The organism is uncultured Odoribacter sp., assembly GCF_937966165.1.
Lineage (GTDB): Bacteria > Bacteroidota > Bacteroidia > Bacteroidales > Marinifilaceae > Culturomica.
Genome location: NZ_CALCLB010000037.1, coordinates 1 through 46,147, shown reverse-complemented (window position 1 = coordinate 46,147; position 46,147 = coordinate 1). Strand labels below are relative to the sequence as shown.

Genomic DNA, 46,147 nt, shown 5'->3' with positions numbered 1-46,147 from the left:
GCAATATGTGAAAGTGTTTATTTATTGACTAAATCGTTAATGGGCAGGGAAGGGGCTATACATATTGAAGTCTTGTTACCGGCTTTTGTATTGGGAATGGTAATGAAAACCATCCATAAGACAGGGCGGGTAGAAGAAAATGTGTCCAGTTTTGTTTCTTACTTTTTTATGTTTTTAGTCGGTTTAAGTACCCCTTTGTTTATAGGGATAGATAATACCGCTGCCGGATTTCAGATGCCCGGGTGGGGGATTGTTGCTTTCCATGTGTTTATGGTAACTCTTCTCTCTAACCTGGGAAAAATGTTTCCTTTGTTTTTCTACCGGGACCGGAATATCCTGGAACGTTTGGCACTTTCAATCGGTATGTTTACCCGCGGAGAAGTAGGAGCAGGAATTATCGTAATAGCTTTGAGCTATCAGTTGGGGGGTATTGCCGTTATTGTATCCATTCTCAGCCTGGTATTGAATCTGATTTTAACCGGATTTTTTGTAATAGCTGTAAAGAAAATCTCACAACGTGTTTACGGGATAAAAGAGTAGGAGAGAGGCTTTGAATGTTCAAATGTTAAGGTGTTTAAAAATGCTGATGTTTGAGTGTTGAGGTGTAAAAATGGGTAATGGCATGCCAGTTTGGATACCTGTTCATTTTCAATTTGCTGAAAAAGAAATCCTCACTTCTGATTAAAAATAAACTTATCAGAAAGTTCCGGTAAAATATAAAATAAATCCATTTGAACACTTTTCCCTTTAAACTTTTGAATACTTGAATATTTGTACATTTACACATTCCAATCATTTGTAAGAGGTTTTTTAATCTCTGAACAATTCTATATCTTTGAAGTTCAATTCGAAAGTTATGTCAGGAAAATCGGTTGCAGGTAAAAGGAAAGTCCGGAAGAAAAGTAGAAGGAGGCGTATATGGAAATATATACTGGGGATGATTGTAACCGGAGGGATTTTGTGCGGATTATTTGTTTATTCCGTTTATGCCGGACTGTGGGGACCTATTCCGGATTATCAGGAATTGAAAGAAATACGGAATTATGAAGCATCTGAATTATATAGCGAGGACGGAGAACTGTTGGGAAAATATTTTATTGAAAACCGTACCAATGTAAAGTTTAATACGATTTCTAAAAATGCTGTAAATGCTTTAATCGCAACCGAAGACGTTCGTTTTTATGAACATCAGGGAGTAGATAAGATCAGTCTTTTACGGGTTTTTTTCAAAACTCTTTTATTAGGAGATAAAAGTTCCGGAGGGGGAAGTACACTCAGCCAGCAATTAGCTAAAAATTTATATCCACGTGAAGAACAGCAGGTTTCTTTTATGCCTGTTGTCAAATTGAAGGAAATATTTACTGCTCATCGTTTGGAACAAATCTATTCAAAACCGGAAATTCTGACACTTTACTTAAACACGGTAGCTTTTGGGGAGCGTACGTATGGGATCGAAAGTGCTGCACAAAAATATTTTTCCGTATCTGCATCCGATTTGAATATTCCTCAGGCGGCAACTTTAATCGGGATGTTAAAAGGACCTTCCTGGTATAATCCACGTTTACATCCAGACAGGGCTTTACAGCGCCGGAATACGGTTATCAATCAGATGGTAAAATATGATTTTCTCAATGAAGAGGAGGGAGAGGAAGCAAAAGGGGAAGAGTTAGGCCTGCATTATAAAGCCGTCAATCATTACACAGGACTAGCTCCTTATTTAAGAGAAAAGATCCGGCGGGATGCTTCGGAAATTATTGCGGAATACAATGCAACTCACGGAACTGCTTATAATTTATATAAGGACCGTCTTCTGTTGACGACAACTATAAATGCAGATATGCAGCGGTATGCGGAGAGGGCAGTAAAGGAGCATATGAAAAAACTCCAGCATGAATTCTATAAGAATTGGGAGAACAGAGATCCCTGGTACAATAAACCTCAGGTGTTGGAACAGGCCATCCAAAATAGTCCTGTATATCTCCGTTTAAAAGAACAGGGATATGGAGAGCAGCAGATTACAGAAATGATGAATCGTAAAAAGCCGATGATGGTATATAGTGCCTATCAGGGAGAAGCTTCGGTTGAGATGTCTTCCATCGATTCTCTGAAACATTATCTGAAAATTCTGCACCCCGGAATGATAGCCGTAGAGCCGCATTCCGGCAAGATACGGGTATGGGTGGGAGATTTGGATTACAAATATTTTCAGTACGATCAAGTGGAGGCCCCCCGTCAGATCGGCTCTGTTTTCAAACCGGTAGTATATAGTGCAGCTATTCACAATGGAGCTCGTTTGGATGCCTATTACAAGAATGAACAGAAAACGTATAAAGAATACGATGACTGGACTCCCCGGAATTCCGATCGGGATTATACCGGTTACTATACATTGAAAGGGGCTTTGAGTAAATCAATCAATACGATTGCTGTAGAAGTGTTGTTGCAGACAGGCATAGAGAGAACAATTGTACATGCCCGGAATTTGGGAATTAAGTCCGATTTACCTCAATATCCTTCGCTCGCTTTAGGAAGTGCGGATATTCCTTTGTCAGAAATGATATTACCTTATATCTGTTTTGCCAATGGAGGGAAGAAAATAAATCCGTATTATTTAGTAGAAATTAAAGACCAGGCGGGAAATGTACTTTATCGGGTTCCGGAAGCGGAAGCAAAAGAAGTTTTACCTCCCGATGAAGCTTATGTTATGAGTAACATTTTGTCGGCAGTGATCAATGAAGGGACGGGGCGAAGTTTGAGAAGTACATACGGCTTAAAAAATGATCTGGCAGGAAAAACGGGAACGACTCAAAATCAGGCCGACGGATGGTTTATAGGTTATAATCCTCGTATCGTAGTCGGTATACGGGTGGGAGCGAATAACCGGAATATACATTTCAGTTCTACCCGTTTAGGACAAGGAGCCCATATGGCAATGCCCATATTCGGTTTGTTTATGCAGGAATGCTTGAAGGATCCGGCCTATGCCCGTTGGGAAACCCTTTCTTTCCCCTTGGTTCCGGTGACGGAACAGCATGCTTTGGAAACGCCTGTTTTTCAGGAAAAGATGAATGTATTTGAACGGATCGGGAATAAAAAGTTGAAAAAAAGAGCATTGATTCATCCTACTGATACTGTAGTGAAAAAGGAAAAGAAAGGTTTTTTCCGGAAAATCGGAAATCTTTTCCGGAAGAAAAAAGAAGAATAAATAATTTTTAAAAGGATTTTTCAATTTTCTCCCAGCTTATGTGTTTAATACTATGGGAGAACCATACTATACCTCCCCATAGAAAAAGAATCCCCAGGGGTATTCCATACAGAAAATTTTGAAGTTCCCTGTGGAGGAAAACGAATACAAGACTCAGTAAAGTCACTAAGAAAGAATAGAGGAGTATTTTCCCTTTTCCGGAACTGTTTCTTTCCCGGGCAAAGGGGAAGAAAGGGGATATTCTCAATATCACTCCCAGGATAGTACAAGTAATCACACTGAAAATAAACAGGATATCGTCTAAAAGTCCTATTCCTCCGATACAGAGAAAGAGAATACCTATACAGCCGTAAAGAGGAAGAAAATATTTAATATACACGGCTTTAAAAGCCCCTAAGATAAATTGCCCCGGATTGATGAGCGGACGGGCCTGGTAAATCCACAATTGATTACCCGATTCGTTGTATTTCATACTGTCCGTAATCATAAAGGCGGCCATAAGCGATAAATAAAGGGGCATATACAGAAAGGGAGAATTCCTGTCTGTATCAGAAAAAGAGATCAGCTGAATGACGGTAATAGCCAGAATATAGGTGACAGCAGGTACGATTGCTTCTTTAAATTTGCGGTTTCCGGAAGTGAGTCGCCAGCTAAGCATAAAACCGGATTTTTGTAAAGGATGACGGGTAAACAGAGTGGCCAGCAAATGAGCCGTTTTTTCTTTTTTCACCTTTCCCCTTTTCGTCTGGAACTGATTCCCCGGACCAGCGAAACGGGTTGTGAAATAAGGAGTGAACCATTTAAAAGAAATATAGGCAGCACAGAGGGGAACAAAGATACCCAATCCACTATAAAACCAAAGACAGGTATTACTGGAAAATGCCAGTAAACTTATGGATGTGAACCATACAGGCGGTAACAGGATAGCCTGTAACGAGAAGGAGGAGAAAAGTCCGCTAGAGAAATGGAGTGGCAAATGTACTAAAAACTGATAACTGCAAACGACTAAAATGACCATTCCGATCTGTATGTAACTGAGGATATTCTGGAATTTTTCGTTTGACGAAAAACGGAGGCAACCGATATAAACTGAATTTGTGATGAGTAAGGCGAACAAACTGTTACAAAAGGCCGATAAAAGAAAAAAGAGTCCCGTTGCCAATCCTTGCTGAATCCCGATACGAAACAAAGGGATAAGGGCAGCGCAGAGGGTTAGAAAAAGCATATAAAAGCCTAACGTAATCAGTTTGGCCGTAGAAAGAGTGAGGGGGGATACCGGCATGCGGGAGAGAATATGGTTATCTCTGGGATCAAAAAGCATTTGGGAATATTCCGATAATAAAGAGAGAACCAGCATTACTAAAATCATGGAGTGAAATAAAAGAATGGCGGTCTGCAGATCGCTTTTGGAGTAGGTCATGAAGAAAGATACAGTTCCGAAAAATAACATGCTAAATCCTTGCTGCAGGAAAGCGGAATTTATTTTTTGAGGATTTTTCCCCCTGATTCTTCGGGAAGTTCTGTTATCTACCGTTAATTTTAGGCGAATAATGGCTGTCATCTGCTTATAATCAACGCCCATAGCAGAAAATAAAGGATACAGAGGTTTTAGTAAAGCCAGCAAAAAACGGATCATTGGTTTTCTTTTTCGAATACGTGAATGATTTTTTCAGCTTTTTCTATCGGATTAATCATACCGGTTCGTTTGGAGAATAAATGTTCCAGTGATGTGGAATCAGATTCTTGTTTCAAAGCTTCAATTGTTCCGTCTGCTATAATTTGCCCTTCGTTCAATAATATAATCCGGGAGGAAATGCGTTCAACAACATCCATAAGATGAGAACAATAAAAAATTGTTTTTCCTTCTTTGGAAAGCTGGGAAATCATTTCTTTTACCATAATGACAGCGTTGGCATCCAGTCCGTTTAAAGGTTCATCCATAAAGAGGAGATCCGGGTGGTGTAAAAGGCCGGAGATGATATGGATTTTTTGTTTCATTCCTTTTGAAAAATTGAGCATACGGTCGTTACGGAAATTCTTCATTTCAAATAATTCCAATAAATCGTAACTTTTCTGGCGGGCGACATCCGGAGAAAGTCCGTATAAGCTGGATGTGAATTCCAGATATTCCATAGGGGTGAGTTGCTCGTACATTACGGCATTTTCCGGAATATAGCCTATCCGTTTTTTTATAGCTGTATCCTCTTGCCTTAAATCGTGTCCCAAAATATGGATATCTCCTTCAAAATCGTGTAATACTCCGCACAGTATCTTTACAGTAGTAGATTTCCCGGCGCCGTTGCTTCCTAAATAACCGATCACTTCCCCCGCCTTAACTTCCAGGTGGATACCTTTTAAAACCTCTTGATTTTTGAAGCTCTTCTTCAAGTTATGAATTTGAATGACAGGATTTTCCATTTTCAAATCAATTTATCCGGATTTTTTTTAATATAATCGCTCCAGTTTTTGCATTTGGAACTGCCTGTAGAGGGCAGACTCCCCTGTAGGTGATGACAGAATGCAATAGCTATGGCGTCGGTTTCGTCTAAATTTTTAGAAGTGGTACGGATTTCCATGAATTTACTCAAAAAGATAGAAATTTGTTCTTTGGAAGCCATTCCGTTGCCGGTAATACTCATTTTGATTTTTTTGGGAGCATATTCAAAAATAGGAATATTGCGTTGAAGGGCTGCTGCAATCGCTACTCCCTGGGCTCTTCCTAATTTAAGCATGGATTGTACGTTTTTACCGTAAAATTGCGATTCTATAGCCAGTTCGTCCGGATGGTAGCTATCAATAACTTGCAGCGTACGTTGAAAAATACGCTGGAGTTTTAGATAAGGGTCTTGAATTTTATCCATGTCCAGAACGCCGGATACGATGAGCCGGGGTTTGAGTGTTTTGCCTTGGGTACTGATGATGGCATAGCCCATAAAATTTGTACCCGGGTCTATGCCCATAATTAATTTTTCCATTTTCTTAAACTTCAATAGAGCACAGCACTGCCGATAAGAGGTATAGCTATATAAAATTCTGCAGGGACTACTGTTTAATGTTCCGCTTCTCCTATTTCTGTCAATGTGCTACTGAAACAAAGGTAATAATTTTTGTATTTCCCGTTGATTTTTTCTTGCACCACAGGAAGATGAACCTGCACGAAATGGTTTAGAGCTTCCGGATTGCCAAAAATCAATTGTAAAGAATACGTTTTTCCCTCCGGTTGATCAATAGAAACTTTGGTAAATAGAATATCTTGGGTCAATTTATTTTGACGCAGGTAAAGAATATAGTGTTTCTGTATAAAAGAAATCCATTCCTCTTCTATGGTCTCGTCTACAATAAAGGTTGTGTTAAAGACAATGCGCATATTCATAAAGAGTTATAGTCGCATAATACGGACTAGAGAGCGAAAAGGTTGCGTTTATTCCGGAGGCGGTAGGAAGTAAACTGCCTCCGGAAAAATATTTTTTATTTAATTAATCCGGTTCCCATAAACGGCTGTAAAACTTCCGGTAGGCGAATGCCTTCAGTGCATTGGTAATTTTCAAGCAAAGCTGCAACAATGCGGGGAAGGGCAAGAGAACTGCCATTTAAAGTATGTACCATACTGTTTTTTTTCTCTCCTTTTGCCCGGTAACGTAATTTTAAGCGATTCGCTTGAAAATCTTCAAAATTGGAGACAGAACTTACCTCCAGCCATTTTTCTTGGGCTTTGGAAAATACTTCGAAATCATACGTCAGGGCAGAGGTAAAACTGATATCTCCTCCGCATAAACGGACGATACGATAGGGAAGTCCCAATTTGATCAGCAGTCCTTCCACATGTTTTACCATCTCGTCCAGGGCTTCATAAGATTTTTCCGGTTTGGTTATTTGTACAATTTCGACTTTGTCAAACTGATGAAGACGGTTCAATCCGCGTACGTCTTTTCCGTAAGAACCCGCCTCCCGTCTGAAACAAGGGGTATAAGCAGTATTCTTAATCGGTAATTGTTCCCCGTCCACAATCATATCCCGGTACAGATTGGTAACAGGCACTTCCGCTGTCGGAATCAGATAGAGTTTGTCTTCATTCACATAATACATTTGTCCGTCTTTGTCGGGAAGCTGTCCTGTGCCATAACCGGAGTCAGCATTCACCATAAGGGGAGGCATCACTTCTTCATAACCGGCTTTAATATTTTCCTCCAGAAAGAAATAAATCAGGGCTCGTTGTAAACGGGCTCCTAAACCTTTATATACCGGGAAACCTGCTCCTGTAATTTTTACTCCGGTTTCAAAGTCAATTAAACTGTATTTTCTGGCTAATTCCCAATGGGGCAGATCGTTTTCATGACGTTGAGGAATATTATCCACAATTTTAACAATCTGATTGTCTGCTTCTGATTTTCCTTGAGGAACCGAAATATGCGGCATATTGGGGAGTCGCAATAATATTTCTGTCAGCTCGTTGGTAAGGGCATTCAACTGTGGAACCAAAGCGGCAATTTCTTCTTTTAATTCCGTCGTTTCCAGGCGGGCTTTTTCGGCTTCTTCTTTTTTCCCATTTTTCATTAAAGCTCCGATTTCCCGGGCAATATTATTCATCTGGGCTTGTTTCGATTCCGATAATTGTTGTATTTTTTTCCGTTCCCCGTCCAGGGCGATAATTTTTTCTATGAGCTCACGAGCATCGAAATTTTTTACGGCCAGGCGTTCGATGACAATTTCTTTGTTTTCCTGGATAAATTTTAAATTTAACATAACTATTTAGATTTTGTTAATAGTACCTGAAAAGTCACTTTCCCTCAAAAACGAATTTAATCCGATTGACTTTTATTTTCAGGCATTTCCGGTTCCGAAATATTCAAGCTCAGGGCAATAAATCTTTGTTTTCGCTACTTCCTCCAGGAACACTTGCCCCTTATTTTCAAACTGTAAATATATAAAAAAACTCCTGTATTCATACAGAATACAGGAGCTTTTAATAATTTTTATTCGTCCTTATTCAGCTACCTTTTCTGCAGAAACGATAGGCTTAATGGAAACATAGGATCTGTCTTTTTGTTTTTTTGTAAAAACTACTTCCCCGTCAACTAATGCATATAAAGTGTGGTCTTTACCTATACCTACATTTTGTCCCGGATTATGTACAGTACCTCTTTGACGAACCAGAATATTACCTGCTTTGGCTATTTGTCCGCCCCAGATTTTGATTCCTAATCGTTTACTTTCGGATTCACGGCCGTTCTTGGAACTACCGACACCTTTCTTGTGTGCCATATTTTGAAATTTTTAAGTTTACAAATTGTTTACTAATCATTCCTCTCCGGAATAAAAAATCAAGCGTTGATCGCTTCGATCTGAATCTGCGTCAGGCATTGACGATGCCCGTTCTTTCTCTTGAACGTTTTCCTTCTTTTCTTCTTAAAGATAATGACTTTATCAGCTTTGACGTGAGCCAATACTTTTGCGGTAACTTTTGCGCCTTCAACTTTCGGCGTACCGATCTGAATGTTACTTCCGTCTTCTACCAGAAGTACATTATCAAATTCTACCTGAGCGCCTTCTTCTGCCTCAAGTCTGTGGACATACACTTTACGGTCTTTCTCAACTTTAAACTGCTGTCCTGCGATTTCAACAATTGCGTACATTGTAAATTGTTTTAATGTTAGTACCATGGGGTGGGTATTTATCCGCTTATTGTACCCCTGAGGAAAAATTTGTGGTGCAAAAGTAGTATATATTTTTTTATAATCAAAGAGTTTCTTTTCTATTTTTTATAACTCCCGGGGCCGGGGGTAGGTGCTATATTTTCGAGGCCCGGAAATTATATAAATAGAAGCAGTAATTTATAATAAATTTAAGAAAAAAATATTTATAAAAATTTATTTTTGTTTTCAATTTTAAACTATATACAGCGTATTACGGAATATTAAAGAGAAAAAATATAATTTTTAAAGAAATTAATTATTTTTTACAATATGAAGGCATTTTTTTTATGTATGTTTTTGGGGACCCTATTGTGTATGCAGGGAAAGGCTCAATTATTAAACGGGCAGATAACAGATGAAGAAGGGAGAGTGATAGAGGGGGCTACTCTTTATGTTCAAGAGACGATGCAAGGGACGGTAGCGGATGAAAACGGGCATTTTCAGATTCATCTGGAAGAAGGGGATTATTGTATAGAAATAAGTGCGTTGGGTTATGAAAAGCAATTCTTAAAATTATTAATCTCGGGAAAAGAAACGGTTTTATATATTCGTTTGAAACCGATAAGGTATATGCTGAAAGAAGTGAAAGTGACGGGTAAGGGAGAAGATCCTGCTTATTACATTATGCGAAAGGCGATTGCCAAGGCTCCTTATCATCGTCTTCAAGTGAAGCGGTATTTCTCCGAGGTGTATAGTAAAGGGAATTTGCGGATAGATAACCTTCCCCGGGTGTTGAAATGGGGTAAAACAGGCAGGGAAGTGTTTGATACGATAAGAGGAAAGACTTTGTTGATGGAATCGGTTATGGATATTGAATTCCGGTCGCCGAACATTTACAAGCGCAATATTTTGGCTTTTAATACTACGATTCCGGAGGATATAGAGCCTAAGAGGACATTGAATATTGTAACCTCTTCTATTTATGATCCTGATATTTTAGGTATAGCTTCTCCCTTGTCGGCCGGAGCTTTTTCTTCTTATCGGTTCCGTTTAGAGGATTCCTACCGGGAAGGGGAAAGAACCATTAACAAAATAGAAGTAAGATCGAAAATAAAAGATAACCGTTTATGGAATGGCTGGATTTATATTGCCGATGAGGACTGGAGTGTAGTGGGTTTTGATTTTGCCTATGGAGTGCAAGGTTTTTCGGCTCAGATACAAGTCGGATTTAATGAAATAAAGTCTGCCGTTTTCCTACCGACATCTTATAATATAGCTGTCGGTATGGATATAATGGGATTAGAGGGAGAGGCTAAATATTTTTCTTCATTGAAATACAAAACGGTGGAAGTGGACACAGTACAGCTGGCTTTGGCAGCAGGGGATACAATCGTGAAAAAAAGGACGGTAAGCCGGAAAGAGCAAAAAATACTCCGTAAAATAAAAGAAATAGCTGAAAAAGAAGATTTATCCAATCGTCAGGCTTACGAACTGGCCCGTTTATCTCAACGTTTGCAGGAGTTACCTCAGTCTGATTCTGTTTCGCCTTTTCAAACATATTCCCGGCGTTTAAAGGATTCGGTGACAGTTGATTCTATGGTACGGCAAAGAGATTCCCTGTATTGGCAAAAGATCAGGACAGTTCCTTTACTGGGAGAAGAAATAAAAAGTTACGAACGGAAGGACAGCTTGCGGAAATTTATGGAAAGGGTATTTGGTCCTTCGGATACAGTACCTGATAAAGCAGATATTATATTTTTTAAGGTTCTGTTAGGAGATACTTTTTCTTTGGATAAAAAAAAGAGGTTAGCATTGGAGATTGGCGGAGTTTATGAAGCTTTTCCACAGTATAATGTCGTTGACGGACTTTGGGTGGGGCAGGATGTAAAATTAAATATCTATATGAATAGAGGAAAGAGAATAAGTTTTGGTCCTTCTCTTTATTATGGAACAGCCCGGAAAGTGTTATTATGGAAAATGCAGGCGCAGATGCTTTATGCTCCTATGAGGCGTGGGCAATGGGGAATAGAGTTCGGGGAGATGTCCGAAGATTACGGGCATGCCGGAGAAGGAACCTTGTTTGAAAATTCAATTTCTTCCTTATTTTTTAAAAAACTCAGGAAAAATTTTATACGTTTTTACGAGAAGCGTTTTGTTTATCTGAAACATTCGATTGATCTTGCAAATGGTTTGACTTTTACTGCGGAGGAAAAATACGAGAAAAGGAGTTTGTTAAGAAACCATATTTCGAAGAAAAATATCGAGCCCAATGAGCCTGTTTTAGAGGGAGGGGTCAATATGCCGGAAAACAAATCGCTGACCGTCGGAGTTCGTTTGGAGTATACTCCTTTTTATTATTTTACTGTGCAAGATCAGCTGAAAGTATATGATCATTCAACCTGGCCTACCTTTTCCCTTGGCTATACCATAGGATTGCCGGCAGATGCCCCTCATACAAGTCGTTTTCAGCGGTTGGACCTGGGAGTAAAGCAAACGATTAAATTGGGATTATTCGATTATCTGTCTTATACTGTCAATGCAGGTCAATTTTTATCGCGTAAAGAAATTTATTTCCCGGATTATATGCATTTCACCACTATCGGTTGGTTGTATAGTGCCGATCGTTTTTCGGAAGACTTTTTTTTAGGACAATACTATTCCTGGCATACGAAGGATAAATGGTTGAGGGGAGCTGTGAATTATACGTCGCCGTTTTTATTTCTAAAGCGTTTGCCGTTTATGCAGAATCTGATGTTTGATGAAGGAATTCACGGTCGTTATTTGTGGACACCCGAAATTGGAAATTACGTGGAATGCGGGTATTCTATCGGATTACAGGAATATACCCGTTTTGGGGTGTTTGCCGGTTTTAATCGTCATGGTTACCAGGAAATCAAAATAAGACTTGCTTTACCGCTTCGGTTGAAAGAAGTAAAAAAAATAATCCGGAACTATAAGTAACGACTTCATTCAGGAAGAAACGGAGCAGTTTAAGAAGAGAAGAATGTAAAAATCCCGTACTTTTTCGTAAATTTGAACCCGAAAGCAAATGCGAAATAAGTTTTGTTGCCTATCGGAAGAGTATAGAAGAAGGAATAGGAAACAAAAATTCCATGGGTCGCTAAAAGGAAAAAATAGATATATGAAATATTTGGCACGTTTTATCATGTGGCTAGCCGGGTGGAGGTATAAGGGAGAAATCCCTCAGGTAAAGAAGGCGGTGATTATTTCCGTACCTCACACCTCTAATTGGGATTTTGTATGGGGAGAACTGGCTTTTCTGAGCCAGGGCATTCCGGCTTATATTTTAATGAAAAAAGAATTTTTCTTTTTCCCTTTAGGGTTATTATTAAGGGCTTTGCGTGTCATTCCGGTGGATCGTGGGAAGAAAGATAGTCATTTGGTTCAGCAGATGATAGAAGAATTTAAGAAGCGGGATTCTATGTATTTATGCATTACTCCCGAAGGCAGCCGGAAGAAAAGGAAAAAATGGAAGAAAGGATTTTTAGTGATTGCGAAAGCAGCCGGCGTACCGGTATATTTGGGACGTATTGATTATAAAGAGAAATTTTGTGAGGTTGGTCCTCTTTTTTATCCGACAGCTGATGTGGACGCAGATTTGGGCTATATCATGCAAACCTATAAAAATGCTCATCCGAAGTATCCCGAACAGTTTTCTTGGGGAGAGGAATAGAAGGGGGAATAATTGGTTTTATAAATTTATATCGAATGAAAATTGCATTATTACAATCGGCTTTAATATGGGGGAATGTGGAGGAGAATTTAAGGCATTTTGATCAGAAGCTGACCCGGAATTTAGATTGTGATGTGATCCTTTTGCCGGAAATGTTTCCCTGTGGTTGCATGATGGTAAAAAAAGAAAAAAGTCTTGCAAATGCGGAAAAAATAAAAGTTGCTTCCTGCTACGGTGAGATTTGCTGCCGGATGTCGGAATGGGCTGTACGGCAGAATGCTCTTATTATGGGGAGCACGGTATATGAGGAGAGAGGGTGTTTTTACAATCGCCTGGTTGCTGCTTTTCCCGGGGGGGAATATCAATACTATGACAAAAGGCATTGTTTCCGGATGGGGGGAGAAAATGAACATTTTACTCCGGGAAATAAACGGTTGAGTTTGTTATTCCGGGGCTGGAAAATAGCTCCGTTTATTTGTTATGATTTGCGATTTCCGGTGTGGAGCCGGAATACGGATCATTATGATCTGGCCGTATATATAGCTAACTGGCCTGAATCGCGGAGAAAGGTTTGGCAAAGTCTGCTCGTTGCCAGAGCTATAGAGAATCAGGCATACGTTGCCGGAGTAAATTGTGTGGGAACAGATAACGGAGGCTTGCGGTATGCCGGGGATTCTGTTGTGATAAATGCCCGCGGAGAAGTGTTGGGTGAAGGAAAAACTTTTGAAGATCAGATAATTATAGCGGAAATAGATAAGGAGGAATTGAATCATTTCCGTCAGAAGTTTGCTGTATTGGACGACCGGGATGCTTTCCGGTTTGAATAAGGGTATACGAATGAGAAAGACAGCAGAAAAGTGAGCTGAATAAAAAACGCTAAACAGTTATATTATTTATGAATTATTTGTTATTTATTTGTTTGAGCTTTGGTGCAGTGATTGCATTGGGGACTCAGAATGCAACGGCTATGAAAAACGGGGAAGAGACACAAAAGGGGGATAAAATATTGACGATGGAAGAAGCTGTATTGGGATATGAGCTCCGTCCGCAATCCCGTGTGATACAATGGCAGGGGAACCGGAATATTTTGACCTGGACGGAAGGAAGGGAATTGTGGGCTGAGGCTGTGGAATCGGAGGAAAAGAGAGTTCTGATGACAGTAGAAGAATTGAATCGGTTGATTCAGGCAGATTTAAAAGGATGGCCGAAGTATTCCTGGAAAGACGGGAAAACCTTGTCTTTGATCCGGAAAGGAAAATATTATGAGATTGATATAGAAACCAAACAGTTGGGACGGACTATTCCTTTGCCTGAAAAAGTGGCTGACCTGACGTTTAACGGACAGGATGCTTTTGCCTTTACCCGGGGAAATAACTTATATTATTGTGATGAAAGGGGAAATGAATATGCTGTTACGACTGATGAAGATCCGGATATTGTGAATGGGCAGACGGTGAGCCGGAGAGAAATGGGGATTTCCGAAGGTATTTTTTGGTCACCGGATGGAAAAAAACTGGCTTTTTACCGGAAAGATGAAAGTGCTGTAAGTACTTTCCCTTTGCTGGATATTACTACCCGTACCGGGAGTTTGCAGGAAATAAAATATCCGATGGCGGGTATGCCTTCAGAACAGGTGAGCCTGGGTGTTTATGACCTGGCTTCTCAACAAACTGTCTTTATGGAGGTAACAGATTTCGGGCGGGAACAGTATCTGACCAATATAACCTGGGGACCGGCTTCTGATGTTATTTATATTCAGGTGGTAAACCGGGACCAAAATCAGGTTCATTTAAATAAATATTGTGCTAAAACCGGAGCATTTATAAAGACTTTGCTGGAGGAAAAAAACGATCGTTTTGTAGAGCCTACGGATAAACTGGTCTTTTTAAAAGGAGATCCGTCCCGTTTTATTTACCGTACAGACAACCGGCACGGGTATCGGAATCTCTATTTGTGCGATACGGAAGGAAAACAAGTAAAGCGGTTGACGGATACGGATGCCGATGTGGCTTACGTAGCACAAGACGGGAAATATATTTACTACACTTCTGCTGAAGTGAGTCCTATTGAAAATCATTTATTCCGGGTGGATATAAAGACAGGTAAGAAAAGCCGTTTAACAAAAGCTGAAGGGTGGCATTCGGTTACGATGAGCGGAGATAAATGTTATTTTGTTGATACTTACAGTAGTCTGCATGTTCCCCGTGTAATCGAATTGCGACAGTCGGATGGGCAATTGCAAAGAGAGCTATTGAAGGCAGAAGATCCGACCGGAGCTTACAGTTTTGGGGAAATCACTTTGGGAACGGTCAGGAGTGCCGATGGACAGTATGATAACTATTATCGTTTGATTAAGCCTATGCATTTCGATCCTGCACAGAAATATCCGGTTATACTTTATGTGTACGGCGGACCGCATTCGCAGATGGTGAAAAATACGTGGCAGGGAGAATTAAGGCGCTGGGAAATGTATATGGCTCAGCATGGATATATTGTATTTGTCATGGATAACCGTGGTACTTCGAACCGGGGAGCCGCTTATGAAAAAGAGATTTATAAACAATGCGGGCAGGCGGAAATGGCGGATCAGATGAAAGGCGTGGAATTTCTCAAATCCCATCCGTGGGTGGATGCGGAGCGTATCGGGGTTCATGGATGGAGTTACGGCGGATTTATGACCATATCTTTAATCACCAATTATCCGGAGGTATTTAAAGTTGCTGTAGCCGGAGGTCCGGTAATTGACTGGAAATGGTATGAAGTCATGTATGGGGAACGTTATATGAGTACTCCTCAGTGCAATGCTGAGGGCTATGCAAAAGTCAGTCTGCTTTCAAAGGCGAAAGATTTAAAGGGAAAATTACTGATATGCCAGGGGGCTGTAGACGATACTGTTTTATGGCAACATAGTCTGAATTTTATAAGGGAATGTATAAAAAAACAGGTGCAGGTAGATTATTTTCCTTATCCTTGTGCGAAGCATAATGTAATGGGAAAAGACCGCATTCATTTGATGCAAAAAGTCACTGATTATTTTGAGGATTATTTAAAATAGAAAACGTTCGTGAAATCGGACATTCCTGTAGAGAAAAAGGGAATTAATCGTATAAAAGGAAGCTGAATAGGAGGAAAAGCGGGGGAGATTGAGTAAAGATTATAAAATATGCGCATTGATATTTTAAGTGTAGTCCCGGAGCTCTTAGAGAGCCCTTTAAATCATTCGATTATAAAGCGTGCGCGGGATAAGGGAATTGTGGAAATACACATTCATAATATCCGGGACTGGTCGAAAGATAAATATCGGAAAGTGGATGATTATCCGTTTGGGGGGGAAGCGGGGATGGTCATGATGATTCAGCCTGTATTTGATTGTATAACGGAATTGACTGCCCAGCGGAAATACGATGAAATTATCTATACTTCTCCGGACGCAGCTGTATTTAACCAGCAGATGGCGAATGAGTTGTCGTTAAAAGAAAATATCCTGATCCTCTGCGGGCATTATAAAGGAATTGACCAGCGTATACGGGATCATCTGGTTACCCGGGAAATATCGGTAGGTGATTATGTATTGACCGGAGGGGAATTGCCGGCTTGTATGATGACTGATGCGATTGTACGTTTGATACCGGGGGCGATGAGTGATGAGAGTTCGGCTTTAAGTGATTCTTTTCAGGATCATTTACTGGCGCCTCCTGTTTATACGCGTCCGGCTGAATTCAACGGCTGGGGAATTCCGGAAGTTTTGTTGTCCGGAAATCATGCGAAGATACGGGAATGGCAGGAACTGCAGGCGTACGAGCGGACGCGTTTGCTTCGTCCGGACCTCTTGGAAGAATAAGATTTTCGCATCAAGAAATCCGGTGTGCTATTGGGAAAAGTTTCATAAAGAGTTTTATTTTTAGCGAATATTATGAGACGATTTTATTTTCTTAGTATAGGGATATTTATGGTGTTGTTTGCTTGTGAAAGACAAGGGACAACAGCTGAATATTCAAATTTACAAATAGATAGTCTCCGTATAAGCCGTGGATTACAATTACGGAAAGAAAAGAAATACGAAGAAGCTTTAATGGTATTGGATACCTTGGTGAAAGAGGGAAAGAGTACATTTCTTTTTTCTGCGATGCGTCAGATGATGGCTTTGTATACTTTGTCGGGCCGGAGAGAGGAAGGAGAAATGTATTTTATGAAGAGGGCGGAAGAAGAAGGAGTAATCGGGGAATATAGGCGGGAATGGTTCATCGCTGCGGCCCAGTTGGCTTTTGAAGCAGATAAGGATAGTGTGGCGTTGAGGCTATTAGAGCAGGCTGAGAGATGTGAGGAAAAGAATATTCCGGAACGTCTTCTTTTTTTCTATCGTATTGCCGGTGGAATTTATATGTTCTGTGATAAGGAAAAAGAAAGGTGTATCGCGACTTTTCAGAAGGCAGTAGAAATAGTTGAAAAATATGGGGATACAGGGGAGATGGGAATGCAATGTATAGGACGTTTGGCATCTGTATATCGTACAGAAGGAAGATATGATGAGGGGATAAAGATGTGCTATAGAATTTTGGATGTAGGAAAACATTCCGGGAATACAGAAAGCATATCGCGTGCATCCAGTGAACTGGCTTATTTTTATGGGGTGTTGGGAGAATATGAAAAAGCTTTGGAATGGAGTCAACAGGCTATCCGGATTTGTGAAGGAAAGTCAGAGATGGTGAGTGTTTTGGCCGATTTATACCGGGCTCGTTCCAATTGGTTGAATGAGTCGAAGCGGTTTCCGGAGGCCATGGAATGTGTGAGATTGGCAGACAGTTGTTACAAAGTTACGGGGAATAAAAGAGCCCGTTTATTTACCCGTATGAATGGGGCTCTTTATCGTTTGAATGTACCGGATTCTTTGGAAAGGGGGATAGAGATACTGCAATCGGTAATACAGGATGAACAGTTTAAAGCGTTGCCACCCAGGCATCAGTATAGTACCTGGTTTGAATTGGGACGGGGATTGTTGATGGCTGGCCGTGAGAAAGAAGGTTTACCTTTGGTACAGGATGCTGCGACATGGTATGACAGGCACGAAGACATAGAGATGCAGGATTACGTGTATTCTTTTTTGACAGATTATTATGCCCGGAACGGATTTGAACGGGAATTGGCGCGTTGTTTTTCGGTATACCACAATGTACGGGATACGCTTTTTAAGCGGGAGAAAGTACAATATATGGTAACAGCTAATGTAAAATTCGAAACAGAAAAAAAAGAACAGCAGAATCGAATATTGGCAACCGAATTGGCTTTACATAAACGAACTATTCAATATTACATTGTTTTTGGGTTAGTTTTTATTTGTCTGGCAATAAGTTTAGTCGTATGGTTATGGATGCGGCAGCGGGCTTTGCAATTAAAACGAACCATAGATAAAATGCGGATCCGTGCTCAGGAGGAAGAATTGTATTCTTTGTTGAAGTCTCAGCGGGCTTTAAACCGTAAAAATGAGGAGTTAAAAGCTGAAATTGAAGGGATTCTAAATAATATATCTTCTCAGGAAAGACTTCAGCCGGATATTACTTCTGTATTGGGGAGTTTAAGTCCACGTTTACTGACAGAACAGGAGGAAATGAAATTCCGTAAGGCTTTTAACGGAGTATATCCGGATTTTATAAGAATGCTCAGAAATCGTTATCCCGTCGTTTCTAAAAATGAAGAATTGATTTGTATGTTAATATATATGGGTTCTTCTTCTGAAGAAATCGCTTTTGCGTTGGGAATTTCTAGGGAGAGTGTGAATAAAGCCCGGTATCGGATCCGGAAAAAGCTGAACTTGCCTAAAGAAATAACCTTGGATTCCTGGGTAAAAGAAATTATTAATTGATGAGGATATTTTAATGAAATATGGGAAATGCGGCTGAGAATCAGTCGCATTTTTTGTCTATTCAATTGTCTATTCAATCATTGAAAATAAGAGCTTGATTTGGATTATTTTTATATGGCTGTGTTTTAATAAGGCAGAGGCTGTATGGCTATGTTTCGGATTGGTTTGAAAAACTGAATTTTTGTTTTGTTTATAAAAACCTTTTTATGATGAAATTCTAATATTTGTACAAATAATATGAAAACAGTGTTTATTACTGGGGGAGCTACCGGAATAGGAGCTGCATCTGTAGTGAAATTTGCCATGGAAGAATGGCGGGTTGTATTTTTAGATACCAATAAAGAGGCCGCTTTGAAACTGTGCCATAAGTTTAATGGCCATAATGTTGTTTTTCGGCAGGGGGACACACGCAATCGGGCAGAGGTCCGGGAAGCTGTGAGTACTGCTGTGCTGATGTTTGGAGGTGTGGATGCTGTTGTTGTCAATGCCGGTATGCCGTGGAAAAATTCTTTGTTTGATATTCGGGATGAAGTATTGGATGAAATGATAGATGTGAATATAAAAGGTACTATTCATACCTTACAGGTAACAATCCCTTTTTTAAAAGAACGTTCCGGTAGTATTGTGATAAATACTTCGGACCAGAGTTTAATAGAAAAAAGCAATAATTTCGCCTATGGTTTAACGAAAGGTGCTTTGGAACAGATTACAAAGAGTCTGGCTATTCATCTGGGACATTATAAAGTAAAGGTAAATGCGGTTTGTTCCGGTACTCTTCCTGCTTCATTGGCAGATGAAACAATTTCATCCCGGGTAGAACTCTATGAAACAGAGGTGGAATGTCGGCCGGGGAAAGCAACTTTATTTCCTTTAGGGAGAGTAGAAACACCGGAAGAGATAGCGGAATTGATTTATTTTCTGGCCAGTGATACGGCTCCTTTTTATACAGGCGGAGTGTTCCCGGTAGAGTGAAGAATAAAATGATTTAAAGGCTGGGTACTCAAATGTTTTGTTTTTCCTTTCGGAGGAATACTTTTTTAAATCCCAAAACAAGGTTTTCCGGTTTATTTTTAATCGCAGACGGAGCTTTTTTAAATGTTTAAACATTCCCTATGCCTTTATATTTAAACGTTTTTACACTCAACTTCCTGTTTTCTATTTTTTAATTGAAAAAGGGGATATACAGGGTGTTTGAAACAGGAGAAAAGAAGATATAATATCAATTGAGTGAGAATATAAGAAGAAAGGTATTTCCCCTGATTTTCCCTGCTTTATTTTGTTAAATTTTATTAGAAAAAGCATGGTAGTCCGGATAATTATTTCTACTTTTGCAGCCGTATTTTAATATAATGTCTAACTTATTAGATAAGAAACAATTCATTTATGTCAGAAGAACAAAAAGAAATGCAGGTTGAGTCTGCAGAAAAAGAAATTCAGAAGGTTGCTCCTGTAACCAGTGCAGAAGCAGATGACAATTTTGATTGGGATGCATACGAGAATGACGATGTGACTCCTGTATCTCAGAAAAAAGAGCTGGAAGAAAAATATGCCGGGACTCTGTCTCAGATTGCTGAGCGTGAAGTTGTAGACGGCAAAGTGATCTCTATGAATAAGAGAGAAGTAGTCGTAAATATCGGCTATAAATCGGACGGTATCATTTCCTTGAACGAATTCCGTTATAATCCGGATTTGAAAGTAGGGGATACGGTTGAAGTATATGTGGAGACACAGGAAGACAAAAAGGGACAGCTTACCCTTTCACACAAAAAAGCCCGTGCCATGCGGAGTTGGGATCGTGTAAACGAGGCATTGGAAAAGGATGAAATTATCAAAGGATTTGTAAAATGCCGTACGAAGGGCGGTATGATCGTTGATGTATTCGGCATAGAGGCATTCTTACCGGGTTCTCAGATTGATGTAAAACCGATCCGTGATTACGATATTTATGTCGGAAAGACGATGGAATTCAAGGTAGTAAAAATCAACCAGGAATTCAAAAATGTAGTTGTTTCCCACAAAGCTCTTATCGAAGCTGAACTGGAACAGCAGAAGAAAGACATTATATCTAAACTGGAAAAAGGACAGGTACTGGAAGGTACGGTTAAAAATATCACCTCATATGGTGTATTCATTGATTTGGGTGGTGTAGACGGATTGATTCACATTACTGATCTATCATGGGGGCGTGTTAATCATCCGAATGAAATTGTGCAGTTGGATCAGAAATTGAATGTTGTGATTTTGGATTTCGACGATGAGAAGAAACGGATTGCTTTAGGTTTGAAGCAGTTGACTCCTCATCCGTGGGATGCTTTGGACGCAGAATTGAAAGTTGGGGATAAAGTAAAAGGTAAAGTAGTGGTGATGGCAGATTACGGTGCTTTTGTAGAAATTGCTCCGGGAGTAGAAGGATTAATCCATGTATCTGAAATGTCCTGGTCTCAGCACCTGCGTTCTGCTCAGGATTTCATGAAAGTAGGAGATGAAGTAGAAGCTGTTATTCTTACTTTAGACCGGGAAGAGAGAAAAATGTCATTGGGTATCAAACAGCTGAAAGCTGATCCTTGGCAAAATATTGAAGAGAAATACGGCGTTGGCAGCAAACACAAAGCTATTGTACGTAATTTTACCAACTTTGGAGTATTTGTAGAAATTGAAGAAGGTGTTGATGGACTGATTCATATTTCAGATTTGTCTTGGACGAAGAAAGTAAAACATCCGGCAGAATTTACTCAGATCGGTGCTGAAATCGACGTAGTGGTTTTGGAAATCGATAAGGAAAACCGTCGTTTGAGCTTGGGACACAAACAATTGGAAGAAAATCCATGGGATGTTTTCGAAACGATCTTCACTGTAGACTCTGTTCATGAAGGTACGATCACTGAAATTTTTGATAAAGGAGCTGTCATTGCATTGCCTTATGGCGTAGAAGGATTTGCGACTCCCCGTCATTTGGTGAAAGAAGACGGTACACAGGCTAAGGTTGACGAAAAACTGGATTTCAAAGTAATCGAGTTTAATAAGGCTGCTAAGCGTATTATCCTGTCTCATTCCCGTATCTTCGAAGATGCCCAGAAGTCTGAAGAAAAAGCCAAAAAAACTGCTGAAGAAAAATCGACTAAAAAAGCTGTTAAACAAGTAAAAGAAAAACTGGAAAAAACAACTTTAGGAGATATTTCAGAACTGGCAGCCTTGAGGGACCAGATGACCGCTAAGGCAGAGAAAGCTGCTCCGAAAGCTAAGGAAGCAGAAACTGAAACTCCGGAAGTGAAGACCGAAGAATAATTATTGGGAAGAATCAGTGAAGTTTGAACTGACTATATTAGGGAGCGGTTCGGCCGTTCCCACTTCCAAAAGAAATTCTGCCGCTCAAGTATTAAATATACTTGAGCGGTACTTTCTTATAGATTGTGCTGAAGCTACTCAGCATCAGTTAAGGCGTTTCCATATTCCTTATACCAAAATAAGTCATATTTTTATATCTCATTTACACGGAGACCATTTTTTCGGCTTAATAGGTTTTCTATCCAGTCTTGCTATGCAAAACCGGAAAGGAGAAATGCATATCTATGCAGACGGGCGGCTACAGGAAATTATAGAATGCCAGCTTGGAATAATGAGAAATCGCTTCCCTTATCCTTTAGTATTCCATGCCTTAAGCCGTGAGGAAGAATTAATATACGAGGACCGTTCGGTTACCGTAACGGCTTTTCCTTTGCTCCATCGCAAAGACGCTCCGGTATGCGGTTTTTTGTTTCGGGAAAAGGAACGGGAGAGAACAGTTTTAAAAAATGAAGCGGAGAATTGGAAAGTGCCCCTTGCTTTTATGCAGTATCTGAAAAAAGGAGCAGATTTTATTACCCCCTCTGGTGAAATTGTACCGAATGCCCGTTTAACGGTATCTCCTCCTCCGGCCCGTTCCTATGCTTATATGACGGATACTCTCTTCCGGGAACGTTTTGCCGGTTATATACAAGGAGTAGATATGTTGTATCATGAAGCAACCTATGGAAAAGAATTAGAAGCTGTTGCTAAGGAGAACTTTCATAGTACAGCAGAACAAGCTGCCCGTATGGCCTGTCTGTCAGGGGCCAAAAAACTGTTATTGGGACATTTTTCCGCCCGTTATCCGGACCCTTATTGTTTATTGGCAGAGGCTCAGGCTATTTTCCCTGAAACTTTTATTTGCACTGATGGAGATCGGTTTGAAATCCCGGCTTTAAGACGGAATGCTTAGTTGAGTACTTCTTGCATCAAACTTTCGGGTATGAGATGGAAACTGCCTAAAACGTAGATAATTCCTACCACAATTCCTGCAAACAGTAAAGTTAATAGCAATAAAAGCAATGACCAATAAAACAACAAAACAAGCGTTTTCCAGAAGGCTTTTATAAAATTCAGCTTGAAAAGTTGTTGGATATCCCATACCATAACTGCAAAATAAAGCAGATATATCAGGGTATTATTGTTTTCCAGCATTTCGTCCTGTCCCCATTGATCTATATTCGTGAATAGGAGTAGGGGAATACCAATAAACAACCCGATAATCAGCCGTTGACATGCTATATAAGCGAAAATGAAAATATATTCTGTAAAATTGTAAGAGTACTTATGGTGCTTGTTCAGGTATTTTAAACGGGCTGTATAGGTCGAGATAAATTTGTAATCCGATAGGATCGGTATATACGTTTTTCTTTTCTTAAAGGGAGTAAGGTAATAATAAAACCAATTCGAAATACTTTTAATAACACTGGGTCTGAAAGGATGAAATGAAGGGATATAAAAAGTATAGCGGGCTGCCCATGCAAAAATCGGAAGTGTTACAATGGCGACAAAAGACATACTGGAATGTGCCCAATTGAACAACATTTCAAAAAATCTTTCCCAGAAACCGATATTGTTTTGTAAAAAAGTGAATTCTGCTTCTTTTGCCGGAACGAAAATTTGGGAAATAAGGCCATAAAGTCCTGCTGTAATAAATAACATGGGGAATGGTTGAAAATAGATAACTCTTTTTCCCCGTATATAATCTGCCATCATGCGGCCCGGACGGGTAAACAATTCCTTACATGTGAATAGAATACCTGTATCGCAATTGGTAAGACCATACATCCAATTGTCTATAACAGAGCGAAAGGTTAATCTTCCTACTTTGGCTTTTTGCCCGCAATTATTGCAATAATTACCGGAGTATTCTGATCCACAATTTTTGCATACCGTCGTCATATAAGTATTTTAAAATTTGCATCCGGCAGGATTTCCGGCTTTACGAACGCTTTTATTTTATGTAATACAAATTTATAAAAAATAGAGAAGGTTGCTAAAATTTTGATATAAATATGAAAGAATTATAAAGAATGAAAAATGAGCGGAACTTTTTAAGGGTATACGGGTGGAGGGAACAGTTCAAACAGTTGTTGGCGTACTGCCTGTGTGTTATTTCTGAACGCTCTGTCATCTCTGCCTACACCGGTAAATCCATTGAAACCATTCAAAAAGTTATCCGGATAATAAGTTTTATTACTATTTTCACGGTATTGTCTGTAAATATCTGAATAACGGCCCAAGTCTTTCAAGGCTTTTTGGCTATCCAAAAGAGGGGGTAATTTTTCGAAAAGGAGGGAATCATAGATACCGACCGGATTACGTTGGGTTACATGGATTTTAACGTTTACCCCGGGATTGCGGAATTGCTTGGGTATGTTTTGATAATTATAACAATAAAAAGCTTCTTGTTCGAGCAGATTTCCTTTCTCCGGATGCATACGGGAAGGTTGTTCAATAATTACAAAATTATCTCCTAAATCGTATTTCCAGCGGCTTTCCTGTTTACAGGATTTGATATAAATATGTCCTTGTTCATCATAATCAAACCGGATTTCAGCTTTTGTCGAGAATGGAGAACTTACTTTTCGCTGATTAGTAAGTAACACTTGCCTGTACAATTGATAGTCAATATATTCAAAAGAAATTTGTTTGAGAATATGCCGGTGAAAGTCGATGACCAACGTCCCTTTACAGGATATTTTAGTTTGTTCCGGATAAGCTGTCGTTTTTGTCCTGAATGTATATACATAATCCAGACTATCAGAATCCACAGGTGTGAACTCATAACAGTCTGTGCCTGAAAAGAGGGGGCCGTACAATTGGATAGTCCGGAGTAAAGTAAAAATTTTACGGGTTCCGGCATCAAACCGTATGCCTTCGGTTGTAATATACATGGTGGATAAAGTATCTGTACCGTCATTGGTGAGATTATAACTTCTGGCGCTGTAGGCCGGCACAAAATAGGATTTGAATTTCTCATCCCAGTTATTTTTCGGCTGTATATCGCCGGAAGTAAAGTAATAACCATATTCCCGTCTGTATTCAACTGCTGAATCCCGGTACTCCGTTATTTTTTCATATTGGGCTTTTCCGTAAAAATGGCAATAAGGGGGAGTATTCCGGGAGAGTTTTTTTAGTTTTGAACTTACTTTTTCCAAAAGTTCCTCCGTAGAGATACCTTGAATTACAGTTTCTTCCAGTTCATAATGCAGGGATTCCAGGACAATTTTTCCAGTTTGTTGCAGGTCGGCCAGGGTATAGGTTTCAGTTTTATACCCCATTCCCTGAAACTGAATAGAGTCCGAAAGTGCTATTAAAGAAGTATGGAGAATGCATTCTCCGTCGATATCCGTTGTCGTCAATAAATAACTTTTGTTTTTATTTACTACATATACCCCAAATAAAGGATGAGACCGGGTATCCGTGACTTTAAGTTGTAAAATCTCTGGTATTGTTGTTTTTGAAAGTTGTGCCTGAACTGAAAACAGAAGATTCCAGAGGCATAATAACAAAAAGATTTTCTTCATATAGAATATCAGTTGTATTTTTCTAAAACCTGTTTCAAACTTTCAGCAGATAAGGGTTTTGTTAGGAAATCGTTACAACCCGCCTTTAGTGCTTCGTTTTTATCGGATTCAAAAGCAAATGCTGTCAGAGCGATAATAGGAATATCAACCGATTGTTGCCGGATCCGGCGGGTTGCCTCCAGACCATCCATATCCGGCATTTTGATATCCATGAGTATCAGCGAAGGGGAATGGCTTTGAAACTTTGCTATGGCTTCGTATCCATTTGTGGCCCGGATTAACTGATATTTTTTTCCGATTAATGCCTGCAACAATAAATAATTACTGTCGACATCCTCGGCTACTAATATGGTTTTCTGATCTTTAGCTGAATATTTAGGTTTTGTAAGAAGCTCTTTTTCCTGTTTTTCTTCTTTTTCTTTCTGCTGTTGGTAAGGGATAACAAAACGGAAAACCGATCCTTCCCCTTCTGTAGATTCCACCCAGATACGGCCCCCCAGGTTCTCAATGATCATCTGGCATATCGCTAATCCCAAACCGCTTCCCTGAGCGAAGGTATTGAGTTTGATAAAACGGTTGAAGATATTCTGAATATTTTTGGGTGCAATTCCAATTCCGGTGTCTTTGACATAAAATTCAATTTCATTTGTCTTTTCTTCAAAACCAAAATGTATTTCTCCTTTGTGGGTAAACTTCTGGGCATTTGTCAGTAAATTGGAAAGCACCTGAGCCAGACGGTTTTTATCGCTGATCGTGACAATATTGGAAAAAGAATCGTCATATATCAGTTGTACATTTTGTGGGGTTCTCGGTTTATGTATATCGTAAAGGCCCAGGCATAATTCTCTTAAATCAACCGGTTTCTGAACAAATTCCAATGTTCCTGCCTCGATTTTTGATAAATCGAGTATGTCATTGATCAATTGCAATAATAAGTCTGTATTTTTATCGATAATATCGTAGTATTGTTGTTTGTCATCCGTTTCGTCCGTTTCGGCAATTAATTTGGAAAAACCGACGATGGCGTTTAAAGGAGTACGGATTTCATGGCTCATATTGGCCAAAAAAGCGGATTTTAATTTGTCTGATTCTTCTGCTTTAATCCGGGCTTCAATTAATTCTTTTTCCGTATTTTTTAAGTCTGTGATATCCCAGGAAATACCGATGATTAAAGGGGGTTTATCTTCAGAGGGGACCAGCGTCTTAATCGTATTGACAATTCTTTTCTCCCCGGAGGCGGAACTATATTCTTCCTGGAATTCAATTTTTTGGCCTTCGTTTAAAAGCCGCAGATCGTCTTTTTTGAATTTTAGCGCATCTTCTTTATTGGGAAAAATTTCTTCATCCGTTCTTCCGAGTACCTTTTCTGCCGGAATATGGGAATGCTCTTCGAAAGCTTTATTCCAGTATAAATAACGGAATTCATTGCCTGTATCTTTTACGAACAGGTAAACGGGGACATTATTGAGGATAGTGTCCATAATATAATTCAGTTCCCTTATTTTTTTCTGTTGCTGTTTGCTTTCGGAGATATCATGGGCAAAGGTCCATACAATTTCTTCTCCTGTCAGATTTTCAATGATATAAGTAGTAATTTCTAAGCAGACGGTTTTGTTCTCTTTGTTTGTATGCGTCGTATGGTAAGTTAACGGACGTTTAAGTCGTTTGAGTTGGGAGATAAACCTTTCCCATTGGTTTTTATTGCTATCCGGATAAATGTCGTAGATTTTATAAGCATGAGGTTCTCCCTGAATTGAATAATGTTTGCGGAACTGACTGTTTGCAAAGATGAGATTCCCTTCAATGGTGGAAGCATAGATTTCTTCTACAGAATTATTGATAGCCGATTTTACCATTTGTAATTCATCCTGTGTTTTGACAGCCTCTGTGATATCACGGCAAATACAAAGCACATTGTGATCTTCCAAAGGAAGCATACGGTTTTCGAAAAAATGATTTTCGTTATCTATTTTTAATGTATGATGCGAAACAGAAGGGGATTGGGTCATAACCGAATGGTCTAAATTCGATTTGACGATGGAATAGGCGTCCGGAGGGAGTATTTCCCGTATATTTTTCCCAATCATATCCCTTGAAGATCCTCCGACATGTACTGTATTTTCGGAAGATACTAAATCGATATAATTACCTTGCTGATCCAGTATAGATAACATATCGGGAAGAGCATCCAGAATATGATAACTGTTCTCTTTCTTATAAGCATGTATATTTTCTTTCAGAGAAGAAGGACTGTTGTTACTAAAAGAGCCAGGACAATCTTTTTTTTTCAGATCTGTTTGTGAGATTCGTTCAATCGTATCTTCTAATTCCCTGATCCTTTCTAATAGTTCCTGACGGGAATACTGCTCATAAGATTGCATATATATATATTGTTTTGAGGCAAAGATAGAATAATTCATTGTAAAATGAAATGGAAGAAAATTATTTCATCCGGCGACAGAAATAAAATATATGAAATTGATTATAAATGTATTATCCGGAATATAAACACTCTGTCAGCAGAGGTTGTTATTCGTTCTTTTCATTTAGGGGTTGATGACCTTTTATTCTTGTATCCGTTGGGCTTTTTCCCAGGTACCTTTCCCTTTGTATTTATGGAACGAAAAGAAAGCTTTCAGGACATTTGCATTCATAAAAAGAAAATAGTAAGGAATAAATAAGATTTTTATTTTGATCTTTTTTCGTTGTACTAAAGCACCGCATACTGCCAGCAGATAAAATAATATTTGAAATGCCAGCAGGAGAATGTATATAAGCTGCGGGTTAAGCCATACTAATATAATATTGAGAAAAGGCAGGAGGAAAAGTGCTATCGGAGTTATAGACCAGCGCAGAACCCTGTGGGAAATGTATTGAAAACGCAACAGGCCCAAATGAAAAGGATTGGGGATAAGTAAATTTCCCAGCCTTTTTATGGATTGAAGGCCTCCGGCAGCAATACGTACTTTTCTTTTCTCTTCATTTTTAATATCGGCAGATCCTTTTTCCAAGGCATAAGCGGACTTGCAATAAGCAATTTTATATCCTTTTTGGGCAATTCGCATCGATAGAATAAAATCATCCAGTAAAGTGTCCTCCGGTAAGGGTTCAAACAGAGAAGTCCGTATCGCAAAAAGTTCGCCTGCGGCCCCGACGGCACTGTATAAACGGGAATCCCATTCTTTCAGTTTGGATTCATATGTCCAATAAAACCCTTCCCCCCCTGCTGCTGCCTGGTCTTTATTGTCTACGGCTATTCTTTTTTCTCCCGCCACACAGCCGACACGGGGATCCGAAAATTCTTTTATAATTTCGTGTATTGCTTCTTTATTGAGCATGGTGTTGGCGTCCGTATAGATAACAAACGGAGTTTCTACGAATTGAATGCCCCGGTTAAGGGCAGCGGTTTTTCCTTTTCTCTGGGGAATGTAATGTACAGAAACTTCTGGATACCGGCCTAATTTCTCATTTGTTTTGTCGTTACTTCCATCTGTGATCCAGAGAATTTTTAATTTCTGCGGAGGATAATTCAGTTGGAAACAATTTTCCATTTTTGCATCTACAATGGCTTCTTCATTATAGGCAGCAATAAATAAAGTGATTTCAGGCCATTCCCCGGGTTCGTACCGGATAGGAGCCGGGGCGAAAGCTTCTTTTAGTTTAACCAGAAAATAGAGAATTATCCCATAACCGATAAAAGTATAGAAAACCAGGAATATACAGATCCAGAATAAAATTTCAAGTGTAGGAGTAAGATACATATCAGGTCGTTTAATAAGTCGGTTTTAATTCCAGTTCCATCATTACGGGTTTATGATCACTCCAGGGTAAATTCGGAGACTGATATTGCAGACCATAAAAGGAAGAGGAATAAAGAATAAAATCAATCCGGAGTAAATTTCGTAAGCCCCGGAATGTGTAACCATATCCATTGCCACATTTCCGGAAACCGTCAGAAAGCCTGCCTTTGATGTGATGATAAGTGTAAGAAGCAGGAGTATCATTAAAATCTCCGCATACAATGACCGGATAAGAAGTCGTATCGATCACGTGTCGCACAATATCTGCTTGTTGCGCCCGTATTTTAAAATTTTTTCGGAATGTAGACAAAACATCCCGAAAGTTATTATTAATTTGGCTTAGGTTATTATTGTATAGCTCAGTGGGACTTAATTCCTTTCTTTTCTGACTAAAATCCGTTGTTTGCAAATGACAGTTGATAACCCGGATGGTTTGCGTTCCGATTTGTATATCGGCCCACATAGCATCGTTTTGAGTAACTCCCAAAGGAATTTGTCCGGAATTGATAATCGGATATTTACTGAATATGGCAGATCCCGTATTCGGAGATCCCGGCAGATATTTTACTGTAAAGAAGGGTAAATGCAAGAGCTTACTTAAAGAATCGTTTGGTAATTTAGGATTGTTCCAATATTCCTGGAAACAGACGATACCTACAGAATGTTCGGAAAGATAATCTGCTATGGGGAGTTGGCTGTTTTGTTTACTGAAATCCTTGAAATTTAGTACATTATATGTGGCTATCCGAAAAGAAGTACTATCCGGGGAAGCCGTTTTGGAGGAATGGAATTGAAAAATTGATAACAGGAAAGAGATATTCCATAAAATAGCAATAGCCGGGAGGAAAGCCCATTTCCTTTTTTGTATTGCCCAATACAGCAGAATCAGGAAGTTAAGAAACAAAATAGCAGGCATCCCCAAGCCTGCAAAGGCGATTAGCCCGGATTTTTCCGGAGGAATATAAGCTGCCAGAAAGGCCAGTCCACTGCCTATACTTGCTAACCAGGTGACGAGTATCATAAAAAGGGAAAAAAAATATCTGAGAGCTGCCATACCAGATTTTTCTGCTAAAAGTTTACCGGAAATCAATAAGCATTTCCGGTTTTTATCATACTGTTTTTATTATTTTTCAATATTGTTGAAATCATAATCTTATTTTGATTTGCCTTCAGGAACGTTTTTTATATAAGTAATTTGTATTTGGAGAAAGATACCAATCCTCGTCCTGTTCCCGGTTACTCTGTACCCAGGATTCAAAATGCGGGTAAGCAAGGGTTATTTTTTCCCATTCATGCGGATAAAGGAAAATTCCCGGAATTTGAATTGTCCACATATAGTTGTCGGTTACCACTTGCTGCTGTGCCGGAGTGCCGCTTAAACCTGAATGTTTATAGGTAGGTAAATGAATTTCTATTCGATTTTTCCTTCTGGTCCCGACAATGACAAAATAGTTTAATTTTTTTAATTCGATGTCTTTTACGTCTACCGGGGAGCTGAACTCTATGGATACCTCAAAAGAGTCGGGCGTAGCGTCATTTATCCATTGGGGATAATTACTAATCGTATTGATTATAAGGGACGTATTATTCGATCCCAGCATTTGATGGGCATTGTCAAAGAGAGGAACGACTGTGGAACCCGGATTATTTTCCGTACCATTTCCGTTTCTTTGGAAAATGGATAGCGGTACGTCTTTGGAATAGGAAACGCTTTGAATATCATTTACTTCCAATTGATCAAACTGGATAGCGGCTCCCAATTGACGAGCTGCTCCTACAGCTCTGATAGTCAGGTGTAAAGTCATTTTACTGACAGCATTCTCTTCTTCGTTTTTTATGTAATAATAAGTCATAGAGTCCAGACTGACAACTAAATCATTCAAATCGAAATCGCCCGGGCTGGGAAAATTATCTTCAGAAGCAAAAGTATAGGGGGAGTCAAAAACTATTTTTTGGGGGAATTCCGGTTTTACCGGTTTTTCTGGTGTATAATCGTTTCCCTGGCTACATTCACTGGGTTTGATTTCTATAATAGGGCCGCTGTCCGGATCCTGCATTATTCCCAATATTTTATAGGAATGGGAATTTTGAGGATATGTTTTACAATCCACAATAATATTTTTGTGAAAGATAACAGTCGGCTTATGGTTGTCCGGGCAAATTAATTCTCCTATTTGAACCAAAGCATATTCTCCTTTTTCCCCTGTTCCCTGAAAATTATTTTGTCCCTCATTGGCCGTACGCAGGATTTCTGTTTGTAACATGGCTGAAAAATCCATATTAATGTGAGAATTCACTATACTGATTTCCTCGCTTGTAAAGGAACATTCAGGGGCAATATTGAGCACAGAACCGGAAGGCATGTTCACTTGTTTGATATTGGTATAACATTCGTTCGTAAATTCATAAGAATCTCCGCTTTTTAAGAGGTTTGCGTAGCATTTCCCTTTATTGAGAATTTTCATGCCCCTTCTTTCCGAAGTAATTTTGTCGCAATAGAGGGTTCCTTCATTTTGAAGGATACCGTTATTCTGGAACTGAAGTGTAATGAAAAGTTTCTCTTCCTCTCCTAACTGGCCTCCTGGGGCAATATACAAAGGAGCATCAGGGGCATTAAACTGAAGTCTGCAAGGCGTTTGTGCAAGTAGTTTCCCGGATTCCAAAACATAAATCTTTTCATTCCTTTCCAATATTGTCAGTTCGCTTGTATTATTCCATGTCCCCGTAATGTACAATGAACACCCTGCTCCATAGCCGGGAAACGTAATTTTTCCGGTATAGCTCGTCCGGATAATATAATTTTTCCCTGGAGAAAGATTGGTATTTTGCTGGGTTCCGCTGATTTCAATAACACCTTCCGGAATATCTACAGTCAGTTCCTGTAAAGGGGGATTGAAGGAGGTAAGCTTTTGATTGGATATGTTGGTCTGGGCTACGGGAGCAAAACTACAATTCAGTTGTCCTTGTTCGATTGCGGCCTCTTTTATACTTTTTCGTCCTCCAGGGCTCGTCTGCCGGATATATAAAATAGTTTGTGTACGGGGAACCGTAATATTTTTTATTAAAGGTTTAGAAGCAGTACCCCATCCTATTGCACAGAGAGCTGCTGCCGGATCTAAAAGTGGATTTTTATCGAAAATTTCGATTGTATAAGGGTATTGTCCGTTGTACAGATCGTAAGGTGTAATTTCTACGGCAACCGAAGTTGTCGTTGACCAGTCAAAATTATCCGGAATGTTTTGAATAAAATAATCCCGGCCCAAAGCTTCCGGGTCGTAAGTATCTTTGTGACAACTGCTGAAAATAAGGATAAAACCTAGAATAAAAATTACCGGTCGGATAAAAGATGTCATCTACTAATTATTAAATTTACAAATACTGCTCTCTTTCCTAACTAGGGACAAAAGTATAACATTTTTTGAGGAATGACAACTCTTGGTTATCAGATGTCTGCTGAATACACTAGATTCTTTATTCAGGTGTCCGGTCCGGGGAAGGAGCACTGCTTAGAGATAATTTCATAAGAATCGGATTATGGTCACTCCAGGGCAAATGAGGAGATTCATAACTTATACCTTTAAATAAGGTGTCGTAAGCTACGAAATCAATCCGTAAAAGACCTTTGATACCATTAAATGTATGTCCGTAACCTTTCCCGCAATTTTGAAAACCATCCAATAAATGGTTTCCTTTAATATGATTATAGGCAAATGAGATGGGAGTATCGTTAAAGTCTCCGCAAACAATAACCGGATAAGGGGTGATATCTATGATTTCCCGTACCTGCCTGGCTTGTTCTGCACGGATTTGAAAATTTTCTTTTAATTGCCCTAATAATTTTACCAATGTCCGGGCCTGGCCTTTCCAATTTTTGACACTTTTATATTTTTCATATTTTTCCCGGTTTATATTTACATCAGTTGTTTGCAGATGATTATTGAAAACCCGGATCGTATCATTTTGAATTTTTATATCCGTCCACATACTGGAATTCTTTTCGGAATTGAAATCAATTTTTCCGTCTCGGATAATGGGATAACGGCTGTATATACTGATTCCAAAATTTGCCCAATCCGTCTGACGGTTAAAAAATACCCGGCGGTAAGGAAGTCCTAACCTGGTCTTTATATAATTTGTATCTAAATCTGCTTCTTCACAATGTTCCTGTATACAAAGAATATCGATGTGATTGTCTTTTACAAACTGTTTTATATTATATTGAGGATTTCGTGCAATATAATAGAAACCTTCGACGTTATAACTGGCAACTGTAATCTGTTTCCCTCGGGAAATTTCCGGTAAATCTTTCCAGGGGGATTGAAACATGGCCTTAAAAAAATTATAATTCAGAAGGATGGTTAATAAGGGTAACAAAGCCCACCATTTTTTTTGAAAAATCCAGAAAAGAAAAAGGAGAAAATTTCCCACTAACAGCAGGGGCATAAATAAGCCTGAAAAAGCCGGTACCCACCATTTATTCGGGTCGGTAAAAGGAGCCAGTAATCCTACTAATCCTAAAAGAGCAAACCCCAAAGCTGCCGGTTTCATCAGCAAATAAAAGAAAAACCTGAGTGCAGCCATTTTTATAATACGTTTTGGGGATTAATTGCTTGCAAAATTAGGAATATTCGGGAAAAAACGGATTTATTTCTATTATTTTATCAGATTAGAGTCTTCATCTTTATATTCTGTTTTCCGGGTAAAAAGATTTCCGATATTTTTTATATTTTTTATTACCCGGATTTTAAAACTATTGAAAAAAGAGCCGTCTTGTCCTACCGTATTATATCCTGTTACAGCGCGGGCTTTACGTTTACGGACAAAACAGATTTTTCCGTATTTTTTCAGACCTAGAGCCATGGATCCATCTTCTCCCCGGATGATATCTACCCGGTAGCCTACTTTTCGCCCGTATTCAGTGTTATAAGCGAATACCAGGCCGCGTACACTGAGTTCCGGTCGTTTGATTGATTGAAGGTATAGATGGATATCCCGAAGCAATTCGTACAGTTTGACTCCTAACCAGGGATGCTGTTGATCCGGAATATAGCTCCAAAGAGAAGAGACGGCCACAATACCGGGTTTTTCAAGCTGATTTACTAACGTTTCCACGTATTGGGGGGGATACAGGGTGTCGGAGTCAATGCAGATATAGTATTTTCCCCGGGCATGTGACAGGCCGCAGCGGCGGGCATAGCCACAACTATGTTGATGTTCAGTGTAGAAAGGCACACCGGTAGCTTGAAATATTTCAGCAGTTCTATCGGAAGAATCGTTATCGACTCCTATAATTTCCAAAGGATATTTGCATCGGCTGTCACTCAGGGACCAAAGATTGGCCAACAAGTGTTTTTCTTCGTTATAAGCAATCACGACCACAGAAACCAGGGGCTGATCACTTTGAAGGTGCCGAATATTCTCTTTTACCTGACTGATAATCGTTTGAGAAGCCTCATGAAAGGGTTTTTCGTAAACAGAGAGATATTTTTTATACCAGGTCATAAGCATTCATTTTTAAAGTTTGTAAACACCTTAGCGTAAGAACATACAAACATTTTCTATTTTAAAACATCTTCGAATAATTTTTCCCACTGCTGTCCGATGTTTTCCATTTTAAAACGTTCCACATGCTTGCGGGCCGTTTGTCCCATGCGTTTGCGTATCTTATCGTGTTCGATAAGGTAACAGATTTTTTCGGCTAATTTTTCAATATTTCCGTTTTCAACGAGTAATCCGTCTATACCATCTTCGATGATATCCCGTGGACCACAAGGACAACTGAAAGATACTGGAGGGAGACCGCAAGCCATAGCCTCAATGATTACCATACCAAAACCTTCGTAACGGGAACTCAATACAAACAGAGAACTTTCTATGTATTTTTCAGTAATATTGGAGACAGAATGTTCTAATTTACATGTATTTTGCAGGTTTAGGCGGTCAATTTGTGCCTGTAGTTCTTCCCGCATCCCGTCCCCATATATAGAAAGAGTCCAATCCGGGTGTTTTTCCGATACGATTTTCCAACTATCAATCAACAGGTCGAAACCTTTCTGGGGTACATATCTCCCTACGGCAATCACTTTTTTATTTTCGCAAACAGACGTATTTTCTGGAAAAAAAGATAAGGGATTATAAATGACTGAAACATTGTTGAGTTCCGGCCATTTTGCTTTGTCTTCTTCGCTGAGGACAATAAAACGACGGAGTTTTTTAAGTTCCCGTATTAATTGTCCCATCCAGTATTTGGCTATACCGTTTTGCACAAAAGCAGGAAGGCGGTAATTTTTAAAATCGCGGTAATTTGCACGGCTGAAATGAATTTCTCCCAATTTGACACTTCCGTCATCAATTTTATTAATAAAATTGATGTCCCGGCGAAGCAAGGAAATGGTGATGTCGGGTTTTATCTGTTTTAAGCACGCTGTCAACTGACGGCGAAACCGTTTCTGTTTTTGAAAATAACCCGTAATTTTCTTTACAGGTGAAACCGAATATAGATCGTCGAAATTAATGCCTAGCTGGATCAGATGTATTTCCGGTGCTAATGGATAATAAGGCGGGGTATTTCTGCCTTCGGTGAGAATGATATAAATTTCGTATTTATCCTCTTGGCCGGCTAAGTAATTAGCTTTAAGAGAGAGCACTCTTTCCATTCCACTGGGATAATAAAGACCGGGAATACAGTAGGCTATTTTGATTTTCATAAAATAATAACTTCTGTTGCAAATATAACTATTTATGAAATATTTAAAACCATGTAAAGAATTATTTTGACAGAGCAAATTCACAGGGAAAAGGAACTATACAAAGGGGAAAAAACAGTTTGAATATTGAAAATGTTAGTTATTTTTGCAGCGATAAAATAATAGTAATATTTTTCAAAAAATTTTTTCAATAAATAAAGAAGTATGAAATTTTGTGTGGCATATTGTCGTATTTTCTACCTTGTCTGTATTGTTTTATTGCTGTGTTCTTGTTTAAAACATGCTGGTTTGTATAAGGGACCGGATCCGGGAGTATTAAAAGAGCCGCTTTATATCTATCCTTTTTCCCGGGAAACCAATGGAGTAACTGCTGAGATTACGATACAGACCAGAGAGAATGTGGATCTGGAACAGTTGAAAGTCGAAATACCACCACTTAAATATAATAAATCGTGGTTGTTTACTTTGACACAGGATGATTGTAAACATGCTGCTTATTGTTATACCTGGGCGGCGATAAACGGGCGTCCCCTAACGGAGAAATATTACTACGACGTCCGGCATTATTTGTACAATGATCTTCCTCCGGATGTGTATTATCTGGGAAAAACACTGGGCTCAACAGATGGGGCTGGAAACGAGGTAAGGTTCAATTTTACAACGACATTGGCTCCGGAATGGAATTTTATGAATGCGGAGTGCGGAGTGTCTTTTGGGGGAGCGACCAATAATTATCGTTTTTATATGAAGTCAGGACTAATTTGGGATGATGTGGTGGATATGGTAAATTACGGGACAGGAATAGCTTTTCATGATGTAAATACGACTAATGTGGAAAACGTAGATTCTATTGTATTGCACTATACCTGTTCTCAGGATAGTATACTCAAATATTTGGCTGGACGTGGATGTAAAATGTTGGCAGAACCGAATGGGAATAAAACTTATGTTATGGCGGCTCAGCGGTATACTCCGATTCAACTGATGACGGCTCAGGCTCAAACGGTAAAATTATTTCCTTTTAAAGTAGAAAATGATCTACAGGGACAATTGATAAACCGGATGTTTTCAGATATAGATTATACAAAGAAATTTATTGAATCGCAGTTGCAATTAAAGCAGGAGGAACGGGAAGCTGTTTGTGTAGGAGTACACGGTACGGGTACGGACTGGATAGAATTCTTTTTATGGCTGAATGATAATTATGGAAAAGACGGAGAGGATTCGATGTGGTTTACGAGCCTAGAAGAATATTATGAATACAATTATTACCGCATACATGGAAGAATTGAAAAAGAGATTCTGAATAAAAATAGCTTTAAGTTAAAGATTGATTTACCGGCAGGAGAATATTTTTATTATCCTTCAGTAACGTTAAATATAGAGGGACTGGCTAAAACAGATATACTTGCAGTATCTGTTGATGATGCAGTAAAAGGATTATCCTGGGGAGAATACGGGGAAGGGACAATGGTGAATATAAATTGCAGTAAATGGCTGCTCGAGCATGCTACACATTTTGTTGAGCAATATGAAAAGAATCCGACGGATATTACCCGTCGGGATGCTCATTATTTTGTGGCAATGTTAAAAGAATCTCCTCAGAAAGAGGCTTTATTGAAACGAATTAATTGACTATTTGTGGTTCTTTCTGTATTTTTATCTTTCACTGAAATTTTACCGGTGAAGGGATGTTTGTTTTTTATAAAGAAATATCCTGCGTAGCATTTTTGTGAGGTGTTCTGATGCCAGATGTAAAATGTAAGCGCAAGAAATTATACCAATAATCGACAATAAGAATCCGGTAGGAAACCGGAATTTAGAAAAATATCCCATTATAATGAATTGTACAATATAAATATCTAAGGTTAATTCAGATATAAAAGAAATTACTTTGATGATTTTTACCTGATGAGTATGTTTGGCAAAGTAACTGCAAAGTTTGAACATATATAAGGAGAATAAGCTTAAAAATATGGGTAATAGCAGTTGTAAATTATATACAGGTGACTGTGTGTGGAGTATTTGGATTTTTAATCCGTAATATATAGCCAGAATAATAAACAAGAACAGTAAAATTAATTTTACATTGCCTGTAATCAATCGTTTTGATGCTGTAATGGCACCCAAAAGCATGATGATATAATAGAAATACCAGTGTAAAAAGTAATTGTCCGAGATATTTTCTATAATCCAGTCAGAATGAGGTGTAGCAAAGTAGGTGATTAAAAAAGGGAGTAGAAAAAACAGACAGACATATAAAAGAGAATGAGAAAAATATTTTAAAGTAAAAAAGAACAGAATATAAAATAAGAGAATGGCTTGCAGGAACCAATAAGGTGGAATAATATAATCTATTAGACTATAATGGCTTATTCCTAATAAAGAACAAAAGGCTATAAATATCCATAAACTGGGATATATTCTGGTATATCTTCTGGTAATCCAATAATAAAATCCTTTTTCTCTGTTGCTTAAATAGAGGGCATATCCGGATGAAAAGAAAAACAGTGAGTTGCCCAGAGCTCCGCCAGTGGATAAAAGTTGAAGGGAAGGAGGGTAGAGCGGCCCTAAATGGGCATTTGTTATGAGTATAGTAGCGAAAAAGCGCATAAAAGATATTGCTAATCTTGAAGAATCTGTATTTTCCATAGATTTGTCAAATTTGGGGAAACTTACTTGGTAGATATAGGTGCAGGAATTTTTTCCAGAACTAATTTCATTTGTTCTTCCCAAGAAAGATGACGAACCGTATTCCGGATTTCCTGAGGAGACAGGTGGACAGTGGGATAGAAGCGGATGATTTTTGCTATATCAATGGAAGATTCGTCTTCGGGTACTTTCAGGATATAGGGCATTTTTTCAAAATCTTCATCTGTTTCGGAATAGATGAAAGGAATGCCGCGGGCAGCATATTCCCTGTTTTTAAGGGTCTTTATTTTATGAATACCGGAACGGTGACGGCCCAGACTGCCGATTCCAAAATCACATTGTTCAAATAATTGTTCGAGGGCTTCTCCATGTTGTTTCCCGTGAAAAATTACATAAGATTCCAGATGATTCTCCGCAATAACGGGCAGAAGTTCATCGCGTTCGCGTTGTCCGCTGAGATCTCCTACGATATGAAAATATACCTTGTAGGTTTGAGGAGTGGTGTAATATTCGGCTAACCCCCGGATAAGACGGTCGTATCCGTGCCAGTAATGAATTTCGGCCACTCCGATGAGGTGAAGTTCCCGGTCGGTATTGTTGACCTGTTTCTTTACGGGTATTTCCGAAAAGTCGATGCCATTGGAAATCTGTATGGTCGGTACTCCGAATATAATTTTGTAGTCGGAAAAAGTGACGATGGCATTCAGCAGATGAGCTAATTTTTTGCGGAAACAACGGTCGATGAATCGTTCCGCTTTCATAAAAGGGGTGATATATTCCTGATCATAGGGATAGGTCGGTATTTCCATTACAATCTGTATACCTGCTTTTTTCATCTGACGAAGCATTCCAATGGTAAACGGATTCGCATTGTGATTTGAGCGCATATAGACGATGTCTATCTGATGGCTGATAGCATAATTGACAACGGAATGGTATTCCAGCCTTTTCCTGATTTTTCCGTAAAAGGCCCTGCCATAATCTGCAATTACCTGATCGTTTGCTATCCGGCGCTTCCCGGAAGCATTTTCCTGAAGATAACAAAGATGGGTTTCCAGGCCGTTGGCTTTCAGTGCCCGGACCTGTGCCTGTATCTTTTTACTGATCCCATTTGCAGGATCGAAATCATGGAAAATCAGAAAAAGTGCTTTCATTTTAGGAGAAATGGAATATTTATTCTTTAAATCAAACTGTTTTTATACTTTTGTTCAATTTATTTAAAATTGATGGTAGAATCACGGGTCCATAAAAGTATCGTAAATGCAAAAGTAAATTTAATATTTTACTTTATTACTTTATTTTTATCCTTCTTTTCGCGGAAGATATTTTTAAACTGTCTGGGAGATGATTTTGTGGGATTGACCGGAACCCTTGCGAACTTACTGGATTTTCTGAATTTAGCGGAATTAGGAATTGGTGCAGCTATCGGAACAGTGTTGTACAAACCTTTATTTGACAATGATAAAGAAAAAATCAACGAAATTATTTCGGTGTTCGGATATTTTTATCGCATGGTGGGTTTGTTGATTTTAGGAGGGGGGATACTATTATCCTGTTTTTTACCTTTGATTTTTGCTAAAACAGGTTTCCCGCTGCCGTTAATTTTTTTCGCTTTTTATACCTTCTTAACTTCTTCCCTAATCGGTTATTTTGCAAATTATAAGCAGACATTATTAGGAGCTGATCAGCGGAATTATGTTGTGACGGCTTGTTTTCAGACTACTAATCTGTTAAAGACGCTGGTACAGATTATGCTGGCTTATTACACCGGAAATTATTATTTGTGGGTAGTTATTGAACTGTGTTTTGGAATTATTTATAGCATTGTGCTGAACCGGAGGATTCATCAGGTATATCCCTGGCTTCGTTCTGAAGTGAAAAACGGGAAATTATTACGTAAGCAGTATCCATTGATTATGACTTATTCCAAACAATTATTTGTGCATAAAATTGGATCGCTTGTACAATTTCAGATCAAACCTTTGCTGATTTATAGTTTCGTGTCGTTGCAGGTCGTTGCTTTTTACGGCAATTATGCTTTAATCGTAGATAAAGTAGCTTTGCTGATTAAAAATATTTTAGGCAGTACGGGGGCCGGGGTCGGCAGTTTGGTTGCAGAAGGGGATCAGAAGCGGATCCGGAAGGTATTTTGGGAATTAACGGCTTTGAATTATTTTATTGCGGGGGTACTGGTTTTTTCTATTTTCCATTTAATTGAACCGTTTATTGTATTGTGGGTTGGAAAGGAGTATGTGCTGAACAAGGCGGTAATAGTGATCATTTTGGGAAATATGTTTATCATGCAGACGCGTGGGACGAACGATCAGTTTTTGTTTGCTTACGGTTTGTTTAAAGATGTCTGGGCCCCGGTTGTTGAAACCGTATTGAGCATTTCCATATCTGTAGTATGCGGTTCTTTCTGGGGATTGGAAGGAGTACTGTTGGGAAGTGTTGTCAGTATGTTTATGATTGTGGGATTATGGAAACCTTATCTGCTGTATCATTGGGGATTTAAAGATAGAGTGAAAGGGTATTGGAAAGAAATCGTCCGTTACATAGGATTGATTGGTGCGGGATGGGGTATTTGCGCTTATCTGATCCGGTATATTCCTGTGGATCCTTATCGGGGATATGGCAGCTGGATAATGTATTCTGCTATTATCGTCCTGCTGATTAGCGGTTTGCTGGGAGGGTTATTTTATTCCTTCACGAATGGATTCCGGTATTTTGTTTCCCGTGTATTACTTCGTTTGAGGGGACGGTAATCCATGCATTTTTTTAGTGAGATACCAGGAGAATAAGCGGAAGAAAACGTTTACTCCCAGAATTTTTAAGGTTACTATCCAAGGGAAAAGAGATTTGTTGTTACCGGTAAAAATGTCCTGCCAGCGAGGTACATAGTTGTTTACCTGTTTCAGATAAGGACGGACATCTGCTTCTGGCGCGGAGAGATGGGCGGAGATCAGTCGCCGGAACAAACGGGAAAAGGCTTTTACCCGCACGGGTTTTAAAAGGGAGTATTCGCTTATCTTTGCATAATTGTGTAAATGGGCTTCAAAAAGGTCAATATGTTTGCTAAAATCATAGGAAGAAGATTGTGAATTATTGCGTATCAGCACAAAATATCCCCCTTTTTCCGAAATAAAGACGGTATTACATTTTTCAACAAAATCGGCAATTAAATAAGTATCTTCGGAAAGATGCCCTGTTCGGTAACGCAATCCTTCGAAAACAGATCGGCGAAAAATTTTATCCAGATTAGAAAAATGAAGGATACTGCCAGACCACCAATTCAATAAAATTTGATCTTTCCCTTGTATGAGGCGGGAGGGTACTTCGAGTTTTTCCGTTTTCCCGTCCGGATAACAATTAAAATACGGAAATTGGAGTATATCAATATCGGGATGTGTTTCCAGATCGTTTACATTTTCATAACTATCGGGTGCAAGGGAATCATCCGGGTCTAACATGGCTATATATTTTCCGGCACATATATCCAAGCCGGCATTCCGGGCACTGCTTACTCCTCCGTTAGGTTTGTGAATAACTTTAAAGCGGCTGTCTAAAGCCGTATATTGATCGCATATTTTGCCGGAATCATCTGTGGAACCGTCATCTATCAGTATGACCTCAAAATTTTGGAAAGTTTGAGCCAATACGCTGTCCAGACACTTTTTTATATAAGGTCCGACATTGTATACGGGAATGATAATACTTAGCAAAGGAGAATTCATAATTCGTCTGTTTATTTTTCTGCGAATATACTTATAAATTATTAATTTTGCCTTAAAATGAAAATATGCCGTTGTTAAGTATTGTCATTCCGGTTTATAATGCGGAAAAATATCTGGAAGATTGTGTCAGTTCCGTATTGGCTCAAGAGTTTACGGACTATGAGGTGATATTGGTGGATGATGGTTCATCGGATTCTTCTCCGGATATATGCGACCGTCTGTCAGCACGAGAGAAGCGTATACAGGTCATTCATCAATCCAACCAAGGGCAGGCCGGAGCCCGTAACCGGGGAATTGAACGGGCAGAAGGTGAGTATATCGGTTTTTGTGATAATGACGATATGCTGGCGCCGGAGATTTTTAAAATACTTATTGAACAGGCGACCGCGGGTAAAACAGATGTATCAGCCTGTTCGTATCAAGTGAAAGAAGCATCGGGTAAGCTGACGCATGCTTCTCATTCAGGGCAACGGTATCAATGGAACCGTTTTGAAGGTATGCGGGAATTCCTGAGCCGTGAGAAAATGGATATTTATGTATGGACAAAGATATACCGGAGAGAATTTTTAAATAATTGCAATATTCGTTTTGAAATAGGACGGAGTGATGAGGATTTCTTGTTTAATCACCGGGTATTTATAGCGGCAACTTCTACCGTATTCGTAGATAAGGGGCTTTATACATATTATGTAAGGGAAGCGTCCGAATGCCGGATGCTTTATCGGAGAAACCTGAAAAAATATCTGCGGGATACGTTATACCGCACTTACCGTATAGAGAACATAACGGCCCGTTTGTTTCCGGATTTACTATATTTAGCCAAAAGGCAGACGATCTTTTATCATGTGATGATGCTGGGCCGGATTACAGAGACAGGTATTCAGGATTGCAGACGGCTGTGGATATATATCCTTCGTTATCTCCGGTCGAATTACCGGCAGGTCGTAAACGAACGCCATTATTGGAGCATGTCACTTCCGGGAGTGTGGCTGATGATGATCATACCCCCGCAATTGTATTATATTTATCGCAGGAAGATGCGTAAGAACTAATGTTTGAGAAACATTACGGCCAGGTATTTGGGTTTCAGGTATTTTAGATAGCCTTCTTTGATACAAATGCGGAAGATGCGGAATTTTTCTTTTGAAAGTAAAGTTCTGGCCTGCCAGATAACAGCGTTGAGCGTCATACGGAAATATTTGTCAAGGATAGTTTGTATCTCCGGGGATTTGTTTTTTCTGTAACAGGATATCTGTTGAAAAGTGGTGAAATAACCTTCTATATTCTTCCATGTAAATTGCTGTCCCATAATAGAAGTATCTCTAAGCCTGTGTTGGGGAAATATTTGAGGAATATAGCTTACTTTAGAGGCGTTGAGATATAATAGAAGGGTGTACAATTGGTCTTCGTGTATGATTCCCGGGAAAAAAGAGAGGTTCAATTGTTTGAGGTAATCGTGCCGGATAAAGTTCAACCACACGGGGACGCGAAGAGTAGAGGTATCAAGCTGATATGTGAGCCAATTGATTCCACTTTGGGTTTGAGGGCCCGGATAAGCCTGGTGGGTATAACTTTGTCCGGTATATTTATTGTGGGTATTGATACAAATGGCATCGAAAAAGACAAAATCGAGATTTTCCTGGGTGCATTTTTGGTAACAGGTTTCCAAAGCCTTTGGAGCCAGCAGATCGTCGCTGTCCATAAAGTAGATGTATTTGCCCTGGGATTCCTGTACACCCCGGTTACGGGAGCCGGAAGGGCCCTGATTTATGTTTTGGTGGTAGACTTTGATGCGGGGGTCTTTGTTCGCCTGTTCCCGGATAATTTCCAGGCTGTTGTCCGTAGAGCCGTCGTCAATAGCAATGATTTCAATTTCCCGAAGCGTTTGAGCACAGATACACTCCAGTGTTTCCCGAATATAAGAGGCTGTATTGTAGACAGGGATAATAACGCTAACTAAAATAGATTCCATAAAACCGGTCCTTGTTTGTGTATATTAATAGGATTTTATCCATTTTTGCTGTTGTTGATCATAATGTTTGATCGGACGGGCGGGATTACCTGCCACGATACAATAGGGGGGAACATCGTGGGTGACGATACTTCCGGCAGCCACAATAGAATGCCGGCCGATAGTAACTCCTGCCAGAACAACAGCATTGGCTCCGATCCAGACATCGTCTTTAATCGTAACGGGCGATATTGTTACTCCCTGAGAGATGATCGTTTGCTGTATTTCCTGATAGTTATGGTTCAGGCCGGAGACGACTATTCCCTGGGCCAAATTGACGTAATTTCCGATATGAACGGGACCGATGATCGTATTACCTATGCCAATGCGGCTATGATGACCGATATAAATGTCTCCTACCATGTTGTTGACCGTAGAGTAACTTTCCATTACCGAATAGGCACCCAGGCTGAACTGGTTGAAAGGAACGAGGTCTTTCCGGGCATTTCGGTACAAGACAGAACCTTTTCCGCGTTGAATATAGAGAGGACGGACCCACCGAAGCCAGCGTCGCGGACGTGTTTTTACAGGATGTATCAATAGCCCGTGGATAAAGCGTTTTAAACGGGGATTCCTTTTAATTTTTTCTTTTAAACAAGCAAACATCGTTTACAGTTGGGTTTGTTCAATGATTTTGATGATCTGTTTCTCAGCATTCGTTTTGATCCGGAATTCTACCCGGCGTGAGCGGACTTTGTCTTCCTCTCCATTGGAGGTGAGAATGGGCTTGCTGGAAGAAAGCCCATTAGCCGTTAAATGATTTTTAGTCCAGGTAAACAAATCTTCGTCCTGTATATTTGAGAGCAGATATTCTAATACATTCCGCGTACGGTTCTGGGATAGTTCCATATTGTAAAAATACGCTTTCCGCAGAGAAGTTTCACCCTCCCATTCACTGGAAGTATGCCCTTCGATGCGAATTTCTTCAATGTCATTCTTGTATTTGGGATCGTTCAGGATTTGAAGAAAGCGGGGGAAAAAATTATTGAGGATAATCTTAAAATGATCATTAAGGTCGGCGCTACCTACCTTGAAGAGAATTTCAGGGTATTCGAAACGGATGGAGAGAGAGGAAGGATCAATTGTGGCATTCCATTCTTTAAGATTACTGGAAAATTCTTCCCGCAGATCGTTTGTCAGTTCTATCTGGACTTTTTTATAATCGGTAGCGACTGTTGTTACTTTGTTTTTATCCTGGATAGCATTGGTCATATAGCCCACGGAGATAAATAAGAAAATAAGCATCAGAACAAATACGACGCCGGCGACAATTGCCCAGGGGGATTCTTCGTTGGTTTGAAAAAAGTTCATCACTTATAAGTTTTAAATGTTCATTACTCTTCCGGAGATTTATAAAGAGCGTTATGACTTTGGTTCAGTTTTTTAATAATGTGTTGCAAGGTTTGAGTGAACAGGATCAGTTCCTTTGTATCCCTTTCGCGTTTTTCATTCATTTGTTTGATTTGTACCGTAACTTGTTCACCTGTGTTTTTCACCAATTGAGAAAGTTCATCTACTTGAGCAGTGATTTTTTTATTACTGCGGTTAATGCCCCTTTCCAGTAAAGTTTCAAGATTTTTGTTTGTAGCTTCTGTAGCAAGCAACAAGGTTTCAAGGCGTTCGTAAAGGCGCCGGTTTTCTTCCTGTGTAATACTGAGGTATTGGGCTTGCTTTTGCATGATTTGGGAAGTGTTACGGGCCAGATCGTACAGGGCTTTGTCCTGGAACAATTCCGTTGCCTGTACTGTTCCGTCGGGATTCAGCACAGGACCAGCTTTGTGAATGTTTTCTTTTATAGCAATCAGTTGGTTGAGGATTTCTTTCATTACCGGTGCAGGAGATCCGTCATTGACTTTATTTTCTGCATAACGGATACCTTTATCCAGTAAAATTTCAAGGTTTTCGTTTGTCGTTTGACTGCTTTGCAGCAGTTGTTGCAATTGTTCGTAAAGGCGCCGGTTTTCTTCCTGTGTAATACTGAGGTATTGGGCTTGCTT

The 46,147-nt window shown here is 39.4% G+C and carries 36 protein-coding genes and 1 pseudogene; 14 read left to right on the top strand and 23 right to left on the bottom strand.

Annotation, left to right across the window (positions count from 1 at the left end; translation table 11 throughout):
* Together Q0465_RS13650 and Q0465_RS13645 are read left to right on the top strand one after the other, a co-directional pair.
* Positions 1–540: pseudogene (locus tag Q0465_RS13650) on the top strand (sodium:proton antiporter); the annotation flags it as partial.
* Between the two features lie 316 nt (positions 541–856).
* The gene (locus Q0465_RS13645; protein WP_298616921.1) at positions 857–3,205 is read left to right on the top strand and encodes a transglycosylase domain-containing protein; all 2,349 of its coding nucleotides are present in this window, start codon (positions 857–859) and stop codon (positions 3,203–3,205) included.
* A gap of 7 nt (positions 3,206–3,212) precedes the next feature.
* Here the strand turns inward: Q0465_RS13645 and Q0465_RS13640 are convergent, their stop codons facing one another.
* From Q0465_RS13640 to rplU, 7 genes are all read right to left on the bottom strand, one after another.
* A complete protein-coding gene (locus tag Q0465_RS13640; protein ID WP_298616920.1) occupies positions 3,213–4,841 on the bottom strand; it encodes a hypothetical protein in 1,629 nt (542 codons plus the stop codon).
* Positions 4,838–5,623, bottom strand: a complete 786-nt coding sequence (locus tag Q0465_RS13635; protein WP_298616919.1) for an ABC transporter ATP-binding protein — start codon at positions 5,621–5,623, stop codon at positions 4,838–4,840. The genes Q0465_RS13640 and Q0465_RS13635 overlap by 4 nt, the downstream gene beginning before the upstream one ends.
* A 2-nt stretch (positions 5,624–5,625) precedes the next feature.
* Positions 5,626–6,180 (bottom strand): crossover junction endodeoxyribonuclease RuvC, encoded by a 555-nt coding sequence (gene ruvC / locus Q0465_RS13630; RefSeq protein ID WP_298616918.1) that lies wholly within the window; start codon positions 6,178–6,180, stop codon positions 5,626–5,628.
* Between the two features lie 74 nt (positions 6,181–6,254).
* A complete protein-coding gene (locus Q0465_RS13625; RefSeq protein ID WP_298616917.1) occupies positions 6,255–6,572 on the bottom strand; it encodes a DUF4286 family protein in 318 nt (105 codons plus the stop codon).
* Positions 6,573–6,673: 101 nt separating this feature from the next.
* Complete coding sequence (gene serS / locus Q0465_RS13620; RefSeq protein WP_298616916.1) at positions 6,674–7,948, bottom strand: serine--tRNA ligase; 1,275 nt, start codon at positions 7,946–7,948, stop codon at positions 6,674–6,676.
* Positions 7,949–8,188: 240 nt separating this feature from the next.
* On the bottom strand, positions 8,189–8,467 hold the full coding sequence (gene rpmA, locus Q0465_RS13615) for a 50S ribosomal protein L27 (protein ID WP_298616915.1): 279 nt from the start codon (positions 8,465–8,467) through the stop codon (positions 8,189–8,191).
* A 59-nt stretch (positions 8,468–8,526) separates the two neighbouring features.
* Positions 8,527–8,838: a 50S ribosomal protein L21 gene (gene rplU, locus Q0465_RS13610; protein WP_298616914.1), complete on the bottom strand. Its 312-nt coding sequence runs from the start codon at positions 8,836–8,838 to the stop codon at positions 8,527–8,529.
* A 330-nt stretch (positions 8,839–9,168) separates the two neighbouring features.
* On the opposite strand from rplU, the gene Q0465_RS13605 reads away from it, so the two are divergent.
* The 9 genes from Q0465_RS13605 to Q0465_RS13565 all read left to right on the top strand — a co-directional run bounded on the left by Q0465_RS13605 (position 9,169) and on the right by Q0465_RS13565 (position 22,629).
* Positions 9,169–11,799 carry a DUF5686 and carboxypeptidase regulatory-like domain-containing protein gene (locus tag Q0465_RS13605; RefSeq protein ID WP_298616913.1) on the top strand — a complete coding sequence of 877 codons (2,631 nt, stop codon included), beginning with the start codon at positions 9,169–9,171 and terminating at the stop codon, positions 11,797–11,799.
* A 181-nt stretch (positions 11,800–11,980) separates the two neighbouring features.
* Positions 11,981–12,532, top strand: a complete 552-nt coding sequence (locus tag Q0465_RS13600) for a 1-acyl-sn-glycerol-3-phosphate acyltransferase (protein WP_298616912.1) — start codon at positions 11,981–11,983, stop codon at positions 12,530–12,532.
* Positions 12,533–12,567: 35 nt separating this feature from the next.
* Positions 12,568–13,359 (top strand): amidohydrolase, encoded by a 792-nt coding sequence (locus Q0465_RS13595; protein WP_298616911.1) that lies wholly within the window; start codon positions 12,568–12,570, stop codon positions 13,357–13,359.
* A 68-nt stretch (positions 13,360–13,427) separates the two neighbouring features.
* Positions 13,428–15,587, top strand: coding sequence for a DPP IV N-terminal domain-containing protein (locus tag Q0465_RS13590; protein WP_298616910.1), 2,160 nt, complete (start codon positions 13,428–13,430; stop codon positions 15,585–15,587).
* Positions 15,588–15,695: 108 nt separating this feature from the next.
* Positions 15,696–16,373: a tRNA (guanosine(37)-N1)-methyltransferase TrmD gene (gene trmD / locus Q0465_RS13585; RefSeq protein WP_298616909.1), complete on the top strand. Its 678-nt coding sequence runs from the start codon at positions 15,696–15,698 to the stop codon at positions 16,371–16,373.
* A gap of 72 nt (positions 16,374–16,445) precedes the next feature.
* The gene (locus Q0465_RS13580) at positions 16,446–18,392 is read left to right on the top strand and encodes a tetratricopeptide repeat protein (RefSeq protein WP_298616908.1); all 1,947 of its coding nucleotides are present in this window, start codon (positions 16,446–16,448) and stop codon (positions 18,390–18,392) included.
* A gap of 237 nt (positions 18,393–18,629) precedes the next feature.
* Positions 18,630–19,364, top strand: a complete 735-nt coding sequence (locus Q0465_RS13575) for an SDR family NAD(P)-dependent oxidoreductase (protein WP_298616907.1) — start codon at positions 18,630–18,632, stop codon at positions 19,362–19,364.
* A 411-nt stretch (positions 19,365–19,775) separates the two neighbouring features.
* On the top strand, positions 19,776–21,677 hold the full coding sequence (rpsA, locus tag Q0465_RS13570) for a 30S ribosomal protein S1 (protein WP_298616906.1): 1,902 nt from the start codon (positions 19,776–19,778) through the stop codon (positions 21,675–21,677).
* 16 nt (positions 21,678–21,693) lie between these two features.
* Positions 21,694–22,629: a ribonuclease Z gene (locus Q0465_RS13565; RefSeq protein WP_298616905.1), complete on the top strand. Its 936-nt coding sequence runs from the start codon at positions 21,694–21,696 to the stop codon at positions 22,627–22,629.
* Here the strand turns inward: Q0465_RS13565 and Q0465_RS13560 are convergent.
* From Q0465_RS13560 to Q0465_RS13520, 9 genes are all read right to left on the bottom strand, one after another.
* Entirely contained in the window at positions 22,626–23,618 is a 993-nt protein-coding gene (locus Q0465_RS13560) for a DUF3667 domain-containing protein (protein WP_298616904.1), read from the bottom strand. The genes Q0465_RS13565 and Q0465_RS13560 overlap by 4 nt on opposite strands.
* A 152-nt stretch (positions 23,619–23,770) precedes the next feature.
* Positions 23,771–25,246, bottom strand: coding sequence for a hypothetical protein (locus tag Q0465_RS13555; protein WP_298616903.1), 1,476 nt, complete (start codon positions 25,244–25,246; stop codon positions 23,771–23,773).
* Between the two features lie 8 nt (positions 25,247–25,254).
* A complete protein-coding gene (locus tag Q0465_RS13550) occupies positions 25,255–27,627 on the bottom strand; it encodes a PAS domain-containing protein (RefSeq protein ID WP_298616902.1) in 2,373 nt (790 codons plus the stop codon).
* Between the two features lie 183 nt (positions 27,628–27,810).
* Entirely contained in the window at positions 27,811–29,007 is a 1,197-nt protein-coding gene (locus Q0465_RS13545) for a glycosyltransferase family 2 protein (protein WP_298616901.1), read from the bottom strand.
* 10 nt (positions 29,008–29,017) lie between these two features.
* Positions 29,018–30,100, bottom strand: coding sequence for an endonuclease/exonuclease/phosphatase family protein (locus Q0465_RS13540; RefSeq protein WP_298616900.1), 1,083 nt, complete (start codon positions 30,098–30,100; stop codon positions 29,018–29,020).
* Positions 30,101–30,215: 115 nt separating this feature from the next.
* Positions 30,216–32,399 (bottom strand): LruC domain-containing protein, encoded by a 2,184-nt coding sequence (locus tag Q0465_RS13535; protein WP_298616899.1) that lies wholly within the window; start codon positions 32,397–32,399, stop codon positions 30,216–30,218.
* A gap of 118 nt (positions 32,400–32,517) precedes the next feature.
* Positions 32,518–33,627, bottom strand: coding sequence for an endonuclease/exonuclease/phosphatase family protein (locus Q0465_RS13530; protein ID WP_298616898.1), 1,110 nt, complete (start codon positions 33,625–33,627; stop codon positions 32,518–32,520).
* 72 nt (positions 33,628–33,699) lie between these two features.
* Positions 33,700–34,548 carry a glycosyltransferase family 2 protein gene (locus tag Q0465_RS13525; RefSeq protein ID WP_298616897.1) on the bottom strand — a complete coding sequence of 283 codons (849 nt, stop codon included), beginning with the start codon at positions 34,546–34,548 and terminating at the stop codon, positions 33,700–33,702.
* Positions 34,549–34,604: 56 nt separating this feature from the next.
* Entirely contained in the window at positions 34,605–35,753 is a 1,149-nt protein-coding gene (locus tag Q0465_RS13520; RefSeq protein ID WP_298616896.1) for a glycosyltransferase family 4 protein, read from the bottom strand.
* Between the two features lie 204 nt (positions 35,754–35,957).
* On the opposite strand from Q0465_RS13520, the gene Q0465_RS13515 reads away from it, so the two are divergent.
* Positions 35,958–37,388, top strand: a complete 1,431-nt coding sequence (locus Q0465_RS13515; protein ID WP_298616895.1) for a hypothetical protein — start codon at positions 35,958–35,960, stop codon at positions 37,386–37,388.
* Between the two features lie 42 nt (positions 37,389–37,430).
* Here the strand turns inward: Q0465_RS13515 and Q0465_RS13510 are convergent, their stop codons facing one another.
* Both Q0465_RS13510 and Q0465_RS13505 read right to left on the bottom strand, forming a co-directional pair.
* Positions 37,431–38,366 carry an acyltransferase gene (locus tag Q0465_RS13510; protein WP_298616922.1) on the bottom strand — a complete coding sequence of 312 codons (936 nt, stop codon included), beginning with the start codon at positions 38,364–38,366 and terminating at the stop codon, positions 37,431–37,433.
* 62 nt (positions 38,367–38,428) lie between these two features.
* Positions 38,429–39,559 carry a glycosyltransferase family 1 protein gene (locus Q0465_RS13505; RefSeq protein ID WP_298616894.1) on the bottom strand — a complete coding sequence of 377 codons (1,131 nt, stop codon included), beginning with the start codon at positions 39,557–39,559 and terminating at the stop codon, positions 38,429–38,431.
* A 72-nt stretch (positions 39,560–39,631) separates the two neighbouring features.
* Here Q0465_RS13505 and Q0465_RS13500 point away from each other — a divergent pair, with 72 nt between their 5' ends.
* Complete coding sequence (locus Q0465_RS13500) at positions 39,632–41,170, top strand: sugar transporter (protein WP_298616893.1); 1,539 nt, start codon at positions 39,632–39,634, stop codon at positions 41,168–41,170.
* Here Q0465_RS13500 and Q0465_RS13495 read toward each other — a convergent pair.
* Positions 41,147–42,139 carry a glycosyltransferase gene (locus Q0465_RS13495; protein ID WP_298616892.1) on the bottom strand — a complete coding sequence of 331 codons (993 nt, stop codon included), beginning with the start codon at positions 42,137–42,139 and terminating at the stop codon, positions 41,147–41,149. The genes Q0465_RS13500 and Q0465_RS13495 overlap by 24 nt on opposite strands.
* 65 nt (positions 42,140–42,204) lie before the next feature.
* On the opposite strand from Q0465_RS13495, the gene Q0465_RS13490 reads away from it, so the two are divergent.
* A complete protein-coding gene (locus Q0465_RS13490; protein ID WP_298616891.1) occupies positions 42,205–43,191 on the top strand; it encodes a glycosyltransferase in 987 nt (328 codons plus the stop codon).
* Here the strand turns inward: Q0465_RS13490 and Q0465_RS13485 are convergent.
* The 4 genes from Q0465_RS13485 to Q0465_RS13470 form a co-directional block, all read right to left on the bottom strand.
* Positions 43,188–44,111, bottom strand: a complete 924-nt coding sequence (locus Q0465_RS13485) for a glycosyltransferase (RefSeq protein ID WP_298616890.1) — start codon at positions 44,109–44,111, stop codon at positions 43,188–43,190. The genes Q0465_RS13490 and Q0465_RS13485 overlap by 4 nt on opposite strands.
* Positions 44,112–44,135: 24 nt before the next feature.
* On the bottom strand, positions 44,136–44,756 hold the full coding sequence (locus Q0465_RS13480) for a DapH/DapD/GlmU-related protein (protein ID WP_298616889.1): 621 nt from the start codon (positions 44,754–44,756) through the stop codon (positions 44,136–44,138).
* A 3-nt stretch (positions 44,757–44,759) separates the two neighbouring features.
* Entirely contained in the window at positions 44,760–45,461 is a 702-nt protein-coding gene (locus Q0465_RS13475; RefSeq protein ID WP_298616888.1) for an OmpA family protein, read from the bottom strand.
* Between the two features lie 23 nt (positions 45,462–45,484).
* Positions 45,485–46,147 (bottom strand): hypothetical protein (locus Q0465_RS13470; RefSeq protein ID WP_298616887.1); only part of this gene is annotated, 663 nt, incomplete at its 5' end.

Bases quoted from the DNA above. Each gene is read 5' to 3' on its own strand.
- Q0465_RS13475 (WP_298616888.1), bottom strand. From the start codon at position 45,461: ATGAACTTTTTTCAAACCAACGAAGAATCCCCCTGGGCAATTGTCGCC.
- Q0465_RS13495 (WP_298616892.1), bottom strand. From the start codon at position 42,139: ATGAATTCTCCTTTGCTAAGTATTATCATTCCCGTATACAATGTCGGA.
- Q0465_RS13510 (WP_298616922.1), bottom strand. From the start codon at position 38,366: ATGCGCTTTTTCGCTACTATACTCATAACAAATGCCCATTTAGGGCCG.
- Q0465_RS13530 (WP_298616898.1), bottom strand. From the start codon at position 33,627: ATGGCTGCACTCAGGTTTTTCTTTTATTTGCTGATGAAACCGGCAGCT.
- serS (WP_298616916.1), bottom strand. From the start codon at position 7,948: ATGTTAAATTTAAAATTTATCCAGGAAAACAAAGAAATTGTCATCGAA.
- Q0465_RS13560 (WP_298616904.1), bottom strand. From the start codon at position 23,618: ATGACGACGGTATGCAAAAATTGTGGATCAGAATACTCCGGTAATTAT.
- trmD (WP_298616909.1), top strand. From the start codon at position 15,696: ATGCGCATTGATATTTTAAGTGTAGTCCCGGAGCTCTTAGAGAGCCCT.
- Q0465_RS13575 (WP_298616907.1), top strand. From the start codon at position 18,630: ATGAAAACAGTGTTTATTACTGGGGGAGCTACCGGAATAGGAGCTGCA.
- rplU (WP_298616914.1), bottom strand. From the start codon at position 8,838: ATGTACGCAATTGTTGAAATCGCAGGACAGCAGTTTAAAGTTGAGAAA.
- Q0465_RS13490 (WP_298616891.1), top strand. From the start codon at position 42,205: ATGCCGTTGTTAAGTATTGTCATTCCGGTTTATAATGCGGAAAAATAT.
- Q0465_RS13625 (WP_298616917.1), bottom strand. From the start codon at position 6,572: ATGCGCATTGTCTTTAACACAACCTTTATTGTAGACGAGACCATAGAA.
- Q0465_RS13480 (WP_298616889.1), bottom strand. From the start codon at position 44,756: ATGTTTGCTTGTTTAAAAGAAAAAATTAAAAGGAATCCCCGTTTAAAA.
- Q0465_RS13525 (WP_298616897.1), bottom strand. From the start codon at position 34,548: ATGACCTGGTATAAAAAATATCTCTCTGTTTACGAAAAACCCTTTCAT.
- Q0465_RS13535 (WP_298616899.1), bottom strand. From the start codon at position 32,399: ATGACATCTTTTATCCGACCGGTAATTTTTATTCTAGGTTTTATCCTT.
- Q0465_RS13545 (WP_298616901.1), bottom strand. From the start codon at position 29,007: ATGTATCTTACTCCTACACTTGAAATTTTATTCTGGATCTGTATATTC.
- ruvC (WP_298616918.1), bottom strand. From the start codon at position 6,180: ATGGAAAAATTAATTATGGGCATAGACCCGGGTACAAATTTTATGGGC.
- Q0465_RS13515 (WP_298616895.1), top strand. From the start codon at position 35,958: ATGAAATTTTGTGTGGCATATTGTCGTATTTTCTACCTTGTCTGTATT.
- Q0465_RS13520 (WP_298616896.1), bottom strand. From the start codon at position 35,753: ATGAAAATCAAAATAGCCTACTGTATTCCCGGTCTTTATTATCCCAGT.
- Q0465_RS13505 (WP_298616894.1), bottom strand. From the start codon at position 39,559: ATGAAAGCACTTTTTCTGATTTTCCATGATTTCGATCCTGCAAATGGG.
- Q0465_RS13640 (WP_298616920.1), bottom strand. From the start codon at position 4,841: ATGATCCGTTTTTTGCTGGCTTTACTAAAACCTCTGTATCCTTTATTT.
- Q0465_RS13580 (WP_298616908.1), top strand. From the start codon at position 16,446: ATGAGACGATTTTATTTTCTTAGTATAGGGATATTTATGGTGTTGTTT.
- Q0465_RS13485 (WP_298616890.1), bottom strand. From the start codon at position 44,111: ATGGAATCTATTTTAGTTAGCGTTATTATCCCTGTCTACAATACAGCC.
- Q0465_RS13555 (WP_298616903.1), bottom strand. From the start codon at position 25,246: ATGAAGAAAATCTTTTTGTTATTATGCCTCTGGAATCTTCTGTTTTCA.
- rpsA (WP_298616906.1), top strand. From the start codon at position 19,776: ATGTCAGAAGAACAAAAAGAAATGCAGGTTGAGTCTGCAGAAAAAGAA.
- Q0465_RS13635 (WP_298616919.1), bottom strand. From the start codon at position 5,623: ATGGAAAATCCTGTCATTCAAATTCATAACTTGAAGAAGAGCTTCAAA.
- Q0465_RS13500 (WP_298616893.1), top strand. From the start codon at position 39,632: ATGGTAGAATCACGGGTCCATAAAAGTATCGTAAATGCAAAAGTAAAT.
- Q0465_RS13600 (WP_298616912.1), top strand. From the start codon at position 11,981: ATGAAATATTTGGCACGTTTTATCATGTGGCTAGCCGGGTGGAGGTAT.
- Q0465_RS13590 (WP_298616910.1), top strand. From the start codon at position 13,428: ATGAATTATTTGTTATTTATTTGTTTGAGCTTTGGTGCAGTGATTGCA.
- rpmA (WP_298616915.1), bottom strand. From the start codon at position 8,467: ATGGCACACAAGAAAGGTGTCGGTAGTTCCAAGAACGGCCGTGAATCC.
- Q0465_RS13540 (WP_298616900.1), bottom strand. From the start codon at position 30,100: ATGGCAGCTCTCAGATATTTTTTTTCCCTTTTTATGATACTCGTCACC.
- Q0465_RS13605 (WP_298616913.1), top strand. From the start codon at position 9,169: ATGAAGGCATTTTTTTTATGTATGTTTTTGGGGACCCTATTGTGTATG.
- Q0465_RS13550 (WP_298616902.1), bottom strand. From the start codon at position 27,627: ATGCAATCTTATGAGCAGTATTCCCGTCAGGAACTATTAGAAAGGATC.
- Q0465_RS13645 (WP_298616921.1), top strand. From the start codon at position 857: ATGTCAGGAAAATCGGTTGCAGGTAAAAGGAAAGTCCGGAAGAAAAGT.
- Q0465_RS13595 (WP_298616911.1), top strand. From the start codon at position 12,568: ATGAAAATTGCATTATTACAATCGGCTTTAATATGGGGGAATGTGGAG.